The organism is Amycolatopsis acidicola (assembly GCF_007713735.2).
GTDB classification, from domain to species: Bacteria; Actinomycetota; Actinomycetes; order Mycobacteriales; family Pseudonocardiaceae; genus Amycolatopsis_E; species Amycolatopsis_E acidicola.
Genome location: NZ_VMNW02000019.1, coordinates 1 through 56,525, shown reverse-complemented (window position 1 = coordinate 56,525; position 56,525 = coordinate 1). Strand labels below are relative to the sequence as shown.

The 56,525-nt window shown below is 68.4% G+C and carries 53 protein-coding genes (1 of these 53 running past the window's edge); 20 read left to right on the top strand and 33 right to left on the bottom strand.

All coding sequences use genetic code 11. The features are described 5' to 3' along the window. Together FPZ12_RS15780 and FPZ12_RS15775 are read left to right on the top strand one after the other, a co-directional pair. Positions 1–747: the 3' portion of a DUF5919 domain-containing protein gene (locus FPZ12_RS15780; RefSeq protein ID WP_144750341.1), read on the top strand. It extends 21 nt beyond the left edge of the window; 747 of the gene's 768 nt are visible here — the last part of the coding sequence; the start codon falls outside the window, past its left edge; it ends in the stop codon at positions 745–747. Next, positions 734–1,204, top strand: coding sequence for an NUDIX hydrolase (locus FPZ12_RS15775; RefSeq protein ID WP_144750300.1), 471 nt, complete (start codon positions 734–736; stop codon positions 1,202–1,204). Before FPZ12_RS15780 ends, FPZ12_RS15775 begins: the two co-directional genes overlap by 14 nt. Here FPZ12_RS15775 and FPZ12_RS15770 read toward each other — a convergent pair. Both FPZ12_RS15770 and FPZ12_RS15765 read right to left on the bottom strand, forming a co-directional pair. Further along, entirely contained in the window at positions 1,198–1,737 is a 540-nt protein-coding gene (locus FPZ12_RS15770) for an HD domain-containing protein (RefSeq protein WP_144750302.1), read from the bottom strand. The two genes, FPZ12_RS15775 and FPZ12_RS15770, sit on opposite strands and share 7 nt — an antisense overlap. Before the next feature lie 156 nt (positions 1,738–1,893). Continuing rightward, positions 1,894–2,199: a winged helix-turn-helix domain-containing protein gene (locus tag FPZ12_RS15765; protein ID WP_208025860.1), complete on the bottom strand. Its 306-nt coding sequence runs from the start codon at positions 2,197–2,199 to the stop codon at positions 1,894–1,896. Positions 2,200–2,443: 244 nt separating this feature from the next. On the opposite strand from FPZ12_RS15765, the gene FPZ12_RS15760 reads away from it, so the two are divergent. Beyond that, positions 2,444–2,692, top strand: a complete 249-nt coding sequence (locus FPZ12_RS15760; RefSeq protein ID WP_144750304.1) for a helix-turn-helix domain-containing protein — start codon at positions 2,444–2,446, stop codon at positions 2,690–2,692. 3 nt (positions 2,693–2,695) lie between these two features. Here the strand turns inward: FPZ12_RS15760 and FPZ12_RS15755 are convergent, their stop codons facing one another. The 4 genes from FPZ12_RS15755 to FPZ12_RS15745 all read right to left on the bottom strand — a co-directional run bounded on the left by FPZ12_RS15755 (position 2,696) and on the right by FPZ12_RS15745 (position 6,298). Beyond that, entirely contained in the window at positions 2,696–4,219 is a 1,524-nt protein-coding gene (locus FPZ12_RS15755) for a hypothetical protein (protein WP_144750306.1), read from the bottom strand. Positions 4,220–4,851: 632 nt separating this feature from the next. Next, positions 4,852–5,091, bottom strand: a complete 240-nt coding sequence (locus FPZ12_RS15750; RefSeq protein ID WP_144750308.1) for a DUF2188 domain-containing protein — start codon at positions 5,089–5,091, stop codon at positions 4,852–4,854. A 432-nt stretch (positions 5,092–5,523) separates the two neighbouring features. Beyond that, entirely contained in the window at positions 5,524–5,676 is a 153-nt protein-coding gene (locus FPZ12_RS45590; RefSeq protein ID WP_166462758.1) for a hypothetical protein, read from the bottom strand. 238 nt (positions 5,677–5,914) lie between these two features. Next, the gene (locus tag FPZ12_RS15745; RefSeq protein ID WP_144750310.1) at positions 5,915–6,298 is read right to left on the bottom strand and encodes a winged helix-turn-helix transcriptional regulator; all 384 of its coding nucleotides are present in this window, start codon (positions 6,296–6,298) and stop codon (positions 5,915–5,917) included. 70 nt (positions 6,299–6,368) lie between these two features. On the opposite strand from FPZ12_RS15745, the gene FPZ12_RS15740 reads away from it, so the two are divergent. After that, positions 6,369–7,007 (top strand): FMN-dependent NADH-azoreductase, encoded by a 639-nt coding sequence (locus FPZ12_RS15740; RefSeq protein ID WP_144750312.1) that lies wholly within the window; start codon positions 6,369–6,371, stop codon positions 7,005–7,007. A gap of 46 nt (positions 7,008–7,053) precedes the next feature. Here the strand turns inward: FPZ12_RS15740 and FPZ12_RS15735 are convergent, their stop codons facing one another. Further along, positions 7,054–7,500: a nuclear transport factor 2 family protein gene (locus FPZ12_RS15735; protein ID WP_144750314.1), complete on the bottom strand. Its 447-nt coding sequence runs from the start codon at positions 7,498–7,500 to the stop codon at positions 7,054–7,056. Between the two features lie 10 nt (positions 7,501–7,510). Next, on the bottom strand, positions 7,511–8,377 hold the full coding sequence (locus tag FPZ12_RS15730) for a TIGR03619 family F420-dependent LLM class oxidoreductase (RefSeq protein WP_144750316.1): 867 nt from the start codon (positions 8,375–8,377) through the stop codon (positions 7,511–7,513). Between the two features lie 134 nt (positions 8,378–8,511). On the opposite strand from FPZ12_RS15730, the gene FPZ12_RS15725 reads away from it, so the two are divergent. After that, the gene (locus tag FPZ12_RS15725) at positions 8,512–9,315 is read left to right on the top strand and encodes a hypothetical protein (RefSeq protein ID WP_144750318.1); all 804 of its coding nucleotides are present in this window, start codon (positions 8,512–8,514) and stop codon (positions 9,313–9,315) included. Between the two features lie 6 nt (positions 9,316–9,321). Here the strand turns inward: FPZ12_RS15725 and FPZ12_RS15720 are convergent, their stop codons facing one another. Both FPZ12_RS15720 and FPZ12_RS15715 read right to left on the bottom strand, forming a co-directional pair. Then, a complete protein-coding gene (locus tag FPZ12_RS15720; protein ID WP_144750320.1) occupies positions 9,322–10,128 on the bottom strand; it encodes an Fpg/Nei family DNA glycosylase in 807 nt (268 codons plus the stop codon). Next, a complete protein-coding gene (locus tag FPZ12_RS15715; protein WP_144750322.1) occupies positions 10,128–10,598 on the bottom strand; it encodes a ribose-5-phosphate isomerase in 471 nt (156 codons plus the stop codon). The genes FPZ12_RS15720 and FPZ12_RS15715 overlap by 1 nt, the downstream gene beginning before the upstream one ends. A gap of 27 nt (positions 10,599–10,625) precedes the next feature. Between FPZ12_RS15715 and FPZ12_RS15710 the strand changes: the two genes are divergently transcribed. Beyond that, entirely contained in the window at positions 10,626–11,306 is a 681-nt protein-coding gene (locus FPZ12_RS15710; protein WP_144750324.1) for an MBL fold metallo-hydrolase, read from the top strand. On the opposite strand, the gene FPZ12_RS15705 is transcribed toward FPZ12_RS15710, so the two are convergent. Next, entirely contained in the window at positions 11,299–11,910 is a 612-nt protein-coding gene (locus FPZ12_RS15705) for a mycothiol-dependent nitroreductase Rv2466c family protein (protein ID WP_144750326.1), read from the bottom strand. The two genes, FPZ12_RS15710 and FPZ12_RS15705, sit on opposite strands and share 8 nt — an antisense overlap. Positions 11,911–12,049: 139 nt before the next feature. Between FPZ12_RS15705 and pepN the strand changes: the two genes are divergently transcribed. Beyond that, positions 12,050–14,611 carry an aminopeptidase N gene (gene pepN, locus FPZ12_RS15700; protein WP_144750329.1) on the top strand — a complete coding sequence of 854 codons (2,562 nt, stop codon included), beginning with the start codon at positions 12,050–12,052 and terminating at the stop codon, positions 14,609–14,611. A gap of 61 nt (positions 14,612–14,672) precedes the next feature. Here pepN and FPZ12_RS15695 read toward each other — a convergent pair whose 3' ends face one another. From FPZ12_RS15695 to FPZ12_RS15680, 3 genes are all read right to left on the bottom strand, one after another. Continuing rightward, positions 14,673–15,152 carry a DUF5130 family protein gene (locus tag FPZ12_RS15695; protein ID WP_144751256.1) on the bottom strand — a complete coding sequence of 160 codons (480 nt, stop codon included), beginning with the start codon at positions 15,150–15,152 and terminating at the stop codon, positions 14,673–14,675. Continuing rightward, positions 15,139–15,378, bottom strand: a complete 240-nt coding sequence (ctaJ, locus tag FPZ12_RS15690) for an aa3-type cytochrome oxidase subunit CtaJ (protein WP_144751258.1) — start codon at positions 15,376–15,378, stop codon at positions 15,139–15,141. Before ctaJ ends, FPZ12_RS15695 begins: the two co-directional genes overlap by 14 nt. 642 nt (positions 15,379–16,020) lie before the next feature. Beyond that, a complete protein-coding gene (locus FPZ12_RS15680; protein WP_144751263.1) occupies positions 16,021–16,518 on the bottom strand; it encodes an HNH endonuclease in 498 nt (165 codons plus the stop codon). 364 nt (positions 16,519–16,882) lie between these two features. Between FPZ12_RS15680 and FPZ12_RS15675 the strand changes: the two genes are divergently transcribed. After that, positions 16,883–17,881 carry a mechanosensitive ion channel family protein gene (locus FPZ12_RS15675; protein ID WP_144751266.1) on the top strand — a complete coding sequence of 333 codons (999 nt, stop codon included), beginning with the start codon at positions 16,883–16,885 and terminating at the stop codon, positions 17,879–17,881. A gap of 13 nt (positions 17,882–17,894) precedes the next feature. Continuing rightward, a complete protein-coding gene (locus FPZ12_RS15670) occupies positions 17,895–18,278 on the top strand; it encodes a globin (protein WP_144751345.1) in 384 nt (127 codons plus the stop codon). A gap of 12 nt (positions 18,279–18,290) precedes the next feature. Here FPZ12_RS15670 and FPZ12_RS15665 read toward each other — a convergent pair whose 3' ends face one another. The 8 genes from FPZ12_RS15665 to FPZ12_RS15630 all read right to left on the bottom strand — a co-directional run bounded on the left by FPZ12_RS15665 (position 18,291) and on the right by FPZ12_RS15630 (position 33,614). Continuing rightward, positions 18,291–18,947, bottom strand: coding sequence for a DUF8010 domain-containing protein (locus FPZ12_RS15665; protein WP_144751268.1), 657 nt, complete (start codon positions 18,945–18,947; stop codon positions 18,291–18,293). Further along, positions 18,940–19,323, bottom strand: coding sequence for an acyl-CoA thioesterase (locus tag FPZ12_RS15660; RefSeq protein WP_166462757.1), 384 nt, complete (start codon positions 19,321–19,323; stop codon positions 18,940–18,942). Before FPZ12_RS15660 ends, FPZ12_RS15665 begins: the two co-directional genes overlap by 8 nt. Positions 19,324–19,364: 41 nt before the next feature. Further along, positions 19,365–24,341 (bottom strand): NAD-glutamate dehydrogenase, encoded by a 4,977-nt coding sequence (locus tag FPZ12_RS15655; protein ID WP_144751273.1) that lies wholly within the window; start codon positions 24,339–24,341, stop codon positions 19,365–19,367. 690 nt (positions 24,342–25,031) lie between these two features. Then, positions 25,032–27,845 carry a hypothetical protein gene (locus tag FPZ12_RS46015; RefSeq protein WP_243769873.1) on the bottom strand — a complete coding sequence of 938 codons (2,814 nt, stop codon included), beginning with the start codon at positions 27,843–27,845 and terminating at the stop codon, positions 25,032–25,034. Between the two features lie 193 nt (positions 27,846–28,038). Next, positions 28,039–29,715 (bottom strand): energy-dependent translational throttle protein EttA, encoded by a 1,677-nt coding sequence (ettA, locus tag FPZ12_RS15645; protein ID WP_144751276.1) that lies wholly within the window; start codon positions 29,713–29,715, stop codon positions 28,039–28,041. A gap of 119 nt (positions 29,716–29,834) precedes the next feature. After that, a complete protein-coding gene (locus tag FPZ12_RS15640; protein ID WP_144751279.1) occupies positions 29,835–30,287 on the bottom strand; it encodes a single-stranded DNA-binding protein in 453 nt (150 codons plus the stop codon). A 120-nt stretch (positions 30,288–30,407) separates the two neighbouring features. Then, complete coding sequence (locus tag FPZ12_RS15635) at positions 30,408–32,411, bottom strand: bifunctional copper resistance protein CopD/cytochrome c oxidase assembly protein (RefSeq protein WP_144751282.1); 2,004 nt, start codon at positions 32,409–32,411, stop codon at positions 30,408–30,410. 21 nt (positions 32,412–32,432) lie between these two features. Then, a complete protein-coding gene (locus FPZ12_RS15630; protein ID WP_144751285.1) occupies positions 32,433–33,614 on the bottom strand; it encodes an MFS transporter in 1,182 nt (393 codons plus the stop codon). Positions 33,615–33,690: 76 nt separating this feature from the next. Between FPZ12_RS15630 and FPZ12_RS15625 the strand changes: the two genes are divergently transcribed. Next, positions 33,691–34,764, top strand: coding sequence for a LacI family DNA-binding transcriptional regulator (locus FPZ12_RS15625; RefSeq protein ID WP_208025857.1), 1,074 nt, complete (start codon positions 33,691–33,693; stop codon positions 34,762–34,764). 181 nt (positions 34,765–34,945) lie between these two features. Beyond that, positions 34,946–35,326, top strand: a complete 381-nt coding sequence (locus FPZ12_RS15620; protein WP_144751292.1) for a peptidase inhibitor family I36 protein — start codon at positions 34,946–34,948, stop codon at positions 35,324–35,326. 165 nt (positions 35,327–35,491) lie between these two features. On the opposite strand, the gene FPZ12_RS15615 is transcribed toward FPZ12_RS15620, so the two are convergent. After that, entirely contained in the window at positions 35,492–37,474 is a 1,983-nt protein-coding gene (locus FPZ12_RS15615) for a glycoside hydrolase family 2 protein (protein ID WP_144751295.1), read from the bottom strand. Positions 37,475–37,835: 361 nt separating this feature from the next. Here FPZ12_RS15615 and FPZ12_RS15610 point away from each other — a divergent pair, with 361 nt between their 5' ends. Further along, the gene (locus tag FPZ12_RS15610; protein WP_144751297.1) at positions 37,836–38,072 is read left to right on the top strand and encodes a S1 RNA-binding domain-containing protein; all 237 of its coding nucleotides are present in this window, start codon (positions 37,836–37,838) and stop codon (positions 38,070–38,072) included. A gap of 52 nt (positions 38,073–38,124) precedes the next feature. On the opposite strand, the gene FPZ12_RS47000 is transcribed toward FPZ12_RS15610, so the two are convergent. Then, entirely contained in the window at positions 38,125–39,279 is a 1,155-nt protein-coding gene (locus FPZ12_RS47000) for a protein phosphatase 2C domain-containing protein (RefSeq protein ID WP_208025856.1), read from the bottom strand. 1,161 nt (positions 39,280–40,440) lie between these two features. Between FPZ12_RS47000 and FPZ12_RS15600 the strand changes: the two genes are divergently transcribed. Together FPZ12_RS15600 and yaaA are read left to right on the top strand one after the other, a co-directional pair. After that, a complete protein-coding gene (locus FPZ12_RS15600; RefSeq protein ID WP_144751300.1) occupies positions 40,441–40,953 on the top strand; it encodes a GNAT family N-acetyltransferase in 513 nt (170 codons plus the stop codon). A gap of 68 nt (positions 40,954–41,021) precedes the next feature. After that, on the top strand, positions 41,022–41,753 hold the full coding sequence (yaaA, locus tag FPZ12_RS15595) for a peroxide stress protein YaaA (RefSeq protein ID WP_144751303.1): 732 nt from the start codon (positions 41,022–41,024) through the stop codon (positions 41,751–41,753). A 10-nt stretch (positions 41,754–41,763) separates the two neighbouring features. Here yaaA and FPZ12_RS15590 read toward each other — a convergent pair whose 3' ends face one another. Beyond that, positions 41,764–42,846 carry an NAD(P)/FAD-dependent oxidoreductase gene (locus FPZ12_RS15590; RefSeq protein WP_144751306.1) on the bottom strand — a complete coding sequence of 361 codons (1,083 nt, stop codon included), beginning with the start codon at positions 42,844–42,846 and terminating at the stop codon, positions 41,764–41,766. Positions 42,847–43,026: 180 nt separating this feature from the next. Here FPZ12_RS15590 and FPZ12_RS15585 point away from each other — a divergent pair, with 180 nt between their 5' ends. The 3 genes from FPZ12_RS15585 (at position 43,027) to FPZ12_RS15575 (ending at position 46,756) form a co-directional block, all read left to right on the top strand. Beyond that, positions 43,027–43,908, top strand: coding sequence for a serine protein kinase RIO (locus tag FPZ12_RS15585; RefSeq protein WP_144751309.1), 882 nt, complete (start codon positions 43,027–43,029; stop codon positions 43,906–43,908). A 222-nt stretch (positions 43,909–44,130) separates the two neighbouring features. Continuing rightward, positions 44,131–45,495: a DEAD/DEAH box helicase gene (locus tag FPZ12_RS15580; RefSeq protein WP_144751312.1), complete on the top strand. Its 1,365-nt coding sequence runs from the start codon at positions 44,131–44,133 to the stop codon at positions 45,493–45,495. An 85-nt stretch (positions 45,496–45,580) separates the two neighbouring features. Beyond that, positions 45,581–46,756 carry an 8-amino-7-oxononanoate synthase gene (locus FPZ12_RS15575; RefSeq protein ID WP_144751314.1) on the top strand — a complete coding sequence of 392 codons (1,176 nt, stop codon included), beginning with the start codon at positions 45,581–45,583 and terminating at the stop codon, positions 46,754–46,756. Here FPZ12_RS15575 and FPZ12_RS15570 read toward each other — a convergent pair. After that, positions 46,722–47,153, bottom strand: coding sequence for a GNAT family N-acetyltransferase (locus FPZ12_RS15570; RefSeq protein ID WP_144751317.1), 432 nt, complete (start codon positions 47,151–47,153; stop codon positions 46,722–46,724). The genes FPZ12_RS15575 and FPZ12_RS15570 overlap by 35 nt on opposite strands. Positions 47,154–47,162: 9 nt before the next feature. Next, the gene (locus FPZ12_RS15565) at positions 47,163–47,993 is read right to left on the bottom strand and encodes a S1 family peptidase (protein WP_144751320.1); all 831 of its coding nucleotides are present in this window, start codon (positions 47,991–47,993) and stop codon (positions 47,163–47,165) included. 163 nt (positions 47,994–48,156) lie between these two features. On the opposite strand from FPZ12_RS15565, the gene FPZ12_RS15560 reads away from it, so the two are divergent. Further along, positions 48,157–49,002, top strand: a complete 846-nt coding sequence (locus FPZ12_RS15560; protein ID WP_144751348.1) for a M15 family metallopeptidase — start codon at positions 48,157–48,159, stop codon at positions 49,000–49,002. A 64-nt stretch (positions 49,003–49,066) separates the two neighbouring features. Beyond that, positions 49,067–50,497 carry a mycothione reductase gene (locus FPZ12_RS15555; RefSeq protein WP_144751351.1) on the top strand — a complete coding sequence of 477 codons (1,431 nt, stop codon included), beginning with the start codon at positions 49,067–49,069 and terminating at the stop codon, positions 50,495–50,497. Here the strand turns inward: FPZ12_RS15555 and FPZ12_RS15550 are convergent. Beyond that, positions 50,488–51,705 (bottom strand): CynX/NimT family MFS transporter, encoded by a 1,218-nt coding sequence (locus FPZ12_RS15550; protein WP_144751324.1) that lies wholly within the window; start codon positions 51,703–51,705, stop codon positions 50,488–50,490. The genes FPZ12_RS15555 and FPZ12_RS15550 overlap by 10 nt on opposite strands. Before the next feature lie 28 nt (positions 51,706–51,733). Here FPZ12_RS15550 and FPZ12_RS15545 point away from each other — a divergent pair, with 28 nt between their 5' ends. Continuing rightward, entirely contained in the window at positions 51,734–52,423 is a 690-nt protein-coding gene (locus FPZ12_RS15545; RefSeq protein ID WP_144751327.1) for a FadR/GntR family transcriptional regulator, read from the top strand. On the opposite strand, the gene map is transcribed toward FPZ12_RS15545, so the two are convergent. The 5 genes from map to ispG form a co-directional block, all read right to left on the bottom strand. After that, the gene (gene map, locus FPZ12_RS15540; protein ID WP_144751331.1) at positions 52,392–53,249 is read right to left on the bottom strand and encodes a type I methionyl aminopeptidase; all 858 of its coding nucleotides are present in this window, start codon (positions 53,247–53,249) and stop codon (positions 52,392–52,394) included. The genes FPZ12_RS15545 and map overlap by 32 nt on opposite strands. 28 nt (positions 53,250–53,277) lie before the next feature. Next, complete coding sequence (locus tag FPZ12_RS15535) at positions 53,278–54,132, bottom strand: GNAT family N-acetyltransferase (protein ID WP_144751334.1); 855 nt, start codon at positions 54,130–54,132, stop codon at positions 53,278–53,280. Between the two features lie 47 nt (positions 54,133–54,179). Continuing rightward, entirely contained in the window at positions 54,180–54,572 is a 393-nt protein-coding gene (locus FPZ12_RS15530; protein ID WP_144751337.1) for a VOC family protein, read from the bottom strand. Then, complete coding sequence (locus FPZ12_RS15525; protein ID WP_144751340.1) at positions 54,569–55,387, bottom strand: helix-turn-helix domain-containing protein; 819 nt, start codon at positions 55,385–55,387, stop codon at positions 54,569–54,571. Before FPZ12_RS15525 ends, FPZ12_RS15530 begins: the two co-directional genes overlap by 4 nt. A gap of 15 nt (positions 55,388–55,402) precedes the next feature. Then, positions 55,403–56,525, bottom strand: a 1,123-nt coding sequence (gene ispG, locus FPZ12_RS15520; protein WP_144751343.1) for a flavodoxin-dependent (E)-4-hydroxy-3-methylbut-2-enyl-diphosphate synthase, incomplete at its 5' end; no start/stop codon positions are given.

The window sequence follows — 56,525 nt, the reverse complement described above, 5'->3', positions numbered from 1 at the left end:
GACGCTTTGTCGGCGGCGGGCGTTCCAGCCGACACGTTGGCGGCCGAGCTGGAGGTGGACCCGAAGACGGTCGAGCGGTGGATCACGAGGGGCCGGGTTCCCTACCGCAAGTACCGAGGACGCATCGCCGCGCGCCTGCACACGACAGAAACCTATCTGTGGCCCGACGCGCTCAGCGCCGAGGACGCCACGACAGTGAGCCAGTCGGAGCTGGTGACGTTCTTCCCGCACCGCAACGCGATTCCCACCCAACTGTGGGACCGAGTCCTCGGCGACGCCAAGGAACGGATGGACATCCTCGTACACGCTGGACTTTTTCTGGTGGAGCGCCCGGACTTCGTGCGATCACTGGTGGAGCGATCCCAGAACGGATGCAACATCCGCCTGATCTTCGGCGACCCCGCAAGCCCTGAGGTGGCCTTGCGCAGCGAGGAAGAACGACTCGGCCGACATACGCTCGCCGCCCGCATCCGCAACGCCCTGGCGTTCTACCGTCCACTGTTCCAAGTGGACGGTCCCGAAATCCGGTTCCACCGGACAACCTTGTACAACTCGATTTTCCGGCTCGATAACGAGATGATCATCAACACGCACGTGTATGGCGTCCAGGGCGCACACGCCCCGGCCATGCACCTCCGCCGGTTGTCCTCGGGCAGCCTGTTCGACACCTACGCCCGCAGCTTCGAAGAGGTCTGGAAGACCGCGAAGCCCGCCACGCTCGAAGAGGCCGACCTTGACGCGAACTGACTACTTCAACGACCCCAACGCCCCCAAGGCCAACAGCATCGGCGTAGCCGTCAGCGCCTTCACGGTGAACGAGCGCAGCGAGCTACTGATGATCCGCCGTACCGACAACGATCTCTACGCGCTCCCCGGCGGCAACCTCGAACTCGGCGAGACGCTCAGCGAAGCGCTCGTGCGGGAGGTGTGGGAGGAAACGGGGATCACGGTCGAGGTCACCGAGCTGATCGGCGCCTACTCGAACCCGCGCCACGTCATCGCCTACGACGACGGCGAAGTACGCCAGGAGTTCTCGATCTGCTTCCGCGCCCGACCGACGGGCGGGGAGCTGCGCACCAGCTCGGAGAGCAAGGAAGTCCACTGGGTGCCACGCGAGCGCATCGGGGAGCTGAACATCCACCCCTCGATCCGGCTGCGCATCCAGCACGGCTTCGAACGCCGGGAGACCGCGTTCTTTCAGTGATCCCGCCGGGCCTCGGTCCGCTCGACGGCCGCCAGCCGGTCATCCCAAGAGCGGTCGATAGCCCGGCTGACCGGGTGCTCGGCGCCGTAGCGCTCCTTCACCTCGGCCATGCGCTCCTGGAACGTGAACGTCTGCCCATCCGGCCCGGTCGTCATGTCGGCCCACCACAGCGCATCGCGTTCCGGCGATAACTCGTCCTCGTAGGCGTCGAGCAGATGTTCCAGGCCGAGCACTTCGGCGTCCTGCCGAGCCGCCGAGTGGTACGCCACCATGTGCACCACCCGGCCCGGCGCGTCGATCGACTGCAGGTAGCGCGCTCCGTCGACCGGATGGAAGCTCACGACGGCAAGATCGGGCGCGTAGCCCACGTCATGCAGCAGCGCGGCCACCTCGACCAACTCAGCATCGACGCCCGGCGTGTCCTTGAGCTCACGCGCCCGCTTGGCCACCCCTTGGACATGCGACCAGCGGCGCGGGAGCGACTCCGCCAGCTTCTCGGCCGCGACATCATGCGCCCAGCTCACCCACGACACAGGCCGACCGTACCGAAGATCCGCGCGCCTCACGGCGGCCGAACGAGCGGAACCTCCGCCGGCCTCGATCCATCGAGATACGAAGACCCCGGCACGCCTCAGGTTCAAGCGGCCGGGGTCTTGACGTATCGGGGTCTCAGGCTCGGAAGCGCCAGCTCACGGCAATTGCCGCTCACACGTGCAGCCGGTCTCGGGCGTGACCTGCTCGCCATCACCTGACCCGGGCAACGGCATCACGTAGACACCCTTGCTGCGGATGACCTTCACCAGGCCGCGGAAGCTCAGCAGACGCACCGCGTGCCGCGACGTCCCCAGCGACACCCCGTACTCGTGCGACAGCCCCTTCTCTGACGGCAACGGCCGGTTGGGCGGCAGCTCGCCAGACCTGATCCGCTGCTCCAGGTGAGCGGCCACCTGCTCGTACACGTAGCCGACCGGCCCGGGCTCGAACGGGATCGACATTTCACATACCTCCGGTGTGGTTGCAGTGGACTTCCAACTGCCGCCAACCGCCACACCCAGCTCACCCCAACGCCGGTATCCACCGACCAGGCCAAACGCCGAGCGCGAACCACGGAGCGGCCCCGCCTCCCACGGGAGTTCCCAGCGCCGTGCTCCCCGCAGGATCAAGACCTGCCGCACCAGGACGCGACACACAGCGTATCCCATCTTGGGATATTGGCAAGTACTGCGGTCGGCTCATCCCGTGGAGAAGTCGATCTACTCGGCCGAGTACCAGCGCGTGTGCGAGCTGCTGCGCGAACTCAGGCACGAGGCAGGGTTGACTCAAGTGCAGGTCGCCGAGCGACTTGGGGTGCCCCAGTCGTTCGTGAGCAAGTACGAGTCCGGGCAACGACGGCTGGATATTATCGAACTAGAGCATATCACCGAAGTTCTCGGCTTTAATATCGCAAGATTTCTAGACCTCATGAGAAAAAATCGAACAAAAGAGTGACAATTAATCCGCATCATCGCTTTTTCTAAAGTTTTTCCGATCACCGCCATGCAGTTCGCGAGCAGCATCGCGGTCGCGCAAATTCGAAGCCGACTCCTTCTTTCTGGCATCCACAAGAATCGGGTGGATTTTGACACCGTGACGCCTGGAGGAAATTTCGGCGGCTCGATCAAGTTTCCCCTTAATGGCTAGCTCTTCATCTGTATAAGCAATCGCCAGAAAAACTCCATACTCGACGCCTTCTGCAAGTTGATATCTCGGTTGCTGCGCCAATATGCCGTCCCAAAATTTGGAACTGCGCACAAGTTTGACCTCGATGAGCGCGCGAGATCCCCATCCCGCAGAAAACTTGAAATCGACAGGCCCTTGCCCAGCATTTGCTTCACCCGTGAGGTCAACGTTTGCAGCCCTGCAATAGTTTACCGCTACGTTTCGAAACAAAACTTGCGCCGCCCTCTCGTTTCGACCTCGTGCCTTATCCCACAGTAGATACCATGAATCCTGATGCTCAATTCCATGCTGATACCAATATGCGATAGAGTTCACAAATTTCTCGAACTGATCCCGACTTTCCGGAATGAACGGTTTGCTGATTAAATCCATCATTTGGATGCCATAGTCTTTTTGATTGACTAGCATCTTAGGGTCCTCAGAAACCGGGTAGGGCTCCTTGGGCGAGTCCTCAAGCTCCCTTAGATAAAGTACCACCGAGTCAGGATGCAGCCGAGCCATACGCGCTTTATCTTTCCGCGCGACCCGTCGTGCGATGTCGAAATTGAAATCACGTCGCAACTCTGACGCCATGTTTACCCAAGACCAATTCCAATGATCATTTGCGCTCACAAAAGGGATATCGCGAACAAACCGGTCCGGCGTAAGTAAGATCGGTATCTCTTTCTCTCGAAACCGACCTTGGCGCATATAGGTAACTTTATTGACAGGAAGGTCGTGATACTGATTTACCCACTGGGCATACTCACTCGACCACGTTGCATTCCTGACCAACTGGCGTCGAGTTGGAATACTGTGGCGCACGCAAACTTGCTTGGTGTATTCGATGAAGTAGGTCTTCAAGACGTTGCAGACCGTGTCGCCAATTCGGTCCATCCCGATGCCGCCTTGAAATAGAGCGATTGCCTCCATGTGTGCAATCTGGCTCAGACCTACGTCAGAGGCAGCCTTAATTCCCTGCAACATGTCCTGCTGCAAACCCTTATTCGACCCAGATCCAAGAGGGGAGGCTTCAGCAACACCGAGGCAAAATTCGGCCGGCTCGGGGAATATCAATAAGTCTGCCGCCTTCTTCCAGTTTGGATGATCTTCATCGCCGCCAGCTGACTTGACCAACTGGAACACCATATCAAAGAAATTAATCAAATGATCATGCGCACTTCCCCAGAAGGAGTCGTCGCCACTTTCCCAGATAAGAAACGGGTCGATCGCGAGATTTGTGTCGGATGACAATCTGATATCCAGCCAGTCGTCAGCCTGCTGGCGACGAATATCGTACTTCTCCGAAAACTGCACGTCCGCATCCCTCCAAACCCAAGACCTAACAATGGCGCACATCCAGCGAGAATATCAACAAGTCTCAAACGGATTTCACCGATTAAGCCGATGCGTGCTGCGCTCAGACACGCTCAGCTGATGCAACGCAGATTAGGTCAGTGGTGCATTAGGGCGACCATTCCGACCACGACCACACAAAGCGACTGTGATACGACGATCCAGTGAGAACTTTCTTTACGTCTTCAAGCCGCCCTGGCGGGCGGGCGCGCGGGCCGAACTGGCGCGCGGTCGAGCTGTCCCGCTCCGCTTGGCTCGACCGCGCAGGACGCCGTCGGCCGCCGCGCGCGGCGCAGGGACGGCACAAGAAAGGCAGGAAGCACCAAAAGCCAGCCGCCTCCGGAGGGCACACCATTCCCGCGATCGCCGGATGGTCAAAGCCGGGCCAGACGCCGTCAACCCCGCTTCGCGCCGATCACGCCGCGGGTGGTTACGTTGCGTCCGCCCGGTCACGGAACGTACGTCGCCAGTTCGGCATGATCGGTTACAGGGTTGACGGCGCCCGTCCCGGCTATGGGCGGCTGTGGATCGCGGGAACGGTGCGGTGTGACTGGTGCGCCTGCATGCCCACGCTCTTCACGCCGTTAGCGTTGCTATCGCTTGTCTTTCGGCGGGTTGGGGTCGTGTCCCTGCGGAGAGGTGTCTTTGTCCCGGATTCGGCCGTCCTTTCGATGGATGACCGTCTCGCCGCCGGTGTTGCTGGTAATCTCACGCGCTCGCTTGGTCGCATCCCGTTGGGTCTCATAGTGGCCGCTTGAGCGATCAGCGTCGGGCTTCTTGACATCCCAACCGCCGTCGGGATTCGGCACCACATGCCGGTCCTTCTCAGTCACGCGTAAACCTCCCTTGAGTGATCTCCTTCGAGGGTCGCTCGCCGCCAACGGCGCATTACCAACCGCGCTGTAACGAGTTGATCAACTAATGCAGAGCCCGATCGGCTGCGCCCCGAGGCTTCGCGCCTCAACGAGCCTGCCCCTTGCGCGACGAGGATCGCGCGTGCCCGCAACGTGCCCTTAGAGGCGGTCAACCAAGGTCAACACGGGCCACTCCAGACCCCGCCAGCCGCAGGTCAACGCCGTGATCCTCGGCCATCTCGAAATCTTCCAAACTGGCTACGCGGGTTCGATTCCCGTCGCCCGCTCCAGCTTGTCGCCGCAGGCCGGCGGCGCAACCGGGCGGTAGTCCTCGATCACGGGGGCTGCCGCTCGTGTCATTCGGGTCCCTGACGGGCTTGTGACCCACTCAGCGACCGAGGCAACCAACCCTCAGGCGCTGAAGATCGAGGTCCCGTTCATCAGCTGCGCGAGATCGCGGGGAACCACGCGCCGGACCACGATCGAGAGAACCCAGCGCAGACCATCGTCAGCGCGGCCGATGTTCGGCGAACCATCCGGGACTGAAACCGTGCAGAGGGACATCAGCAGCGCCAGTCTGCGGATTCCGCCGAAAGATCAGGCCACCGTCGGCTGACGCCAAGCCATCGACTCCACAAACCCGAGTCCGCCATCAGGGGGCAACACCAGATCTGCCGAGACGGATCCGAAGAACTGCCGCCGAAGAAGATAAGAGCGATGCGGGCGGTCATCAAGGCATCAAGCCGTTCTTCGAAACCTCGGCATCCACGGACGCAAACCTAACGGCGGCACAACCGAACCCTCAACTCGAGCAGGGATGTGCCGAGCACTCCTTCTCCGGCAGGTTTTCCGCCGCCCACGCGGCCAGCTGGTGAAAGACCGGGATGAGGTTCACGCCGGCCGGGGTGAGTTCGTAGCTCACGGTGGGCGGGCGGGTGTCCGAGACGGTCCGCACGACCAGACCGGTCAGCGCCAGTTCGGTGAGCCGGTCCGACAGCACGGAGTCGGTGATCTTGCCGACCTGCCGCTTCAGGTCGGCGAAACCCACGGGGCCGCGCAGCGCGAGGCTGGCCAGGATGACGCCATTCCACCGCTTGCCCAGGAAACCGAAGGCACGGTTCAGCGCGGAGTCGAGCGCCTGGGTGTCGCACAGCGTGCCGTGCTCGGTGGCCGTCACGAAGGCCATAGTACCGACCCCAAGACCTGTGCTAGTTTTTTCCTAGTAGCTTCTCCATACCTAGCCCTGGAGGCACGACATGTCCCTGTTCCGCCTGGACGCGAGCATCCGGCTCGACGGATCGCACAGCCGCGAGGTCGCCGACATCGTCGAGCGCGAGTGGCGGGCGGCCCACCCCGGCGAGCAGGTCGTGACGAGGAACATCGGTCTCGAACCCCTGCCCTCCGACGCCTGGGCCAACGCCGTCGGCGCCGGTGCGACCCCGGAGTCGGAGCGCACGCCCGCGCAGCGCGAAGCGGTCGCGCTCGCCGCGGAGATCACCAGCGAGCTGCTCGACGCGGACGCGCTGCTGTTCGCCGTACCGCTCTACAACTTCGGCGTGTCACAGCATTTCAAGGCCTGGGTCGACCTCGTGTTCACCGACCCGCGGATGGCGCCCGGCACCGAGCCCGCGCTCGCGGGCAAGCCGGGCGTGCTCGTGACGGTCCGCGGCGGCAACTACTCCCCCGGCACCCCGCGGGAAGGCTGGGATCACGCGATCGGCTGGATCGAACGCATCCTCGTCGACAACTGGCGCGTCGACCTGAGCGTGGTCACCAAGGAGTTCACGCTCGTCGGCGTGAACCCGGCGCTCGACCAGTTCAAGGACGCGGCCGCGGAACTGCACGCCGAAGCCGAGAATGTGGCGCGGCAGCACGGAAAAGTACTCGCCGGCTGACAAAAGGCGTGCCGGTGCGCCGTTTCCGGGCGCACCGGCACGACGATCACTCCTCGACCTTGCGCGCGGTCGCCATCGCCCGCTCGGTCTCCCAGAAAGCCCGCATCGACACGACGAGACCGCCCTCGTTCACCTTGTACACAAAGACTCCGTCGGTATCCACGCGGTAACCGCCCGGCAGATACGTCGTGATCGTGCCGACGTTCGCGCATTCGTCACCGGCCGCGTGCGAATCGCGGATGGTGAACTGAAACTTCTCGACGTTCGCGATCGTGAGATCCCAGAACTTCGAGATCCCCTCGGTCCCGTGGTGCCCCTTCCCCGCCTCGTCGAACATCGAGGGCCCCACCGGGTCCTCGATCACGCCGTCCGCGGCGAACAGCTTCAGCCACTCCTCCTTCGCGCCGCGCACGACCGCGTCCATCGAACGCAGCGACGCCAGCCGCGCCGGCGGCTGCGAAACGGCGGTGTCCCAGCAAACTTCCACGCCCATCGGGGAACTCCTAGAACTTCGAGATGATCTCGTCGGCGAACTTCTTGAGCGAATCCTTCTTCGGGCCGATCGGGTCGCCGAAGCCGATCCCGTCGAACACCCACGGCTGCGTGATCACGTCGGTCACGCCCACCTCGGCCTGCTCGCGGTAGCCGTCCAGCCCGAACCTGTCGATGCACACGGCCTGGAATTCGAACGGCCCGGTCTTGCCGTACTCGGCGCGCAGCTCGTTCAGGCGGTTGATCGTGGTCTTGATGTCCTCGAGCTTCATCATCGCGCTGGACCAGCCGTCGCCGACCCACGCCGCACGCTTCAGCGCGACCTCCGTGTGCCCGCCGATGTAGAACGGCACGCGCTTGGTCGGCGCGGGGCTCATCTGCAGTTTGTCGAAGTCGAAGTACTTCCCGTGGTACTCGACCATCCCGCCGTCGAGGATCAGCCGCAACGCCTCGATCGCCTCGTCGACCCGCTTGCCGCGGTTGGCGTACGGCGCGCCGCACCACTCGAACTCCTCGGGCGACCAGCCGACGCCGAGCCCGAGCCCGAACCGGTTGCCGGTGAACGCCGCGACCGAGTTCACCTGCCGCGCCAGCAGCACCGGGTTGCGCGAGCCCAGCTTCATCACCGAGGTGTAGAACTCGATTTCGCTGGTGACCGCCCCCATCGACGCGACCGCGACCAGCGGGTCGGCCCACGGAGTTTCGGCGTTCCAGAAGCGGTTGCCGTCAGGGGTGTACGGATAGTCCGCCGAGACCGACTCCGAATAGAACAGGGAGTCCGGCAGCACGACCGAGGAGAACCCGCACTCCTCCGCCGTCTGCGCGAGCTCGCCGAACTGTTCGAGGGGGTTCATCGCGACCGAGATGCTGAACTTCATGCCCGCGAGACTATAACGTGTTCTAGTTTTCGTCGAGAGCACGCGTTACTGAGCGGGGGCTGGGCGCTTCCTGGGAACACCGGAGCTACTGTCCACGTTGTCCGGTTCAAGACCTCGAAACTTGGGAGACAGCGATGGGCACCGCGATCACCTTGATCGTGCTCCTTCTGATCATCATCGGGGCGGTCGCGTACTTCGCGAAGTCCCAGGCGCAGAACCGGCAGCGCCAGCTGGACGACGCCAAGGCGGACGCGCGCCGCCTGGTCGAGCGCCTCGGCGGCCAGGTGCTGAACCTGACCGGTACCGACACCGCCTCCCAGCAGGCGATGGCCGACGCCTCCGAGCGCTACAACGCCGCGGGCTCGCAGCTCGAGCAGGCCCAGACGGTCGAGCAGGCCAAGCTGGTCAAGGAAACCGCGCTCGAAGGCCTCTACTACGTCCGCGCGGCGCGCACGGCGATGGGCATCGACCCGGGCCCGAAGCTGCCCGAGGAGCTGGAGCGCGAGCGCGCCGGCAAGGTCACCGAGCACCGCAAGGTCGACGTCGAGGGCCAGAGCTACGAGGCTTCGCCGGATCCTGGCGCGAACACGCCGTACTACTACCCCGGCGGCCGCGTGGCCGGGCGCCCGGTTCCGCAGGGCTGGTACAGCACGCCCTGGTGGAAGACGGCGCTCGTCGCGGGTGCCTGGGGCATCGGCTCGATGCTGCTGTTCGACGCGATGTTCTCCGGCATGGGCGGCATAGCCAGCGCCTCGGCGTGGGAGTCGGGTTACGACGCGGGTCAGGAGGACGCGATGGGCGACGCCGGTGGAGACATAGGCGGTGACCAGGGCGGAGACTTCGGCGGCGACCAGGGCGACTTCGGCGGCGGTGACTTCGGGGGCGGCGACATGGGTGGCTTCGGCGACTTCGGCGGTGGCGGGGACTTCGACTTCTGAGCCACCTCAGGAAGGCTGGCAGGCCGGGCACCAGTAGAGGTTCCGACCTGCCAGTTCCTGATGTGCCACCGGAGTTCCGCAGACCAGGCAGGGCTGCCCGGCGCGCCGGTAGACGTAGACCTCACCACCGTGCCGGTCCTGCCGCGGCGCCCGCCCGGTCACCTCGGGCAGATGCTCGTCAGACACCGTGTCGATCCGTCCCGTGCGCACGCCGACACGCATGAGCGCCACGAGATCGGTCCAGATTTCCTTCCACTGCACCGGATCCAGCGACCTGCCGGGCAGCATCGGCGCGATCCCGTGCCGGAACAGCACTTCCGCGCGGTAGACGTTCCCCACCCCGCAGAGCACGGACTGGTCCATCAGCAGCGCCGCGATCGAAGTCCGCGAGCGCGAAATCTTCTCCCACGCCAGATCCGGTTTCGCGTCCCGGCGCAGGGGATCCGGGCCCAGCCGCGCCTTGATGGCGTCGACCTGGTCCGGGGTCAGCAGCTCACACCGGTTCGGGCCGCGCAGGTCCGTCCACTGTGTACGGCCGGCGAGCCGCATCCGCACCTGGCCGACGGGTTCCGGCGCGGGCATCCTGCCCTCGGTGAAGGTGCCGTAGAGCCCGAGGTGGATGTGCACCGTGCCGGACGGGTAGTGATGGAACAGGTGCTTGCCGTACGCCTCGGCCTTCTCGAACACCTGTCCGTCCACAAGGGACGCTCCGGCCGCGAACTTTCCTTGCGGGCTGGAGACTTCCACCGGCTCGCCCGCGTAACGCCGCTGGTGAAGGCGGGCGAGCCGGTGCAGGGTGTGGCCTTCGGGCATCAGGCCGGCAACGGCGGCGGGGTGCCGGTGCGCTCGTAGTCGAGCAGCTGCTGGACGCGGCGGGCGTGCCGCTCGTCCGGGGAGACGGGGGTGGCCAGGAAGGTCGCGACGATCGCCTCGGCCTCTTCGACCGTGTGCATCCGGGCACCGATGCCGATCAGCTGGGCGTGGTTGTGCTCCCGCGCCAGCGCCGCGATCTCCGGCTTCCAGGCCAGCGCCGCACGCGCGCCCCGCACCTTGTTCGCGGCGATCTGCTCGCCGTTGCCGGAGCCGCCGATGACGATGCCGAGGCTGCCCTCGTCGGCCACCACCCGGCGCGCCGTTTCGACGCAGAAGGCGGGGTAGTCGTCGGCGGCGTCGTAGACGGCCGGGCCGATGTCGGTGACCTCGTGGCCCTGCTCGCGCAGGTGGCTCACCAGGTGGTTCTTCAGTTCGAAACCGGCATGGTCGGATCCCAAGTAGACACGCACGCTGCGCAGTCTGCCATCCTCGACGGCATGCGGTGGACGGAGGTCGCCGACGGTGTGCTGGCCCGCCGGCACGAGTACCTCGACCTGACGCTGGGCCTGGTGGTGGGGGCCGAGCGCTGTCTCGTGGTGGACACGGGCGGTGACGAGACGCAGGGCGCGGAGTTCGCCGCGGCCATCCGTTCGGTCACCGCGCTGCCCTGGCTCGTGGTGCTCACGCACGCGCATTTCGACCACTACTTCGGCACGAAAGCCTTCCTGCCGTGCGCGGTCTGGGCGCACGAACGGTGCGCCGAGGCGATGCGCGCGGACGCGGAGACCGACCGCCGCAAGTGGGCCGCGCGCTTCCGCGAAGAGCACAAGCCGGAGCTGGCCGCGAGGCTCACCGAAGCGGAACTCGTTGCGCCGACAGCGACTTTGACCGAGGAAGTGCGGCTGGATCTGGGCGGCCGCACGGTGACGCTGCTGCATCCCGGCCGCGGCCACACCGACCACGACGTGGCCGTGCACGTGCCGGACGCCGGCGTGGTTTTCGCCGGGGATCTCGTGGAACAGGGCGCCCCGCCGTCGGTCGGGCCGGACGCCCATCCCGCCGAATGGCCCCGAGCTCTCGACGCGTTGCTGGCGCTGCGCCCCGGCACGATCGTGCCGGGGCACGGCGAGCCCGTGGATCCCGCTTTCGTCCGCGCCCAGCGCGACCGGATCAGGTGAAGTTCAACTCACCCGTGCGGGTCCTCTTCAGCTCGAAGAAGTCCGGGTAGCTCGCCAGCGCGCGGGCGCCGTCGAACACCTTCACCGCGTCTTCGCCGCGCGGGATCGAGGTGAGCACCGGGCCGAAGAACGCGACCCCGTCGATGTGGATGGTCGGCGTGCCGACGTCCATCCCGACCGGGTCCATACCCTCGTGGTGGCTCTCCTTCAACGCGTCGTCGTAGTCGGCCGACTCCGCGGCGTCCGCCAGTTCGGGCGGGGCGCCCACGGCTTCCAGCGCTTCCTTGATCACCGCGGGGATGTCCTTGTTGCCCCCGTTGTGATAGCGCGTGCCGAACTCGGTGTAGTACTGCCGCAGCACGTCTTCCCCCTTCAGCTGCGACAGCGCGACCGCGACACGCACGGGCCCCCACGCCTTGTCGAGCAGCTTCCGGTACTCCTCCGGCAGGTCCCGCCCTTCGTTGAGCACGGCGAGGCTCATCACGCGGAAGTGCAGGTCGAGCTCGCGGTGCTGCTCGACCTCCAGGATCCAGCGCGAGGTGATCCACGCGAACGGGCAAACGGGGTCGAAGTAGAAATCGACGCGAGTGGGCTCGGCGGCCATCTGTCTCTCCCTGTGTTTCGAGGCGGGCGGACCCTTTCAACGGGGGCCAACAGCAACCGGACGACGCTTGTTCCCCTCCTCATCCATGATTGGATGGTCGGAAAGCCGAAACGACAACCGCTAGCGCTACGAGGTGCCTGTGCCCGCCCCTAACCTGACCCGCGACCAAGCCAAGCAGCGCGCCGCACTGCTGGAAGTCGAGTCGTACGACATCGTGCTGGACCTGACCGATGGCCAAGGCGGTCCGGGCGAGAAGACCTTCGACTCCACCACCACAGTCCGGTTCACCAGCGAACGCCCCGGGGAGAGCTCCTGGGTCGACATCGTCGCCGCCTCGGTGCGCTCGGCGACGCTGAACGGAACCGCGCTCGACGTGTCCGGCTACGTCGAGGACGACGGGGTCGCACTGCCGGAACTGGCCGCGTCCAACGAGTTGACCGTCGAAGCGGACTGCCGCTACATGAACACCGGCGAGGGCCTGCACCGCTTCGTCGACCCGGTCGACAACGCCGTGTACCTCTACACCCAGTTCGAGACGGCGGACGCGAAGCGGATGTTCGCCTGCTTCGACCAGCCCGACCTCAAGGCCGTCTACCGGCTGACGGTGTTCGCGCCCAGCGACTGGAAGATCGTGTCCAACGCGCCGGTCGAGTCCACGGAGAAGACTCCGGAGGGCGCCACGAAGACGGTGTTCGCCGCCTCGGACCGGATTTCGACCTACCTGGTCGCGCTGATCGCGGGCCCGTACGCCGAATGGCACGACCAGTACACCGACGAGCACGGCACGATCCCGCTGGGCATCTACTGCCGCGCTTCGCTGGCCGAGCACATGGACGCCGACCGCCTCTTCACCGAGACGAAACAGGGATTCGGCTTCTACCACAAGGCTTTCGCCACGCCGTACCCGTTCGCCAAGTACGACCAGCTGTTCGTGCCGGAGTTCAACGCGGGCGCGATGGAGAACGCCGGCGCGGTCACGTTCCTGGAGGACTACGTCTTCCGCAGCCGGGTCACCCGCTACTCCTACGAGCGCCGCGCCGAGACGCTGCTGCACGAGATGGCGCACATGTGGTTCGGCGACCTGGTCACCATGCGCTGGTGGGACGACCTGTGGCTGAACGAGTCCTTCGCGACCTTCGCTTCGGTGCTCGCGCAGGCCGAGGCCACCGAGTACGAGCACGCGTGGACCAGCTTCGCGAACATCGAGAAGTCCTGGGCCTACCGGCAGGACCAGCTGCCCTCGACGCACCCGATCGCGGCCGACATCGTCGACCTGCAGGCGGTCGAGGTGAACTTCGACGGGATCACCTACGCCAAGGGCGCGAGCGTACTCAAGCAGCTGGTGTCCTACGTCGGGCTGGACAACTTCCTCGCCGGGCTGCGGGTGTACTTCGGCAAGCACGCCTGGGGCAACGCGACGCTGGCGGATCTGCTGGCAGCGCTGGAAGAAGCGTCCGGGCGCGACCTGTCCGGCTGGAGCGCGCAGTGGCTGGAGACCACGGGCCTCAACTCGCTGCGCCCGCGGTACGAGACCGACGCCGACGGCAGGTTCACGAAGTTCGAGGTCGTCCAGACCGGTGCCAAGCCGGGCGCGGGCGAGCTGCGCACGCACCGCACGGCAGTCGGCGTGTACGACGACGTCGACGGGAAACTGGTGCGCGCCAAGCGGATCGAGCTGGACGTCGAGGGCGAGGTCACCGCGGTGCCCGAGCTCGTCGGCACCCCGTCCGGAAAACTGGTGCTGGTCAACGACGACGACCTGACCTACTGCACGATGCGGCTGGACACCGGCTCGCTGACCACCCTGGTCGACCGGATCGCGGACATCACCGAACCGCTCCCCCGCACGCTGTGCTGGTCGGCCGCCTGGGAGATGACGCGGGAGGCCGAGCTGAAGGCGCGGGACTTCGTCGCCATCGTCTCGCACGGCATCCACGCGGAGACCGAGGTCGGCGTCGTGCAGCGGCTGCTGCTGCAGGCACAGACGGCGTTGAACTCCTACGCCGAGCGTTCCTGGGCCGCCGAGCGCGGCTGGCCGGAGTTCACCTCGCGGCTGCTGGAGCTCGCGCGTTCCGCGGAGCCGGGTTCGGACCACCAGCTCGCGTTCGCCAACTCGCTCGCCGGCTCGGTGCTGGACGAGGAGAAGCTCGCGGTGCTGGCCGGCTGGCTCGACGGTTCGGCCCCGCTGGACGGGCTGACCGTGGACGCGGACCTGCGCTGGCGGTTGCTGAACGCCCTTGTGGCGCATGGCAAAGCGGCCGACGCGGAGATCGACGCGGAGCTGGCGCGCGACGACACGGCGGCAGGCCGCCGCCACGCCGAGCACGCGCGGGCGCTGCGCCCGGACGCGGAGAAGAAGGCGGAGGCGTGGCAGCGCGCGGTCTACGACGACGAGCTGCCGAACGCGATGAGCAACGCGATCATCGGCGGGTTCTCCCACCCCGGCCAGAAGGAGCTGCTCGCCGGGTACGTGAGCACCTACTTCGACGTGATCGACGAGGTGTGGCAGCGCCGCTCCAGTGAGCGGGCCCAGCCGACGGTGGTCGGCCTGTTCCCGTCCTGGGCGATCGAACGGTCCACTGTGGACGCCGCCGACGAGTGGCTGGCCGGGGACCGTCCGGCGGCGCTGCGCCGGCTCGTCACCGAGGGCCGCGCCGGCATCGTGCGGGCGCTCGCGGCCCGGGACTTCGACGAGAGCTGACACCCGGGAACGGAAAAGGCCGGCCTCCTCGCGGAGGCCGGCCTTTCTCCGTTGAATGCGCTTACTTGGGCGCGGAGCCCGCCTGGTCGGACAGCATCCGCAGCCCCGACACGAGGCCGCCGATGAGGTCGCCCTCCTTGAAGGACGCGACCATGCTCATCACGGCCAGCTTCGCGGCACGGTCGGGCAGGCGCGTGTACGCGTCGCTGCCGGTGACCACCTCGACGACGCGCTCGCCGGGCGAAACCGCGATGAGCACCGCGTTGCCGGCGCCCTCGCCGATGGAGGCGTGCAGCTTCTCGGCCGCCTCACGCGTGTCCGAACCGAGCTCGCCGAGGTACACGCTGAAGTCGACGCCCGTCTCGCGGCTCGACAGCGTCAGCGCCTCGTCCAGCCTGGCGAGCTGGGCAGTGCTGAATGGGCTGGACGGAGCAGCGGGTTCGTACATCCTGGCGACCGAACGGCGTCCGGTCGGGTAGATGCCGACACCGAACTCGGCCTCATCGGATTGGGCCTGCTGAACGAGTTCACCAGCTGCCACGGGCACCTCCTGCTGCCGTTCCCGCCGTCTGGCCGGAAGTCACCTGCCGGTGCGCGCCGATGCCATCGGGGTTGCCGCTCCACCACATGGGCGCGTACTCCCAGGGCTGCCCCGGGCGGTACCGCGGGGTTCCGGCGAACTTCGAGCGCAGCGTCACCAGCGCGACCACGCCGTAGATGGCGCCCGGAATCAGCGCGTAGACCAGGATCGTCTCGACGATGTTCACACCGGCCAGACTATCCGCCCGCCACGGGGAAGGGCACGTCGGGACCGCTCGTCGCGCTAAGACCGCCGTCCGCCGTGTGCCACGGTTCCGTTGGCGCGATGGGCCGAAGACGCCTGCCGCGAAAGATGGCAACTCACCGTACGGCCGGCCGCACCCTGTGCCATCGGCTTGTCCCCGCGATCAAATGCTCGTAGTTTTTCACCTGTACGGGCCTTGCGCCCCGCTCCCCAATCCCAATCGGTAACGCACTGGGTCCCCGGAGGACACATCATGAACCTCTCCCTTACCCCCGCTCAGACCAACGACGGCCACGCTCTGTCACTGATCGACACGGTCGAGGGTCGTGGCACCCGAGTGACCCGGGGCACGCGGGTGACCGCCGGAACGAGGGTGACGCGGGGCACACGCGTTACTCGGGGTACGCGTGTCACGGCCGGCACTCGAGTGACGAGGGGCACACGTGTCACGGCCGGCACCCGGGTCACGAGGGGCACGCGCGTGACGAGGGGGACGCGGGTCACCTGCGGCACGAGGGTCACTCGCGGCACGCGCGTCACCGCCAGCTGAGCACACCGCACCACAGACGACGACGTCGGCTCGCCCCGGCCGCCAACGGCAGTCGGGGCGCCGGTACGTCCTGACCTAGGCGGCCACGCCGAGATACGGCCGCCACAACGGGTCGGCGTCCCCGGAGTGCACCAGCAGGCGCCAATGCGGCCCGTGCGGCGCCGTCGGCACCACGCGCAGATGCCAGCCCAGCTCCGAAAGGAGCTTGTCGGCCTTGCGGTGATTGCACTTCGCGCAACAGGCCACGCAGTTGGTCCAGCTGTGCGGGCCCTTGCGGCTGCGCGGGATGACGTGGTCGATGGTCTCGGCCCGGCCGCCGCAGTAGGCGCAGCGGTAGCGGTCCCGGTGCATCAGCCCGGCGCGGGTGAGCGGCACCTGCGCGCGGTAGGGCACGCGGACGTAGGTGGACAGCCGGATCACCGAGGGCACCGGCAGCGACACCGTGGCCGCGTGCAGGGTGAGCCCGGCCGGATCGCCGTGCACCACCTCGGCCTTCCCGCACATCACCAGCACCACGGCCCGGCGCAGCGGCAATGCCGTGAGCGGTTCGTAGGTGGCGTTGAGCAGGAGCACCCGCCTGCGTCCCCAGCCGGGGCCGCTGCCAGCCGACGGATCCCGACCTCTACGCTGTCCCGGCGGGCGGGCGCCTCGGCCCCCGCCTCGCGAAGGTGGCCCACTCGGGTGGTGCGCCGACGGCGCTGCCCCACCCGGATAGGCGCACAGGACTACCTCCGACGCCGACCCGACCGCGGGATGGTCGGGGGCGCCGAGGGGGATCGGTTGTCGGTCTGGCACTCGACCACCTCCACCGGTGCAGCCATAGTCGACCACAGATCACACCGTAAATGCACCTGTGTTAGAAGACGTGTCCTGTGACATCTGTCCGACGCTTCGGTGAAGTCGGGCGCTGACGGCGAGAAAGGGGCACAGCTCCCTCGTGAACCTCATCCTCTCCGAACCACCGGCGTGCATCAGCGAGCAAGGCAGCTGGTGCTATCAGGTGTTTCAGATCACACACAACGAGTGGCTGGCGGCCTCCGCGGGCTGGCTCGTCGCCAAGCCGATCAAGATCGTGCTGATCCTCGCGGTGGCCTTCCTCATCCGCTGGGTGGTCCGGAAGCTGATCGACCGCGCCACCACGCCGCGGAACAACGGGAACGGCAACGGCAGGCGGCTGCCCGCGATCCTGCGCCCGCTGCGGGAGCGCGCGCCGGACATCCTCGGCCCGATGATCATCGAACGCCGCCGCCAGCGGGCCAAGACCATCGGCTCGGTGCTGAAGTCGGTCACCTCGTTCATCGTCTTCGGGCTCGCGTTCATGCAGATACTCGCCGAGCTGGGGATCAACCTCGGCCCGATCATCGCGTCGGCGGGCATCGTCGGCGTCGCGCTCGGGTTCGGCGCGCAGAACCTGGTCAAGGACTTCCTGTCCGGGATGTTCATGATGCTGGAGGACCAGTACGGCGTCGGCGACGTGATCGACATCGGTGAGGCGAGCGGCACCGTGGAGTCCGTCGGCCTCCGCATCACCACGCTGCGCGACATGAAGGGCACGGTCTGGTACGTCCGCAACGGCGAAGTGCTGCGCGTGGGCAACTCCAGCCAGGGCTACGCGAACGCGGTGATCGACGTGCCGCTGAGCTACACCGCGGACGTGGACCGCGCGATCGAGGTGCTCACGGCGGCGGCGAACACGGCGGTCGCCGAGGAGCCGATGTCGGAGAGCGTGCTCGGGCCGCCCGAGGTGCTGGGCGTGGAGAAGGTGACCCCGGAGGGCATCGAGATCCGGATGACGGTCAAGACCCGGCCGGGGAAACAGTGGTCGGTGCAGCGCGCGCTGCGGGCCACGGTCATCGCCGCGGTCGAGGAAGCCGGGTTCGAACCGCCGCTGGGCCGGTTCCTCGGACAGGGCAGCGGAACCGGCACGGCACAATAGAGGGGTGTCCGAACTGAGCGAACCCACGACTTTCTACGAAGCCGTCGGCGGCGAGCCGACGTTCCACAAGATCGTCGCCCGGTTCTACGCCGAGGTGGCCGAGGACGAAGTGCTCCGGCCGCTGTACCCGGAAGAGGACCTCGGCCCTGCCGAGGAGCGGCTGCGGCTGTTCCTGATGCAGTACTGGGGCGGGCCGCACACCTACTCCGACCGCCGCGGCCACCCGCGGCTGCGGATGCGGCACGCGCCGTTCAAGGTCGGCCCGATCGAACGCGACGCGTGGCTGCGCGCGATGCGCGTGGCGGTGGACGAGGCCGACCTGCCGAAGGAGCTGGACCAGCAGCTGTGGCAGTACCTGGAGATGGCCGCGCACAGCATGATGAACAGCTGGGTCTGACTTGCTCTGGTCCTAGAACAGCAACGGCAGCAAAGCCTGCCGGCGTCGCAGCACGGCCCCGTAGCGCGCGTCGAGCCTCAGCCACGAGCTGGTGGCACTCACCCGCACCACGTCCTGTTCGATCGACGAATCCGCGAAACCCATGCCGGACAAGGCGAACAGGCACCGCATCGGGATCTTGACCTCGAGCTCCGCCCCGCTGACCGTCAGCACAGTCTGGTCCATCAGCGAAGCGGGCGGCGTCCCGTGCGGGCCCGCGTTCTCCTTCGCCAGCGCGACCCCGCGGTCGGTCAGCTCCCCGATCACGCTCACGGGCAGCTCGTCCACCGGCCGCCAGTTCACGGCCGGCGGGAGTTCCGCGTGCCACAACAGGTCCCGCGGCGGGCCCGGATCCATCCTGTCCCCGCCCGCGACCGTCAGCGCCGCCAGCAACTCGTTCCCGCTGACCGTGACGTCGCCCGGCTCGACCTGGCCGTGCACCGCCCGCGTGGCCAGCACCTCGAACGGCGTGGTCACCCAGGCTTCGACCACCTCGCTGCCGCGGTTGCGCAACCGCACCGCGCACTGGCCGTCCAGCCGGACGGCGCGGGCCACGAACGCACCCAGCGTTTCGCGGTCCGCGCCGTCGGCCGTGCGCAGTTCCGTCGACGTCCTCGTGCTCTCAGTCATCGCCACCCGCCAGCTTCTCGCCAAGGAACGCGCGTTCCGCGTCGGTGAACCGGCGGGGCCGCTCGGTGGCGACCTCGTACGGCGCCAGCACCGTGTCCGCGACCACGGCGATCTTGTCCTCCGGCGACGGTCCGGTGTGGACCCGGTAGTCGAGGGTCAGCGACGCGGCCTTGAGCTCCCGCAAGGAGATCTCCACCCGGACCCGCTGACCGCGCACGACGATCGGCGACCGGTAGTGCACCGCGAGTTTCACCACGACCATCCCCTTGGCGAGCTCGAGCCCGGCCTGGCCCGCCTCCTCGAACAACAGGGGAACGCGGGCCTCTTCGAGCAACGTCACCAGGTTCGCGTGGTTGACGTGCCCGAAGACGTCCATGTCCGACCACCGCGGCCGGACCATCGCCACATACAACGGTTCTACCTCACTGAGCTCCGGAGCTGCCGCGCCGCCACGGACAGCGTCGCCAGGTCCAGCCTGCCCGATCGCTTGATCTCGTCGAGCGCGACCCTCGCCCGCGACAGCCGCGAGGCGTTCGCCTTCTCCCACTGGGCGATCTTCTCCTCCGGCGTGTCCTCGGAGTCGGTGTGCCGCAACGCGTCGAGCGTGATCGCGCGCAACGACGAGTACACGTCGTCCCGCAACGACAGCCGGGCCAGCGCGTGCCACCTGTTGCCGCGTTCGAGCGCGCTGATCGAAGTCAGCAGCTCGTCCACGTCCAGGTGCGCCGACAACGCGTAGTACAGCTCGGCGGTCTCCTGCGGGCTGCGCTCCGTCGCGACGCGCGCCTCCCGCTCCGCCAGCTCCGTCACCTCGATGATGTCGAGCAGGCCGTAGCTGTCGAGCAGGCCCGCGACCCGGTTCGCCAGCTTCTCCGGCACGCCCTGCTCGATCAACACCCCCGCCCGCTCGTCGACCGCTTCGATCTCGCGGCCCCACAACAGCGTGTTCAGCTGCGGAGCGAGCGCGCCGACGCTCTTGCCGAAGCGCGCGATCTCCGCGCCGACCGCCAGCGGCTGCGGCCGATTCGCGAGGAACCAGCGCGCGGCCCGATCGAGCAGCCGCCTCGACTCCAGCATCATCGCGTCGGCCGTGTCGGTGGACACGACGTTGTCGAGCGCGTCGATCTCGGCCCACAGCGAGTTGAGGTCGTAGACGCGGGTGACGATCGTGTACGCGCGGATGGCGTCGGTCGCCGTCGCGTTCATCTCCTCGGCGAGCCGGTACGCGTACGACACGCCCGCCCCGTCGACCACCTCGTTCACGAGCAGCGTGCTGATGATCTGGCGGCGAAGCGGGTGCGCGCCGATCGCTTCGGTGAACCGCTCCCGCAACGGCTTCGGGAAGTACTCCGGCAGCCGCCGGGCGAACACCTCGGCGTCGGGCAGCTCGCTGGCCAGCAGCTGGTCCTTGAGGTCCAGCTTCACATGCGCCAGCAACGTGGCCAGCTCGGGCGAGGTGAGGCCCTGGTTCGCCTTGTCCAGCTCACGGAACGCGTGCTTGCTCGGCAGCGACTCGAGCTCGCGGTCGAGCGCGCCCGAGGACTCCAGCTCGTTGACCAGCCGCTCGTGCACCGACAACATCGCCGCGGCGTGCGCGCGGCTGACACCGAGCACCGCGTTCTGCCGGTAGTTGTCGGCCAGCACGAGCTCGCCGACCTCGTCGGTCATCTCGTGCAGCAGGCTGTTGCGCTGCTCGCGCTCCAGGTTGCCGGTGGCGACGAGGTGATCCAGCAGGATCTTGATGTTGACCTCGTGGTCGGAGCAGTCCACCCCGGCGGAGTTGTCCAGCGCGTCCGTGTTGATCTTGCCGCCCGCCCTGGCGAACTCGATCCGGCCGAGCTGGGTCAGGCCGAGGTTGCCGCCCTCGCCGACCACCTTGGCGCGCAAGTCCTTGCCGTTGACGCGCACCGCGTCGTTGGCCTTGTCCCCGGCATCGGAGTGGGTCTCGGTCTCCGCCTTGACATACGTGCCGATCCCGCCGTTCCACAGCAGGTCGACCGGCGCCAGCAGGATCGCCCGGATCAGCTCGGCAGGCGAGAGGTTCGTGACGTTGTCGGCGAGCCCCAGCGCGCGGCGCACCTGCGGGCTGACCGGGATGGTTTTGGCGCTGCGCGGGAAGATCCCGCCGCCCTCGCTGATCACCGACCGGTCGTAGTCGTCCCACGAAGAACGGGGCAGCTCGAACAAGCGCTTGCGCTCGCGGAAGGAAGAAGCCGCGTCCGGCTCCGGGTCCAGGAACACGTGCATGTGGTTGAACGCGGCCACCAGCCGGATGTGCTCGGACAGCAGCATCCCGTTGCCGAACACGTCGCCGGCCATGTCACCGACGCCGACCACCGTGAAGTCCTGGCTCTGCGTGTCCACGCCCAGCTCGCGGAAGTGCCGCTTCACGCTCTCCCACGCGCCCTTGGCCGTGATGCCCATGGCCTTGTGGTCGTAGCCGACGGAACCGCCCGAAGCGAAGGCGTCGCCGAGCCAGAAGCCGTAGCTCGCGGAGACTTCGTTGGCGATGTCGGAGAACGACGCGGTGCCCTTGTCCGCGGCCACCACCAAGTAGGTGTCGTCCCCGTCGTAGCGGACGACGTCCTTCGCCGGGGCCGTCTTGCCCTCGATGAGGTTGTCGGTCAGGTCCAGCAGCCCGGAGATGAACATGCGGTAGCAGGCGATGCCCTCGGCGAGGTTCGCTTCGCGGTCCACGCCCGGGTCGCCCGTGGGGACCGGCGGGCGCTTCACGACGAAGCCGCCCTTCGCGCCCACCGGCACGATCACGGCGTTCTTCACCGCCTGCGCCTTCACCAGGCCCAGGATCTCGGTGCGGAAATCCTCGCGGCGATCGGACCATCGCAGGCCACCGCGCGCCACCGCGCCGAAGCGCAGGTGCACGCCCTCGACACGCGGCGAGTACACGAACACCTCGAACCGCGGCCGCGGCTCGGGCAGGTCCGGCACTCCCTGCGGGTCCAGCTTGAACGCGAGGTACGGGCGCAGCCCGCCCTCCTCGTCGGTGACCCGGTAGTTGGTGCGCAGGGTCGCGTTGATGACAGCCAGCAAGCGGCGCAGGATCCGGTCCTCGTCGAGGCTGGTGACCTCGTCGATCATTTCGGTGATCTCGGTGACCAGCGCGTCGCACTGGGCATCGGATTCCGGATCCGTGGTCAGCTCGAAGCGGTGCTCGAACAGGTTCACGAGCGCCTTCGCGATGTCCGTATGCGCCAGCACCGAGCTTTCGATGTACTCCTGCGAGTACGGCGCCCTGGCCTGGCGCAGGTACCGCGAGTACGCCCGCAAGACAGCGGCCTGGCGCCACGTGAGACCGGCGCGCAGGACGAGCGCGTTGAAGCCGTCGACCTCGCAATGCCCTCGCCACGCCGCGGCGAAGGCCTCCTGGAAGCGGACGCGCAGGTCCTGTTCCGCCTGCGCGGTCAGCTCGTCGAGCTCGCGCTGCCTGATCCGGAGGCCGAAGTCATAGATCCAGGAGCGGGTGCCGTCCTCGCGGTGCAGGTCGTACGGGCGCTCGTCGACGACCTCGACGCCCATGCGCTGCAACACCGGGAGCACCGCGGACAGGGTCACGCCCTCGCCCAGCAGATACAGCTTGAACCGCCGCTCCCCCGGCTCGGCATCGGCCGGAACGTAGAACGACATCGTCAGGTTCTGCTCGGGGGTCAGCGACTCCAGCTTGCGGAGGTCCGCCAGCGCTTCGATCGCGCTGAAGTCCTCCTTGTAGGCCTCGTCGAACACCGCGGCGTAGCGCTGACCCAGCTCGGTGGCCGACTCCTCGCCGAGCGGCCCGATCCCGGTCCCGCCTTCGCTCAGGCGCTCGCGCCGCTCGGCCAGCACGGCGTCGACCATGTGGTCGTCCCAGCTGCGCACAGCCGCGTTGAGCCGCTCCTGGATGTGCAGGGTGTCCGGCTCGATCTGACGCGCCGGGTCCGTGTGCACGGTGAAGTGGACCTGCGCGAGGGCTGTCTCGCCGACGCGCGTGCCGTACTCCAGGTGCGTGCCTTCGAGCTCCGCGAGCAGGACTTCCTGCATCGCCAGCCGCGAGCGCGTGGTGTAGCGGTCACGCGGCAGGAAGACGAGACAGGAGTAGAACCGGCCGTACGTGTCGCGGCGCAGGAAGAGGCGAAGGCGACGGCGGTCCGACAGCGTGATCGCGCCGATCGCCGTGGAGTAGAGCGATTCCCGGTCGGCCGAGAACACGTCGGCGCGCGGCCAGTTCTGCAGCACTTCGAGCATGCGCTGGCCGGAGTAGGACTCCATCGGGTAGCCGGCGTGGTGGATCACGTCCCGCACCTTGCGCGCCACGACCGGGATGTCCAGCACGTCCTCGTGCAGCGCGCTGGTGGTGAACATGCCGAGGAACCGGTGTTCGCCGGTGACGTTGCCTTGTTCGTCGAACGTCTTCACGCCGACGTAGTACGGGTAGACCGGCCTGTGCACGGTGGAGGGTGCGCTGGCCTGCGTGAGGACGAGCAGCTCGGGGACGAGCGCGTTCGCCGCCGCGTCCGGCCCCGCAGTGAGGCTGCGCGCGGCGAGGCTGTCCTGCCGCAACACGCCGAGCCCCGAAGCCAGCGAAGCACGCATCGCCGCCTCGTCATCGCCGGGCGGGCCCTCGACGAGCTCGTAGCGGCGGTAGCCGAGGAAGGTGAAGTGGCCGTCGGCGAGCCAGCGCAGCAGGTCACGGCTCTCGGTGACCTGCTCGGCCGGCATCGGCGGCGGGGCGGTGTCGAGTTCGTCGGCCAACTCGAGGGCGGCCTGCAGCATCTTGTCCGTGTCCTCGACGACCTCGCGGACGTCGGCCAGCACGGAGGTGAGGTAGGTGTCCAGCTCGCGGGCGCGGTTCGGGTCGGTGATGAGGTCGATCTCGACGTACATCCACGACTCGGTGGCCGAGCCCTCGGGGGGTTCGGCCGCGTCGGCGGTGGGGTGCAGTTGCAGCAGTTTGCCGGTGATGTCGCGTTCGAGGACGACGATCGGGTGCACCAGGCGCTGGACCTGGATGCCGTCCCTGGCGAGCTTGGCGGTGACCGAGTCGACCAGGTAGGGCATGTCGTCGGTGACGATCTGGACGACCGTGGCGTCGCGGGTCCAGCCGTCCTCGGCGGTGGTCGGGTTGAGCAGGCGGACGGCGGGCCTGCCGGGCACGCGCTGCTCGGCGAACTGGAGGTGGGACCGGACCGCACCGACGAGGTCGACCGGGTCGTCGCCGAGGATCTCTTCGGCCGGGATGTGGCGGTAGTAGAGGCGCAGCAGATCGGCTATGTCCGGCGCATGGTCGGCGGCGGCCTCGATCAGTTCGTCCCGGATCTGCTCCGGGCTGGCCGACCGCCGTTGCGGGGTTTCCCGCCCGGGGACCGCGTCGAGACGGGGTGAAACTCCTGTCGAGCTCATTTCAGGCAACTCTCCATCGAGCGTTGATCACGCTTGACCACGCCGAATCCTCCCACCTTAGTGTGGGGCGCGGCGTGTCTTCGGGTACATACGTTCGCACCGGCCGGGCTTCCGGTGCTGTGCAAAGCAAACATCACTGGGACAAGGGATCACCGTCCGTGCTGGACCGACGATCGGCCGTGACGCGGGACGCGCCACGGGAGGAGCGGATGGGGCCGCCGCAGGGACTGAGTCGCCGTCGGAGGCCGTCCCGCGCCCACGGCGGATTTCGGTGGCGGTACGGCATGGGCGACGGCAGAGCGTTCATGCACCTGGCCCCGGCGAACGAACGACCACCGCACCCGACCGCACCGATGTCGATGCCGGTGCCGATGGCAGCGAAGGCCGCGAAACAGCTTCTGGCACAACAGATCGACATGTCGTCAGTCGCAGCGCCGCCGGAACGGATCCCACTGCAGCAGGATGGCACGTCCCCGCCGAGTCGGCTCGCGCGGACCGGGAAAACGTGCGCCTGCCCGAAAAACCGCTCACCTCAAGGGGTTTCCGCGCGCCGGGGCACCGGACTGGACCATCTGAACCGATACCGCTGGCCGGCACAGGGAAAGTGGCGAAGGCTGACCGTCCATGCGGGAGCAAAAGCCACCTGTCCATCAAGCCGCGGGCGCGGTTCCGTCCGTACCGACGGGAGAATTATCCATCCGTGCGGTGACGGCCGTTGCCCGGGACCTCCCCGTTGCGGCCGTGCCCGTTGACCGGGCGCGGGTCACCGGCGCCCTGGTTCTCGAGCCGTTTGACCAAGGCGGCGGCGCTCGATGTCCCGGCCTGGTGTTCGGCCAGCGCGCGGGCAAGGAGGTCCGCGAGGCCAGCGTCGGGCGGAAGATCGTCGTCCATTGTAGACGGATGAGACCGCTCCACGCGGAAGGGTTCGCCGAGCCCGTCGTCCTCGATCACCGGGGTGCTCGTGAAGTGCGTTTCCGAGGTCGAGGAGGGCAGCTCTTCGCCGAAGTCCTCGAACGGCTCCAACGACGGAGGCAACCTCAGCCGCGGAAGCCAGTTCTCGTTGAGCGAGCTCCCCGGCAGCTCCTCGGTGTTCGAGGCGCCGCTGGCCGAGTTTTCAGCCCTCTCCGCGCGTGAGGCTTCGGCGTTCTCCGCGCCCGAGCTTTCCGCACTCCCCGCGCCCGAGTCTTCCGCACTCCCCGCGCCTGGCGCTTCTGCGTTCTCCGCGCCCGTGTCTTGCGCACTCCCCGCGCCTGAGGCTTCGGCGTTCGTCCCGTCCGCAGAGTCCGCGTTGGAGTCCGGTGTGGAAGCAGTCGCCTCCGTGTCCGCAACCGCCGCGTCGGCGGCGGCTGTATCGCTGCCGGTTGCGCCGATGGCGGTTGTGCCGGTAGCGGCTGTATCGCTCGTGGCAGCGGCTGTCTCTGCCCCTGCGGCAACGTCCGCGGCCGCCCCACCCGAGGCGGCCGCACTCGTGTCGGCCGCACTTGTGTCGGCCGCGCTCGTGTCGGCCGCGCTCGTGTTGACCGTGCCTGCGTTGGCCGTGCCTGCGTTGGCTTGGTCCGCGGTCGCTCGGTCTGCGGTCGACACATCCGCGGCTGCCGCAGCCTCCGGATCTGTCGTCGCCCGGCGACGACCGCCACCGGCACCGGCCGAAACCCCGAGTCGATCCAGCACGGATCGCGCCGCGACAGACCCATGCGCGGAGTCATGGCGCGTCTTCCGCCGCGAACGCTCCGACCGAGCATCCCGCTCCGTGCCAGCGGTCCTGCCGGGTGCGTCGAAGCTCTCGACGGCAGCACGCCCAGCAGCAGAATCCGTTGCAGCACCGGCCATGTCGACGCCATCCGCCGCCACGCGATCACCCGAGCCCGGATGCCCGGCCTGATCCGCGCCCGAACGCTCGACTCGGTCCGCGCCCGAACGCTCGGCCTGATCCGCGCTGAGATGCGCGGCTGTACCTGTCTGGCTAGCTGAGCCTGCAACGCCATTCGCGCCGTGGGGCGCGAAGACCGTGTCACGCCCGAGCCGCAACACCCGCTCTCCGTTCGCCGAACCGTTCCGTCCGAAACCGTTGACGTGCGAAGAGGCAGGCACAGCATCGGAAACGACCGAGATCCGCGGCGACGGCTCGTCCGCCGGAGCCGGCGCCAAAGGAAGGTCCGGTGGCACCGGCGGCGCCACCGTCACCGGTGCAAGCTTGATTTCCCGCGCGTCCGAACCGTTCCTCCGAGCGACCGATGGCGTGTCGCGCTCCTCGGCATGGCTCGACGCCTCCGAAACACCTTCGCCAGCACTAGCCGCGGCAGCGCTGCCAGCGTGCTGGGTCTTGTGCGCGGCCGCCGTGTGTTCAGCCGCCGTTTCCCGCGTCCCAGAGGACGGCTCTTCCCTTACAACGAAACGGTTTTCGGCCGACGCCTCGGCCCTTACCGGGGCGAGCTTGACCTCCGCCGCCGGTGCGGCGGCAGCGGCCGGCCCCGCCAGCGGCGCACCACTCTGCGGCGTCGCACCGAGAATGTCGTCGAGGTCCACCGCCGCGTGGCCGCCGTTGCCGAATTCGCCGGACAGCAATCCGACGGCCTGCCGGCGAGCACGCGTGTACACGTGCTCGGCCGCACGACTTTCCCGCAACGCGTTGATCGCCTCGGTGGGCCGTCCCAGCCGCTCCTCGACGTGGGCCAACTCGCCCCAAAGCCGCGTTGCCAGCCCAGGCAAGCCATGTCGTTCCGTGCTGTGCACACCGTCGCGCAACATCACCGCGGCGGCTTCGACCGAACCCGCAGGCAAGAGGATCCGTGTCGCCACAGCCATCCGCAGCCACCCCACCGGCGCGACCGAAGCGGGTCGCACCGGCTCGTCCAGTACCGGCTGGGCGATCTCTAGCGCGTTCTTCGAGTCGCCGCGGTCGAGCAGTGAACAAACCAGCTGGAGGATCAGCCGGATCCGGACCACTCCACCGTCGCAGCTCGGATCGTCGAGTTGCTCGAGCAGGCCCAGCCCGGTCCGCGCCGCATCAGCGGCACCCAGGACATCGGAGTGCCGACGCCGGTGCGCCGAAACCCCGACACGGACCAGCGCCCGCGTGAGCAGCCGCCCGTCACCCTCGAGCGTGTCGTCGCCGTTGCACAGTTGGTCCGCTTCGTTCAGCGCCCGGTCCACCTCGGGCTTACGCCCGAACTGGGACAAGCAGCCAACCAACTGGCACAACGCCGCTGCCTTGCCCGCGCCGGAGAATTCCGCCACGTCAAGTACCGGGCGCAACGCAGCCAACCCGGTCAGCGGCACACCCACACTTCGCGCACACAGCGCCAAGTCAGTCCGCAACCCGGCCGCCAGCACCGCATCCCCGAGATCCTCCGCCGCACGCAACACCGCGACGGCACGACCGACCGTTTCCGCCCGCAGCCCCAGCCGGACTCGCGCGGCCACCACGAGACTCTCGGCCCGCACCCACAGCTCGTCCGACCCGGCCGCCTCAGCCAGCGCGGCCGCGCGCTCGCCGAGGATCATGGTCAGTTCCGGCGCGCGCAGACTCAGATCGGCGGCCTGCCGCAGCAGGCTGTCGATCACAGGGTGCTGGCCGGTACCAGCCGCGCCCCATGCGCCGGAGTGCGCGGAGCGCGGGCTGGATCGGATGTGCTTGGTTGCTACCACTCGGGACTCCGCTTCAGTGTTGGCTCAAGCGTGCTCGCGGGCGCGCGGGTCAGTCGCGCGTCAACTTGCGGTGAGTCACCCGGTGCGGCCGCGCCGCCTCGGCTCCCATCCGATCGACCTTGTTCTTCTCGTAGCCTTCGAAGTTGCCCTCGAACCAGAACCACTTCGCCGGGTTGTCGTCGTCACCCTCCCAGGCCAGGATGTGCGTCGCCACCCTGTCCAGGAACCACCGGTCGTGGGAGATGACCACGGCGCAGCCCGGGAACTGTTCGAGCGCGTTTTCCAGCGACCCCAGGGTTTCCACGTCCAGGTCGTTGGTCGGCTCGTCCAGCAGGATCAGGTTTCCACCCTGCTTGAGGGTCATCGCCAGGTTCAGCCGGTTGCGCTCGCCACCGGAGAGCACCCCCGCCGGCTTCTGCTGGTCCGGCCCCTTGAAGCCGAACGCCGAGACGTAAGCCCGCGACGGCATTTCGGTCTGTCCGACGTGGATGTAGTCGAGCCCGTCCGACACGACCTCCCAAACCGTCTTCTTCGGATCGATGCCGGCCCGGTTCTGGTCCACATAGGACAGTTTCACCGTCTCGCCGATCTTGACCTCGCCCGAATCCGGCTTCTCCAGCCCGACGATGGTCTTGAACAGCGTGGTCTTGCCGACGCCGTTCGGGCCGATGACACCGACGATGCCGTTGCGCGGCAGGTCGAACGACAGGTCGTCGATGAGCAGCCGGTCCTCGAAACCCTTGCGCAGGTGCTCGACCTCGACCACCACGTTGCCCAGCCGGGGGCCCGGCGGGATCTGGATCTCCTCGAAGTCGAGCTTGCGGTTCCGCTCGGCTTCGGTGGCCATCTCCTCGTAGCGGTCCAGACGGGCGCGGGACTTCGTCTGGCGTGCCTTGGCGTTGGAGCGAACCCAGTCGAGTTCGGTCTTGAGCCGCTTCGCGAGCTTCGCGTCCTTCTTGCCCTGCACCTCCAATCGTTCCCGCTTCTTTTCTAGATAGGTCGAGTAGTTGCCCTCGTAGCCCACGACCCGGCCGCGGTCGAGCTCCATGATCCATTCGGCGACGTTGTCCAGGAAGTACCGGTCGTGGGTGACCGCGAGGACGGCGCCGGCGTAGCTGGCCAGGAACTGTTCCAGCCACAGCACGCTTTCCGCGTCCAGGTGGTTGGTGGGTTCGTCGAGCAGCAGCAGATCAGGCTTCGACAGCAGGAGCTTGCACAGCGCGACCCGGCGCCGCTCACCACCGGAGAGGTGGGTGACCGGCTCGTCCGGCGGTGGGCAGCGAAGCGCGTCCATCGCCTGTTCCAGCTGGGAGTCCAGCTCCCAGGCGTCAGCGTGATCGAGGTCCTCCTGGAGGCGGCCCATCTCCTCCATCAGCTCGTCGCTGTAGTCGGTGGCCATCTGCTCGGCGATCTCGTTGAAGCGGTCGAGCTTCACCTTGATGTCGCCGAGACCTTCCTCGACGTTGCCGCGCACCGTCTTGTCTTCGTTCAGCGGCGGCTCCTGCTGGAGGATGCCGACCGTCGCGCCCGGCTGCAGGAACGCGTCCCCGTTGCTCGGCTGATCGAGTCCGGCCATGATCTTCAGCACGGTGGACTTGCCGGCACCGTTCGGGCCCACGACACCGATCTTGGCGCCGGGGTAGAACGCGGTGCTGACGTCGTCGAGGATGACCTTGTCCCCGACGGTCTTGCGCACCTTTTTCATGGTGTAGATGAACTCGGCCATAAGGTCGATCGTAGAGCGGAGCGTTACGCGTCCGTACGCCGGTCACCATCCAACGACACAGAGTCAACCCCTGATCACCGGGAAGACACGTCGTGGGCCGGACCCACGACCACTGTTTTTCAGCCTGAAGCAAGCGGTTCGGACACCCCAACGAGCTGCTTCTCCCGCACGGATTCCGGACGCGCGAGCAGCTCCAGATCCAACTGCGCCGACGGGCGCGCCGACGCGGGGTGCACCGCCAGATTCAGCCCGACCGCCAATGCCTCAACCTCAGGTACAACGCGAGACTGCTCCCGCTCACCGCGGTCGTTGCTGTACAACCGGCCCGACAGGATCACCGGATCGCCTTTGCGGATCGCGAAGCTCACCGCCTCCGCGAGTCTTCGCCAGCATTTCACCCGGATCGAGAGATGCCTGCCCTCGACCCATTCCCCTTTTCCCTTGTCGTACCGGCGCTCGTCACTGCGCAGCCAGAACATGGCCAACTCGTGCCGCTGCGCGCCGACCCGGAGGCTCTCCACCTCGCTGACCACCGTGCCGACCAAAGTCACCGGAGTCTCGCCAATCGCCATCGCGGAAACCCTTCCCGTGTTCTCGTTGCTGACCGTGCTTCCAGCCTGCACGGACAGCACGAGTGCGGGAAAGACCCAATTGCCGTGGCTGTGGACAACCGGGGGTGTGTGGACAACTCGTCAGGGCCGAGGCTTGCCCTGCTCCGCCAGCTGTTTGAGCATTGCGTTGTACGCGGCCAAATCCGCGTCGCCCGTGACCTCTTCACGGCGGTCGTTCCGCTTCGCCTCACGCTCATCCGCTCGCGCCCACTGCACCAGCAAGGCGATCAGCACGAGCAGCACCGGCACTTCACCGGACGCCCAGGCGATGCCCCCGCCCAGCCGCTGATCCGCGAGCAGATCGGTGACCCACGGCAGGTTGAGCTGCTGGTAGAAGGTCTCGCCGATGATCGTCTGCTTGGACATCAGGATCACGCCGAAGAACGCGTGGAACGGCATGGCCGCGAACATCATGCCGAGCCGGCCCAGGTGCGGCAGCCGTCGCGGCGCGGGGTCGATCCCGATCACCGGCCAGTAGAAGACGTAGCCCGACAGCAGGAAATGCGCATTCATCACAAGGTGTGCCCAGTGATAGTTCAGCGCGGTGTCGAACAGACCAGAGAAGTACAGAACGTAGAAGGAGCCGACGAAGAGGAGGAGCGCCACCACCGGATGAGTGAGTACCTTCGCCAGGGGCGAGCGGACGAACGCCAGTATCCATTCTCGTGGCCCCGGCGGGGATTCCTTGCCTGCGGCGGGAAGCGCACGCAGCGCCAGTGTCACCGGCCCGCCGAGCACGAAAAGCACCGGAGCGACCATGGACAGCAGCATGTGGCCACCCATGTGCACGCTGAACATCGCGGGCGAGTACTTGCCCAGCCCCGAAGAAGTGGCCATCAGCAGGACGAAACAGCCGAGCAGCCACGCAACCGTGCGTCCCACCGGCCAGCTGTCACCGCGCCGGCGCAGCCGCAGCACACCGGCGATGTACAACCCGGCGAGTACGAGCGCGGCCGTGCCGTAGACCAGATCGAAGCGCCAGCTGAAAAGCAGCCGCAGCACCGTCGGCGGACCGGGCAGGTTGTAGCCGATCAGCAACTCGGTGGTGGACGGCTGGGTGATGGCGTCCTCGGGTGGTGGCGTGCGCGCGAGCGCAGTCGCGATCCCGATGGTCACGAACATGATCAGCAACTCGACGGCGGCCAGTCTCAGCAGCTGCCCGCCGCCCTTGCCGTCGACCAGATCACGTACGCCACGAGTGCGCTGCTGCTGCCCGAACACACCGAGTACGAGCAGCGCCACCACCTTCGCGACCACAAGCAGTCCGTAGTCGGTGGTGAAGAGGTCCCCGAGCTTGATCCGGACCAGGGCGTTGATCACGCCGGAGACGGCCATCACGACCCAGCAGACCAGAGCGACCTTGGAGAACCGCGTCGCGGCCAGCTTCAGGTGATCACCGCGCCGCCAGCCGTGCGCGAGCAGCGCGAACAGGCCGCCGACCCAGATCGAGGCGGCAACCAAGTGGTAGAGCAGGCTGTTGGTCGCCATGTCGTGCGAGCCGCCGCTTGCGGAGTGCCCGGTGACCGCCACCGGCACCAGGCCGAACACGGAGACGAAGAACAGGACCGCCGTCCAGCCCCACGACAAGGCCAGCCTGCAGCCCAACGCCAGCAGGAGCGCGACCGCCGCGGTGATCAGCCAGGCCTTGGGCTGCTCGATCGCATCGATCAGGTCGAGGAAGGTGTCCGGGACGAAAACCTCGGTAACCGGTTTGCCCGCCCCGTCCGCGGCCGTGAAGAACACGGAAAGCATCGCCGCGAAGAACCAAACCCAGGCGGCTGTTCCGGCGGTACGAAGCGCGGCGTACCCGTCTCGCGCGACCGTTCCGGAGGACTGCGGCGGCACAAGGAAAGCAGCGAGCAGCAAGGAACCGACGCACACCACCGAGGCCGCGTCGGCCAGGACACGCACCACCCCGAGGCCGTAGTGCGTCAGCACCCCGGGATCGGGCAGGCCCGCGATCACATAGCTCGCCCCGCCGGACATGGCGACGAGAGCTACCGCGATGACAGCCGCGAGGACCACGCTCACCGCCAGCAGCGGCAGCACGCTGACCTTTCGCCGGGAGGAAACTTCGGACTCCACGGCTACGAGGGTATGCCTGGCTCAGCACACGGTCGTGTCCGCGGTGAGTTCACGGTGACGTGCGCGACCTGCGCCGACGGCCGCCGGAGCGATCACGGCCGCCAGCAATCCGACCACGACGAACGAAGCGGACAGTGAAGTCAGCTGCGCTATTCCGCCGACCACAGGCGGCCCGGCGAGGAACCCGCAGTAGGCGATGCTCGTGACGAACGCGATCTCGCGCTCACCACCGCCGCCATCACCCCGCTGCCCGGCGGCGCCCGCGAGACTCAGCGCGATCGGGAAGGACGCCGCCAAGCCGACACCTGCCAACGCGAAGCCTGCGTAGGCAAGTCCGGCGACGGGAGCGAGGGCGGCCGTGACGAGCCCGACACCGGCGAGCGCCGCACCGGCCGCGAGCGTCCTGGTGGGCCCGAACCGGTTCTGCACCCACGCCCCACCGAGCCTGGTCGTGGCCATCGCGAGCGAGAACACGGAGAAAGCCAGCGCGGCCGCGCCCTGACTCAGCCCTTGCGACGTCACCAGCAGCAGTGCCGACCAGTCGGAACACGCTCCCTCCGCGATCGCCGAGCACAACGCGATCGACGCGAGCAGCCAGAGCACGGGCCTCTTCACCAAAGCGACCCGTGGCCGGGGTTCGGCCTCCGCAGCACGGGGCTGCGCCCGTGGCAGCCCTCTCGCGACCAGCAGCAGCACCACTACCGCGATCCCCGCGGCGACCAGGAAGTGCCGGAACGGCGACCAGGCGTGGGCGGCCGCGAGACCTGCGGCGGCCGAGGCGAGCAGCCCGCCGAAGCTGAACCCCGCGTGGAAGACCGGCATGATCGCGCGGCCGACGCGACGTTCGACGACCACCGCACCGATGTTCATCGAGACATCCAGGGCGCCGACGGAGGCACCGAGACCGAAGAGCACCACTCCCAGAGCTGCCACTGAGCCGGCGACACCGACGACCGGAAGGATCACGCAGGACGCCAGGGTCGAAACGATCATCACCGCGCGAGATCCGAAGCGTTCGGTCAGCCTGCCCGTCAGCGAGCCGGCGATCACCATGCCGACGCTGGCCCCGAGCAACGCCAGCCCGAGCGAGCCCGGCGGTGCCTGCAGCCGCTCGGCCAGCGCGGGCACGCGAGGCGCCCAAGAGCCGTACACCGCGCCGTTGAGCGCGAAGACGACGAACACCGCGACCCGGTCCCCCACCATGTGACACCTCCTTATCTCACAATGACTTAAGCGCTTCAGAATGTCCACCGTGTTCCGGCTGTCTTAGGCTGTGCGGATGACGCCCCGTCGACGCCCCACCCTCGACGACGTGGCCGACGCCGTGGGCGTCTCACGCGCCACGGTGTCCAACGCGTACAACCGACCGGACCAGTTGTCCGCGGAACTACGCTCAGAGGTGTTGCGCACCGCCCAGCGCCTCGGCTACACCGGGCCGAATCCGATCGCGCGAAGCCTCGCCACCGCACGCACCGGCGCCATCGCCTTCATGCTCGACACCGGCCTGTCCGCCGCCTTCTCTGACCCTGCGTTGTCCATCACACTCGACGCGCTGGCAGCGACAGTCGACCCGGGCGGACACGCCCTGCTCCTTCTACCTGGCGGGGAAGACGGCGGCCCGCGCGCGGACCGAGTACTGACCGCGCAGGCCGATCTCGCGGTGGCTTACTCGCTCGCGGAGCGGGCGCCCGCCCTGCGAGCAGTGCACCAGCGAGGTCTGCCGCTGGTCGTCATCGACCAGCCGGTGGTGCCCGGCTCAGCCCGTGTCAGCATCGACGACCGAGGCGGCGCCATCGCCGCCGCCCGGCATCTACTCGAACTCGGGCACCGCAGGTTCGGAATCCTTTCCGCACAATGCCTTTCCACACCACGCAGCGGCCCGCTCACCTACCGGGAGGCAGCGGACAGCCGCTTTCTGCACTACCGCGAGCGACTCATCGGTTATCTGGAAACCCTTGCGGCAGCAGGGTTTTCACCCGAGAGCGTGCCCATCTGGGAAACCTCGGGGTTTTCCAGGGAGGACGCGATACTCGGTGCGGGCGGTTTGCTCGACCGCGGAGAACGCCCGACCGCATTGCTCTGCATGTCGGACGAGCTCGCGCTCGCCGCGATCACCGCGGCACGACAGCGCGGGATCGAAGTACCTGGAGATCTGTCCATTGTGGGGTTTGACGACACCCCCGCGGCCCGATGGGGCGAGCCGCCACTGACGACAGTACACCAGGATCTCGTCGGGAAGGGACGGCTGGCGGGGGAATTCGCGCTCCGGCTGCTGGCCGGAGAGCGGCCGTCCGCTCCGACCACTTTGGACGTCGAACTGATCGTACGAGCCTCGACCGCACCCGCGCGATAGCAGAGCCGGTTTGACCCGGCAAGCGCTTTCTGGAAAGTGTGGATAACTTTTCCCCGATCGAGCGAGCGAAAACTACTTATCCACAGAAGTAAAAATTCCTAATGACAACCTCGCTCCGACGCGCCATTCTTGTCGGCAGCGGCACGAACGAGCCGCATCACCGTTTCCAGGGGAGTGAAACATGAATCTGCGTGCGTATTTGCCGAGGATGCTCGTCCTCGCGGCGCTGGGCATCCTGAGCACGTCGGGGATCGCGCAGGCCGACGAAGGCGGGCCCGAAACCGCCTGCCAGCAAGGAGAATTCTGCGTCTGGAGCGGGGAGGGATACACCGCCACGCCGCAAAAACTGGACCTGCGGACGGCGAACCCCGAAGAATGCATACCGTTGGCCGACGAAATGGCAGGCAAGTCGTTCGTGAACCTGCTGGACCGTGACGTGACGGTCTACCAGAGCACCGAATGCACGACCGAAGGCGACTTCACCACGTATCCCGGACACGGCACCTACGTACCCCACGCCCCCTTCGTCGTGCGCGCCGTGAAGATCTGGGACATGACCTGATCCGGTCTGCTTGAGCCAGGCGGCCGCCGTCGCTCCTGGGGACCTCGAGTCCGGTGGCGAGCCGTCCTGAAGGGCCGTTCCTCCCTGTGAACGGCCCGGCCCGCGGGTGCGCTCCCGCCCCGACATTCCGCGCACCCGCGGGCTTCCCTTCAGAGAAAGGAGAAATCATCCATCGGTCTCGGCCGGAGTCAGGTCGCGGTGAGCGCCGACTTCCTCGGGAGGCAGCGCCCTGGCCGGCCTGGTCAGGATCCTGCGGATGTCCGCGGGATCGGCCTTGGGCCTGCGGTCCGCTGTGAGCAGGCCGTTCCGTTCCTGCTCGGTATCGGTGAGCTGGGTGTAGCAGAAACCGGCCACGACCGGGGATTCGAGCACGGCGGAGACCAGATCGTCGAGTTTACGAAGAAGATCGGCCGAGTCGGTCACTGTCGAGTACCCGAACCAGTTCTCGCCCGCGGCAGGGGCGTAGGACAGGCCGCCGAATTCGGTCAGCATCACCGGACGCCCGGGCGTCATCTCGCCGAGGAGGAGGCGCCTGCCACCGGGGCGTCCTCCGGCGAGGGTCAGCCGCACGGCCTCGGCATCGCCATAACGTGAACGAAGGGAGGAACCGATGGGCGCGTAATCGTGCACGCCGTAGACGTCCGTGTCAGCGATTTCCCAGCCATCATTGGATATCACCGGCCTGGTCGGGTCGACGGCCTTGGTCAGGTGATAGAGCGAAGAGGCGAAGTTTCGTTGAGCGGGTACGGTCGCGATGTCCGGCACGCCCCAGCTCTCGTTGAGTGGCACCCAGGTGACGATGCTGGGGTGACTCCGATCCCGACGGACGATCTCCAGCCACTCGTGGGTAAACCGTTCCACGGCGGTCGCGCCGAATTCGTAGGCGTTGGCGGTCTCACCCCAGACGATCAGGCCGAGCCGGTCGCACCAGTAGAGGAACCGCGGATCCTCGGCCTTCTGGTGTATCCGGACGCCGTTGAAGCCGAGCTCCTTGATGAGCTCGGCCTCACGGCGCAGGGCTTCCGGACCGGGTGAAGCCAGCTGGGACTGTGGCCAGTAGCCCTGTTGCAGGGCCATGCGCGGAAAGTACGGCACGTGATTGAGCAGGAAGCGGCCGTCGGCCACCCCGACGTCACGAAGTCCTAGGTAACTCGTGACGTGGTCGGCGGGTCCATGGCCGGGCAGCAGTTCGACAGTGGCGTCCAAGAGGGTGGGTTGTTCCGGTGACCACAGCAAGCGAAATCGGTCCTGCCCGTGTCGCAGGGCCGGGATCGCGATCTCGGACCGGAATCGCCCGGCGTCCACACGGACTGTCTGCTCGGCCAGGACCTCGTCGCCGAGCCGGAGGATGACACGAAGGCGGGCTGGTTGACGGGGAAAAACGGAAAGCTCGCCCTCGCACGCGACGGTTCCTCGCGCGACATCGGGGACCCACTGGAGTTCGCGCAGATGCAGTGCGGGCACCACCTCTGCCCATACGGGTTGCCAGATTCCGGTGGTGCGGTGGTACCAGATGTCGTGCGGTTCGGCGCGCCAATCCTGCTTCCCGCGGGGTTGCGCCGAATCGTCCGGCCGGTCCTCCGCTCTGACCACAATGGACTGAGGTTCACCATCGAATCGAAGGAAGTCGGTGATGTCGAAGGAAAATGGCGTCTGCCCACCCAGGTGTTCACTCGCCGGCACTCCGTTTACCCACACGGAAGCCGCATAGTCGACGGCGCCGAAGTGCAGTATCAGCCGATGTCCGGGTGACACTGTCGGCGCCTCGAACTCGCGGCGGTACCACACGACGGTGTGCGGCTCGGTGGCGCGCACTCCGGAAAGCTCGGACTCCGGTGGGTACGGGACGGTGATCGTGCGCTCGAACACCGAGTGGTCGACCTGGTCGGCATACCAGCGCTCCGCGCGACCACGGTCCTCGTCGTCGAACGTGAACTCCCATTGCCCGCACAGGTCGTGCCAGCCGGGCCGGACGAGCTGAGGGCGCGGGCAAACGTTCTCGGGTGCGAAGGTCGTGGCGTCTGGTGTCCGCGGGGGCGTTTCACCTGTGTCGACGGTGTTGCCAGAGCCGGTGGCTTCCGGAGTGCCGGGCGCGTTCGGCGATTCGATTCTGGGCTCCTTTGCTGGGCACGGGTTGTTCCCGGGCATCGGATTCGTTCACACCGGGCGATACCGTTCCGGATCCGGCAGCTCGGGCCGGGTTCGGTCGCCGCGCGGGCTCCGAAAAGAGATCGCCACCGGGCCGAACGATACGCAAACTCGCACGGCTCGGCGAACCGTTGCGTCGCGCCGTGCTGGTGGCCCACCGCCGGCGGATCGGCGGCGTGAGCCGCGACCATTGAGCAGCGCGCCGCCCGTTGGTACGGTATTCGCTGTGACTGCCGGGTCGGCGAAAAGCCGTGAGCGGACAAGGTTCCCGGCCACGCCGTGACTCTCCGGCGGGCCAGGAGCCCGCCGACTCCTCCTTCGCGAAGTTCCTTCAGCTGGGATCGCGAAAGGAGGTGATCACATGTCCCAGCACGTGAGTTGGCGAGCGTTCCTCGTCGAGCATGCCGAGGGTGGCGTCGTGCATGCCACCGTCACCGGGGTCGCGCCGTTCGGCGCCATTCTGGAGGCAGGGCCCGATGTGCACGGCCTGTTCCCGCGTTCCGATTGGACGGGCGAGCCGCAGGTCGGCTCGACCATCGCGGTACGGATCGCGGCGGTCGACCTCGAACGGCGGCGGGTGCAGTTCACTGCCGCATGACGTCCGGTTACCCGGCAGTGCTCGTGGGCGGGGTCGTGCCCCGCCCACCGTCCTAGGAGGCGTCGCCGGCGGTTGCCTGAGTGGCGCGCTTGGTGGCGTCCTCGGCTGGCGCTTCGGAGGCCGGTCGCTTGTCGCCAGCCTCGGTGGTCGGCGCATCGGTGGCTTCCACCTCCGATGCGTTGGTGGCTTCCGCGGTCGGCACGTTCGCGACCGCGGGCGCAGCGGCGGTTTCCGGCGCCTTCGCGGTCACCTCGGCCGCGCTATCGGCGACGGCCTCCGCCTCGGCGGATTCGTCGGCGGTGTCGGCCTCCCCGGCGGCATCGTCGGCGTTGTCGTGCGCGGCGGCATTGTCGTGCGCGGCGGTGTCATCGGTGGCGGCGGTGGCTGCGGTCTCCTCAGTCGCGCCGGTTCCCGCGACCCCGGCGACGTCTTCGGGCGTTGACTCCGCGTTCTCCCCTTCGGGAGTGCCGATGTCGGCGACCACACAGGTGATGTTGTCGGGGCCACCGCCGGCGTTCGCCAGTTCGACGAGCTTCTGGACGACCGACGGCGGCTCGGGCACCTCCGCCAGGATCTCTTCGATGATCTCGAACGGCACCACGTCGGACAGCCCGTCCGAGCAAATCAAGTACCGGTCGCCGGGCAGGGCCTCGACGAAGAACAGGTCCGGGTCCGCCTCGCCGCCGCTCTGCAGCGCACGGGTCAGCACCGAGCGGCTCGGATGCGTGGCCGCTGCCTCCGGGGTGATCCGGCCCTGGTCCACCAGCTCCTGCACCACAGTGTGGTCGCGGGTGATCTGCTCCAGCTCGCCCGCGCGCAGCCGGTACGCCCTCGAGTCGCCGACCTGGGCGGCACTGAAGTGGGTGCCGTCCCACAGCAGCGTCGTGAGCGTCGTCCCCATCCCGTGCAGGCGCGGGTCCTTCAAAGCCAGCTCGGTCAGCCTGTCGACGGCGTCCTGGACCGCGGCGGCGAGGAGCTCCAGCGTGTTCGTCAGCTCGATCTCGTCCGCGGCGAGGCGCTGGTCGAGCTCGGTGATGGCAGCAATGGCGGCCGAGCTGGCCACCTCCCCGGCGACGTGCCCGCCCATCCCGTCGGCAACGGCGAGCATCCGCGGACTGGTGTAGACCGAGTCCTCGTTCCCCTCGCGTCGTTGGCCGACATCGGTGGCGACGGCGTACCGGAGAGTCAGCGAGCCACTGGGTTCCATAAGTGAAGTAAAGCAGTGGCCGCCCAGCGGCGGCACCGGCCTCACCCCCGGTGACCGGCGGAGCATCCCGGACCAGGGCTCGACGCCTCCTCCCGCTCGCGCGTCGAGCTGGGCACCACGTCCACTTCGGAACCGATCTTCGCTGCACACGGGCACGCGGGACGATCTCGCAGGGTTATTGCGCTGGCACGCCACTTCGCCGCCGCAACGGCAAGCTCGCATCGGCCACACAGGAAACGCACACCGGACGAACACCCCCGCCGGGGTGGTTCCTCCCGGAAGCCCGAACTGTGCGCGATCGCCCCGAAAGCCACGTTGACGCCCGCCCGCGCCTACACGAGAACCCGCCCGGTTCACCATGCCCGCACACCAGCCGCCACGCGCCACCGCAACGCACGAACGCAGGCCACCGCCCACTTCCGCGACGCACCAACATCACCCCTGCCCACCTGGAACGCACCAACATCGCCCTCGCCCACCTGGACAGCACCGGACACGCGCCTCAACGACCGAACGCGAGCCGCCGCCCACGCCCGCAACGCACGAACGCAGGCCACCGCTCGCCCTCCGCCGCGCACGAACACTGGATCGCACCTCGACAGGGCCCGAACGCGGCTCGCCACGCGTCTCGACAGCGGCCGAACACGGGCCACCTCCCCTCTCAGCAGCGGCCAAAACGCGAGCCACCGCCCACGCCCGCAGCGCGCCAACGCCGCTGCCACCGCCCACGCCCGAAGTGCGCCTACGCCGCTGGCACTGCCCGCCCGGCCAACGCGTGGAACGCGGGCCACCGCCCATCTCCGCAGCGCATGTGCGCTGCCACTGTCTCCCTCGACAGACAGCGAACAACGGCCCACCACGCCTCGCGGCAGCGCAGGCCACCTCTCACGTCAGCAGCGCCGGAACGAGGCCCACCAAGCCAAAGGCGGCGCACCGACCGCCTAAGGCATCCACCAGAGAAGGCAACGCTGGAACCATCCGCGAGAAGGCGGCCGCCGGGGGCCTGCACAGAAAGCCGGGTGCGCTCGCGGCCTCATGGCGAGGAGACTGGGCAGCAACACAGCAACGCAGCAGCACAGCAGCACAGCAAAGCCGCAGAACGGAGAACGCAGAACCGGCATCGCGCGCGCCGCGACAGCCGGGGCGAGTTCGGGGGGTCGGATGCGTATTCGCCGGGTGACGGTGGCCGATCTGCCGACCCTGCGGGACATCGAGCGGTCGGCGGGCGCGCCCTTCCGCGAGATCGGCATGGCGGCCATCGCCGACGATGAGCCGCCGTCGATCGCCGAGCTTGGGCGGTACCAGAGGGCCGGCCGGGCCTGGGTGTCGGTGGACGACGCCGATCGGCCCGTCGCCTACCTGGTCGCCGAGCCCGTCGACGGCAACCTGCACATCGAACAGCTCTCCGTCCACGCCGACAACGCGCGCCGGGGCATCGGCCGCACCCTCCTCGACCGCGCCGCCGACTACGCCCGCACCAACGCCCTTCCGGCACTGACCCTGACCACCTTCGCCGACGTGCCGTGGAACGCGCCCTACTACGAAAGATGCGGCTTCCACCGCCTGGCCGACGACGCGCTCACCCCGGGCCTCCGCGAAATCCGCGAGCACGAGACCCGAGTCGGGCTCGACCGCTGGCCGCGGCTCTGCATGCGCAAAGACCTCGACCGATGACACGGCGCGCGCCGCCGTCACCGGGCACAGTCAACGACCGGTACTTCACCAACGGTTAACCTGCAGACGTGCTCGTGTTGCTTCCTCCCTCCGAAACCAAGGCGCCCGGCGGGGACGGGCCCGCGCTCGACATCGACGGGCTCTCCTTCCCGGAGCTGAACCCCGTCCGCCGCAAGCTCGCGGACGCGCTCGTCGACCTCGCCGGCGACGTACCCGCCAGCCTTCGCGCGCTGGACTTGTCGCCGCGTCAGGAGGACGAAGTGGCACGCAACGCCGCACTGCACTCCTCCCCCACGCTGCCCGCGCTCGAGCGCTACACGGGCGTGCTCTACGACGCGCTGGACATCGGCGGCTTCACGAAGAGCCAGCTAGCCAAGGCCGAACAGCGCCTCGCCGTCGCCTCCGCGCTCTTCGGCATAGCCCGCGCCGCCGACCGGATCCCGGCCTACCGGCTTTCCGGCGGGTCGTCGCTGCCGTCGCTCGGCACGCTGCGCGGCCTCTGGCGCCCCGCGCTCGAGCCGGTTTTCGCCGGTATGGACGAGCTGATCGTCGACCTCCGCTCCGGCGCCTACGCCGCCCTGGCGCGCATCCCCGGCTCCGTCACCGTGCGGGTCGTCACCCCGGCAGGCAAGGTCGTCAGCCACCACAACAAGGCATACAAGGGCAAGCTCGCCGCCGCGCTGGCCAAAGCCGGGCGCGAACCGTCCACTGTGGAGGGTCTGCTCGGCGTGGCGTCCAGGGCCGGGTTCGCGATCGAGCGCACCGGCGACAACGAACTGGAGCTCGTGACCGAGCACTGACCCCCGCGCATCATCCCGCGGCGAACCGCCCTGGCCGGTACGGGGTCAGATCCAGTTCCGGCCGCTCCCCCAGCGCGAGTGCCGCGACGAGACTGCCCGCGTACGGCGCCAATGTCAGCCCGCCCGCCCCGAAACCGGTGGCCAGCAACACATCCGGCCGGTCATCGAGCGGCCCGAGCACCGGGAGCCCGTCCTCGGTCGCCGGCCGGAAGCCGACCCGGGTCTCTACCAGCGTCGCATCGGCGAGGCCCGGGGCGACGCGCAGCGCATGGTCGAGCACTTCGCGTTGCCCGGCCGCGGTGATCCGGTAGTCGAAGCCCGAACCCGTCTCCCTCGTCGCGCCGGCCACCACGCGCGAGCCGGGGAAAGCCAACAGGTAGTGACTCGACACGGGCAGCACCACCGGCCACGGCGAAGTGTCCGCGCCCGGCAGCTCAAAATGGCTGATCTGCCCTCGCTGCGGCGCCACAGCGATCGACGGCACCAGTTCCGCGCTCCACGCCCCGGCCGCAACAACGACCTTGTCCGCGGCCAGCTTCTCCCCGTTGACGACGACACCGCCGTCGACGAGACCGGCCTCTCCGACAATGGTCTGTACCCCTCGCGCGGCCGCCGCCGACAGCAGTGTGCGTCGCAGCTGACGGCCATCCACCCGGCCGCCGCCCGCGACGTGCACCGCGCCCAGTTCCGGCGCCAGAGCCGGGAACAGCGAACGCGCCTCGCCCGGATCGAGGCGCCGCACTTCACCCGCCGCGGGAGCTGCCGCAGCACGCGAGGAAATCCGTTGGTACGCCTCGCGCAATTCTGTCTCGTCGGCGGACACGACCATCCCGCCGACCACTTCGAACGACGTGTCCCGCCAGCCGTCCTCGGCCAGCTCGCCAATCAGCTCCGGGTAGTACGCCGCGGCTCGGGAGGCGGCCTGGTAGGTCTCCGCCGAACGCGCCGTCCACGGGCAGACGATGCCGGCTCCGGCCGCCGTCGCAAGCCCTTCTCGCTCCGCCTCTACGATCACGGCCTCGGCACCTCGCCGGGCAAGCTGATAAGCGACGCTGGCACCGGCGATCCCGGATCCGATGACGATCACACGCATGCTCGCCAGTCTGCCGTAAATCGGTTGCGCCGCGTCCGCGTCACACCTCATGCTCGATGCCTCCCGGACGGAAAGGAGGACGCCTGATGACTGTCTTCGTGCTGCCCCGCGCCCTTCACCTCCCTCCGCCCGCCGGCTGACGTGCCCGGTGGGTGCACCTTCCGGCAGGAGAAACCCACCATGCGCGAACGCGCCCGTTTCGACGACGAAGAAGACCCGTACACCCGCCGCGGCCGCCTCACCGAACGCGAACGCGCCCGGCGCGCCGAGCTCCGCGAAAACGCCCACGCGGAACCGGAAACCCGCTACTCGACCTGGGACACCGGGGAACGCGGGCCCCGTCCATACCCGGACTGGCTGGTCACCGAGCTGGCCGCCGTGGACACCGAGCTCGGCATCCTCAAGACCGGCAAGGAAGCCGACGTGCACCTGCTGCGCCGCGGCATACCGGGTGACGATCGGAGCAGTCTCCTGGCGGCGAAACGCTACCGCGCCGCCGAGCATCGCCAGTTCCATCGTGACGCCGGCTACCTCGAAGGACGGCGAATGCGCCGGTCCCGCGAGAACCGGGCGATGGCGGGGCGGACGTCCTTCGGCCGCAACCTGATCGCCGAGCAGTGGGCCGCCGCCGAGTTCGCCGCGTTGAGTCGCTTGTGGACAGTCGGCGTCCCGGTGCCGTACCCGGTGCAGCGCAACGGAACCGAACTGCTGCTGGAGTTCCTCGGGGACGAGGACGGCACCGCCGCGCCGCGGCTGGCGCAGCTCAGGCCCGAGCCCGAAGAACTCGATCACCTGTGGTTCCAGGCACTGCGGGCGATGGAGCTGCTCGCCGGGGAAGGGCTCGCGCACGGCGACCTCTCGCCCTACAACATCCTCGTGCACCGCGGCACCCTGATGCTGATCGATCTGCCGCAGGTCGTGGACGTGATCGCCAACCCGGCCGGAGCGGAGTACCTTGAACGGGACGCGAGCACCGTGGCCCGCTGGTTCACCACACGTGGTCAGCACGTGGAACTACCGGCAGTACTGGAGCGGCTACGAAATCGGGCCGGTCTCCGGTGAACGCGGTCACTCCGCTAGACTGATCACAGACCGCAACCGGCGGCGTGGAGTGTTGTTTCTTCGCGGCCAAAGCCAGGCAATGAGTGGCTCGCGGTAATCCACCCACCAACGGCGCACCGAGCGCCGGGTCCGTCCCTGTGAACGCCCAGGACAACACTGCGCCCTGCGCCATGCCGGGCAGTTGGGCCTCCCTTGTGACGTGCCACGTCCGAGAGGCAGTTAGTGAGCATCACCTTCGAGTCCACTTCGGTGACCTCGTTCGCCGACCTGAACCTCCCGCAGCCGCTGCTGAAGGCGCTGCGCGAGGCCGGGATCGACGCCCCCTTCCCGATCCAGTCCGCCACCCTGCCCGACGCGCTCGCCGGGCGTGACGTGCTGGGCCGGGCGCAGACCGGTTCGGGCAAGACGCTGGCCTTCGGCCTGGCCCTGCTGGGCAGGCTCGGCGGCGGCAAGGCGCGGCCGAAGCGGCCGCGCGCCCTCGTCCTCGTCCCCACCCGCGAACTGGCGATGCAAGTCGCCGACTCGCTCGCCCCGCTGGCCAAGGCGATGGGCCTGTGGTGCCGCACCGCCGTCGGCGGGATGGCCTTCACCCGCCAGGCCGACGTGCTCAACCGCGGCGTCGACCTGCTGATCGCCACCCCGGGCCGGCTGTCGGACCACGTGCGCCAGGGCACCTGCATCCTGTCGGACACGAACTTCATCGCGCTCGACGAGGCCGACCAGATGGCCGACATGGGCTTCCTGCCGCAGGTGCGGGAGATCCTCGACCTCACCCCGCAGGGCGGGCAGCGGCTGCTGTTCTCGGCCACTCTCGACGGTGACGTCAAGAAGCTGGTCGACCGGTACCTGACCGACCCGGTCGAGCACTCGGTCGCCCCGGTCACGGCGAGCGTGGACACCATGGACCACTACGTGTTCCAGGTGACCCACCAGGACAAGCAGGCCGTGATCACGAAGATCGGCGCCCGCGACGGCCGCACGATCATGTTCGTGCGCACCAAGCACCACGTGGACAGGCTGGCCGAGCGGCTGCGCGCCAAGGGCGTCGCCGCGGGCGCGCTGCACGGCGGCAAGACCCAGGGCCAGCGCAACCGCGTGCTCGCCGACTTCAAGGAAGGCCACACCCCGGTGCTGGTCGCCACCGACGTCGCCGCCCGCGGTATCCACGTCGACGACGTCAGCCTGGTGCTGCACGTCGACCCGGCGGCCGACCACAAGGACTACCTGCACCGCGCGGGCCGCACCGCGCGCGCCGGGGCGTCCGGTGTCGTGGTCACGCTGGTCACGCCTGACCAGCGCCGCACGGTCCGGCGGATGACCGAGCGCGCCGGCGTGCGCGCGGAGTCCTCCGTCGTCCGGCCGGGCGACCAGGAACTGTCCCGCGTCACCGGCGCTCGCGAGCCGAGCGGCGTGCCGGTGCCGGAGCGGCGCCACGAGCCGCAGCGGCGTGGCCCGCGTGGTGACCACCGCCAGGGTGGTCGTTCGCGCGGCTTCGGCGGCGGGCACCGCCAGGGCGGTTTCCGCGACGGCGGGCCCCGTCCGCCGCGGCGTGACGGGCGTGGCCCCTCGCGCCGGACACGCGACTGATCGGTAATCGCAGGTGAAGGCCATCGGCACGCTGGTGCCGGTGGCCTTCATCCGTTTCGGTGGGCGAGACTGAGAAGATGCCCGGGTGGATGCAGCCCAGAGTTCAACGCCCGAGCAGGTCTTCGACTGGCTGGATGCCGAGGCGGACAAGCGATCCGGTGCCGGACTGGCGCACAGGCTGATCCCCCGCCCCGCCGCCGCGAAGGAACTGGATCTCGCGGGCGAGGACTATCTCGGGCTGGCGCACGACAAGCGGGTGGCCGGGGCCGCGGCGGCCGCCGCGTTGCGCTGGGGCGCGGGCTCGACGGGTTCCCGCCTGGTGACGGGTTCGACGGAGCTGCACGCGGAGTTGGAGCATGAGCTGGCGCGGTTCTGCGGGGCCCAGGCGGCTCTGGTGTTCTCTTCGGAGTTCACCGCGAACCTGGGTGCGGTGACAACGCTTTCCGGCGCCGAAGCGGCGATCATCGCCGACAAGCACATTCACCCCTCGCTGATCGACGGCTGCAGGCTTTCCCGCGCCGAAGTGGCGGCGATGAACCACAACGACGTGCCCGCGATCAAGAACGCGCTCGCGACGCGGCGGAAGCCGAGGGCGCTCGTGGTGACCGATTCGGTGTTCTCCGTGGACGGTGACAGCGCGCCGCTGGAGGAGCTGTCGCAGGTGTGCCGCGAGCACAGCACGGCGCTCCTGGTGGACGACGCGCACGGGTTCGGCGTGCTCGGCGACGGAGGCCGGGGCGCCGTGCACGCCGCCGGGCTGGCCGGTCAGCCGGACGTCGTCACGCTCATCCCGCTGTCGAAGGCGCTGGGCGCGCAGGGCGGCGCCGTGGTGGGGCCGCGCCGGGTGATCAAGCACGTGGTGGACAACGCGCGCAGCTTCATGTTCGACACCGGGCTCGCACCTGCCAGCGCCGCCACCGCGCTCGCCGCGCTCGGGGTGCTGAAATCCGAGCCGGAGCTGCCGGAGAAGGTGGTGCTCAACGCCAGCCGGATCGCGGAACAGTTGCGGGACAACAAGTTCCAGGTCAGCGAGCCGCAGGCAGGCGTGCTCTCGGTGCGGGCTCCGTCGGCCGAGGAGGCCGTCGCGTGGGCCGCTTGCTGCGCCGAGCAGGGTGTGCGCGTGGGCTGCTTCCGGCCGCCGGCGGTGCCGGACGGCGTCTCCCGGCTGCGGCTGACGGCGCGCGCGAGCCTCACCGAGTCCGATGTGGACAGTGCGGTGAAGGTGATCAGCGGTTCGGCGCCACGCGGCGCCACATCGTGATGTGCGGGATGCCGTCCTCTTCGAACACTTCGCCCTCGGGCACGTACCCGAACTTCGCGTAGAAGCCCTGCGCGTACGTCTGCGCGTCGAGGACGCTCGGCTCGTCACCGATCAGCTCGACCGCCGCCGTCATGAGCCGCGCGGCGAGGCCCTGCCCGCGAGCGTGCTTGGCAGTGACCACACGGCCGACACGGTAGCCACCCGGCTCGGTCAGCACCCGCAGGTACGCGTCGACCCCGTGCTCACCCTCGATCCAGAAATGCCGCGTGTCCGCGCGGATGTCACGCCCGTCCAGCTCGGGGTACGGGCAGTTCTGCTCGACGACGAACACATCGACGCGCAGCCGGAGGATGTCGTACAGCCGGCTCGCACTCAGTTCCGTTCCCGGGACGTTCACACGTCCTGACTACCAGAGCAGGGAACGCTTCTGCGACTGCGCCTTGATGTCGTTGGCGTACGTCGACACCCGGGCGTACACGCCGGGCTTGCCCGCCTGCGCGCATCCGTCGCCCCAGGACACGATGCCGATCAGCGTGTCCCCCACCAGCAGCGGGCCGCCGGAGTCACCTTGGCAGGCGTCCGTGCCACCCTGCGGGTATCCCGCGCAGACCATGCTCTTGGCGTCGTAGTTGCTGTAGCTCTGCGAGCAGCTCGCGTCACTGACCACCGGCACGGTCGCCTTGCGCAGCACCTCGGAGCGAGCACCGCCGTCGGCCGTGCGACCCCAGCCCACCACCGTCGCGTTCGTGCCCTCGCGGTACAGCGACTGGTCGGAGCTGTCCGGCAGGGACACCGGCCGGTACGACACCTGCCTGTCGAGGCTGAGCACCGCCACGTCGTCCCCCTTGCCGGGGTCGGAGTACCCGGGCTCGGTCCACACGTCGGTGACCTTCGTGACCACGCCGCCGCTGCCGTTCTCGTCCTGCCTGCCCGCGACCACGCGCAGATTGGACTCGCTCATCGCCGTCGCGCAGTGCGCGGCCGTGACCACCGCCGACGAGGAGACCAGCGTGCCCCCGCAGAACTGGTTGCCCTTGCTGTCGGTCAGGTACACCGCGTACGGATAGTCCTGAATGGACGCTTCCTGTCCGCCGACGATGTACGGCCTGGCCTGCGTGGCGGAGTCCGAAGACCCCGACGTCGCGGCCACCGCCGCGATGGGCAGCGAAGCGGCCACGGCCGCGGCCGCCGCCAGAGTCAGCCGGAACCTGCGGTCACGACGGGCGTGCTTGGCCATGGGAATCCCCCTCCACCGAGTACTCAAAGCCTGGTCGCGCTCGGCTGTCGGAAGACTCCGGCGCGTGAGAATGCAGCCGGAAGTACCCTAGTCGAGACACCTGCCCACGTGCTGTCACTGAATCGGGTGGTCTGCCAAGCTGGGACTCGTGCGTCTTTCCCCAGTGGCGGTTCTCGTGGCCGTGTTCGGCCTCGCGGCCTGCGGCACCACGGGACAGCCCGCGCCTGCTCCCACCAGCAGCGCGCCCGCTGTCACCACGACAGCCGAAGCGCCGAAAACGACCACGACGGCACCGGCGACCACGGCGGCGCCCGCCGCATGGCAGGTCGGCGCGCATCCGCTGCCGTTGCGCAAGGACGGGTTCGGCGAGATCGAGCCGACCCCTCAGGTGCTTCGAAACCGGAGCCTGCCGACGACGGATTTCCTGCCGCCACCGGCGAACGGCCAGTACGCGGCCACCGTCAACGCCGTGCCCCAGAGCGTGCTCGCGCGCAGCACCTGGCAGGCCGCGTGCCCCGTGAAGTCGACGGACCTGCGCTACCTGACGATGTCGTTCTGGGGGTTCGACGGCAAGGCGCACACCGGTGAGATGCTCGTCAACGCGACCGTCGCGGAGGCCGTGACCAAAGTGTTTGGCCAGTTGTTCGCGGCACATTTCCCGCTGGAGGAGATGCGCGTCACCCGCGCCGACGAACTCGACGCTCCGCCGACCGGAGACGGCAACAACACGAGCGCCTTCGTCTGCCGGCCGGTGCGCGGGCAGACGAACTGGTCGGCGCACGCCTACGGGCTCGCGATCGACCTGAACCCGTTCTGCAATCCCTACACCAAGGGCGATCTGGTGCTGCCGGAGCTGGCCTCGGCCTACCTCGACCGCTCGTGGCGGCGGCCCGGCATGGTGCTGGCAGGCGACTCGACCGTGCGCGATTTCGCGGCGATCGGCTGGAGCTGGGGCGGCGCCTGGCAGAACCCCACGGACCGGATGCACTTCAGCGCGACCGGCGAGTGAGGGAACAACGCCGGACGTGCCAGGGTTGGCAGTGATGGCAGTGCGAACCACGCGGAGGATGAACGTGCCCCACTACGACCTGGTCATCGTCGGCACCGGATCCGGGAACTCGATCCTCGGCCCCGGGTTCGCCGACTGGAAGACGGCGATCGTCGAGAAGGGCGTGTTCGGCGGCACCTGCCTCAACGTGGGCTGCATCCCGACCAAGATGTTCGTGCACACCGCCGACGTCGCCGCCACGCCTTCGGTCAGCAGCAGGCTCGGCGTGGACGAAGAGCTGCTGAACGTGCGCTGGCGCGACGTGCGGGACAGGATCTTCGGCCGGATCGACCCGATCGCCGCCGGTGGCCGCGAGTACCGCATCGGGCACGAGGACAACGCGAACGTGACCGTGTACGAGGGCCAAGGCCGCTTCACCGGGCACAAGGAGCTGACGGTCACGCTCCCGGATCGCACGGAGACGGTGACGGCGGACAGGTTCGTGCTCGCCGCGGGCGGCCGTCCGGTGATCCCGGACATCGAAGGGCTCGAGGAGACCGGCTACCACACCTCCGACACGATCATGCGACTCGACGAGCTGCCCTCGAAGCTCGTGATCGTCGGCGGCGGGTACATCGCCGCCGAGTTCGCGCACGTCTTCGCGTCCTTCGGGGTGAACGTCACGCTGGTCGTACGGTCCGGTGCGCTGCTGCGCGCCGAGGACGAGGACGTCAGCGCCCGCTTCACCGAGCTGGCAGCCAAGAGGTTCGACGTCCGGCTGAACCGCAAAACCTTGCGCGCCAAGCGAACCTCTTCGGGTATCGCGCTGGAGCTGGCGGGCGGCGAGGTCGTCGAGGGCGACCAGCTGCTGATCGCCACGGGCCGCACGCCGAACTCCGACCTGCTCGACGTCGCAGCCACCGGAGTGTCCACGATGGACAGTGGGCACGTGGTCGTCGACGAGTTCCAGCAGACCGCGGTCGAGGGGATCTACGCGCTCGGCGACATCTCCTCGCCGTACGAGCTCAAGCACGTGGCCAACCACGAAGCCAGGGTGGTACAGCACAACCTGCTGCACCCGGACGCCAGGATCGAGGCCGACCACCGGTTCGTGCCGCACGCCGTGTTCAGCTCCCCGCAGGTCGCCGGGGTCGGGCTGACCGAGCAGGAAGCCAAGCGGCGCGGCGTGAACTACGTGACATCCACTCAGGACTACGCCGGGATCGCGTACGGCTGGGCGATGGAGGACACCACGGGCTTCGCGAAACTCCTCGCCGACCCGGAAACCGGGCAGCTCCTGGGCGCGCACATCATCGGCCCGCAGGCGTCCACCGTGATCCAGCCACTGATCCAGGCGATGAGCTTCGGCCTGGACGCGCACACGATGGCGCGCGGCCAGTACTGGATCCACCCCGCGATGCCCGAGCTGATCGAGAACGCCCTGCTGAATCTAGGGCCAGCCGCTTCCCCACCACCACCCTCAACGGAGTCGCTCCGCGACACTCCTCACACATAGCTGGGCCGCCCAGCTAGGAACCCGAACGCCATCTGACCGGCGACGGCCACCAGCAGCAGCACGAACGGCACGGTCCAGCCGCCGGTCAGGTCGTGCAGCAGTCCGAACAGGAACGGCCCCACGGCGGCGAGCAGATAGCCGATGCCCTGCGCCATCCCGGATAGCCGCGCCGTGTCCCCGCCAGTGCGCGAGCGCAGCGCGATGGTGGTCAGCGCGAGCGAGAAGACGCTCATGCCCAGGCCGAGGAGCAACGCCCACAACACCGGCGCCGCGCCCGGAGCGAGCATCACGCCCAGCGTGCCGATGAAACCGAACACCCCGAGCGCAAGGATCCACCAGCTCTGGGTCCCCTGGCGCGCGGCCAGCGGCGGCACGATCAGGCTCACCGGCAGCCCGATGATCGACACGAGGCCGAGGAGCAGGCCCGCGTCGCCCCGGCTGACCCCGGCGTCGATCAGCACCTGCGGCAGCCAGCCCATCACGATGTAGGCGAGGCAGGCCTGCAGGCCGAAGAAGAGCGTGACGATCCACGCGAGTTTGTTGCGCAGCAAGGACTTCTTCTCGCTGGTGTCCGGCGAACCCGCGCCGGTGCGCGCGCCGGGACGGCTGCGGGCGGCCACCAACCACATCACGAGCGCGATCGCGGACAGCACGGCCCAGACGGCCAACGCGGGGCGCCAGCCGCCGAGAGACGTGCCGAGTGGCGGCGTCACTGCCGAACCGAGCGCGCCCCCGGCTTGCAGCGCACCGGTGTACAGCCCGGTCATCAGCCCGACCCGCGCGGTGAACGACTCCTTGACGACGACGGGGATCAGCACGTTCGCCAGCGCGATCCCGGCAGTGGCGATCAGCGTCCCGCCGAGCACCACGAACTGCCCGTCGAGCACCCGCAGCAGCAGACCGGCCGTCAGCAACGCCATCGCGGCGCCCACCGCTCCGCCGATCCCGACCCGCTTCGCCACCCAGGGTGCGGCCGAACCGGCGGCGGCGAAACACAGGCCCGGCGCGGTGGTCAGCGCGCCGGCCCAGGTGGAGGACGCGCCGAGCGAGTCCCGCATCTCGTCCAGCACCGAACCGACCGAGGTCACGGCAGGCCTGAGGTTGACCGCGGCGAGGACCACGGCGGCACCGAGCAGACCGCTGCCGACGAGCACTCGCGGCGTGTGTTTCACGGAAGTATCGACCACAGCAGCTACTATGACAGACATAGGATGATTGGGTGAAGGGATTAATAGGGTGCCGTTAGCCACGACACGTCGGGCCGGCCTGGTGGACCAGGTGATCGGCCAGCTCCGTGACGCCATCGGCCAGGGCGACTGGGCCGTCGGCGAACGAATCCCGACCGAAGCCGCGCTCGCGGAGACGCTCGGCGTCGGCCGGAACACGGTGCGGGAAGCCGTACGCGCGCTCGCGCACAGCGGCCTGCTGGAGGTCCGGCAAGGCGACGGCACCTACGTACGCGCGACGAGTGAGGTCTCCGGCGCGATCCGCCGGCTGTGCGGCTCAGAACTGCGCGAGGTGCTCCAGGTGCGGCGCAGCCTCGAAGTGGAGGGCGCGCGGCTGGCCGCCACCGAGCGCACGGAGGAGGAGCTGGCGCGGCTCACCGAGCTGCTCGCCGAGCGCGACCGCGCCCAGCAGGAGAAGAACCACGAGGAATTCGTCCGCACGGACACCGAGTTCCACACCTACGTTGTCCACTGTGGACACAACGGGTTGCTCAGCGAGCTCTACCGCGGGCTGAGCGAAGCCATCAGCGCGAGTGTCGCGGCGACGTCACACGACACGCTCGAAGAGAAGGTCGAGATCGGCCACGGGGGGCTGCTCGCCGCGATCGCCGATCGCGACCCCGCCCGCGCCGTGGCCGAAGCCTCCGGCTTCCTGGAACTGCTGTTGCTCAGGGAAGAGTCAGAATCTCCGCGCCGGTAGCCGTCACCACGAGCGTGTGCTCGAACTGGGCGGTCCACTTCTTGTCCTTCGTGGTCACCGTCCAGTCGTCGTCCCACACGTCGTAGTCGATGGTGCCCAGGGTGATCATCGGCTCGATGGTGAAGGTCATGCCCTGCTCGATCACCGTGTCGACCGAGGGCTCCTCGTAGTGCAGCACCGTCGGCGCGGTGTGGAACGCGGGGCCGACGCCGTGCCCGGTGAAATCGCGCACCACGCCGTAGCCGAACCGCTTGGCGTAGGACTCGATGACCCGGCCGATCACGTTCAGCTGGCGCCCGGGCCGCACCGCCTTGATCGCGCGCATCGTGGCCTCGTGCGTGCGCTCGACGAGCAGCTTCGCCTCCTCGGAGACGTCACCGGCGAGGAACGTCGCGTTCGTGTCGCCGTGCACGCCGCCGATGTACGCGGTGACGTCGATATTGCAGATGTCACCGTCTTCGATCGGCGTCGAATCCGGGATCCCGTGGCAGATCACCTCGTTCAGCGAGGTGCAGCAGGACTTCGGGAAGTGCCGGTAGCCCAGCGTGGACGGGTACGCGTGGTGGTCGAGCAGGAACTCGTGCACCACCTTGTCCACGTCGTCGGTGGTGGCGCCCGGTTTCACGGCCTTGCCGCCTTCTTCCAGCGCCTGCGCCGCGATCTTGCTCGCCACCCGCATCGCCTCGATGACCTCGGGCGTGCGCACCCCGTTGCCGTTGTCCCGCTTGGGCGCCGGCTTGTCCACGTACTCGGGGCGCGGAATGCTGGCAGGGACCGGACGGCGCGGCGTCTGCACGCCAGGCTTCAACGGAGCACGCTGGGACATACCTCCAGCCTACGACTCCCGTCTGAACTCAGAACAACACCGTGGCGTACCGGCCGACCTGGCTGAAGCCGATCCGCCGGTAGGAGGCGAGCGCGGGGCTGTTGAACGAGTTCACGTACAAGCTCGCCGTGCGGCCCATGCTGTTGACCAGGCGGCTCGCCACCGCAGCCGTGCCCGCGGTGCCCAGCCCGCGCCCGCGCTTGTCCGGGTTCACCCACACGCCCTGGATCTGGCCGACATCACGGGAAAGCGCGCCGATCTCCGCTTTGAACACCACTTCGCCGGCCTCGAACCGGGCGAACGCGCGGCCGCCGGCGATCAACTCGGCCACGCGGGCCCGGTAGCTGGCGCCGCCGTCGCCGGCGCGCGGGTCGACGCCGACCTCCTCGATGAACATCGCGATCGCCGCGGGCAGGTACCTGTCCAGCTCGTCCGGCCGGACGGGGCGCACCTGCGGGTCGACCGGCACCGCGGGCTGACCCCGCAGCGCCATCAGCGGCTGGTCCGCGCGCACTTCCCTGGCCGGGCCCCATTCGGTGGCGAGCTCGTCCCAAAGGCCCAGCACCTGCTCGGACGGGCCGACCAGCGAGGAGCAGATCCGCTGCTTGCGCAGGGCGCGATCGGCGAACGACCGCAGCGCGGAGGCGTTGCCGCGCAGGGGGATCAGGTTCGGGCCGGAGAAGCAGAGGCCGGGCAGCCGGGGCGAGCGGGCGCCGCGGTAGTCGGCCGCCCACAGCTCACCGCCGAGCCGCCACGGATCCAGCCCGGCTATCTCGACCCGCGCGCTGACCATGCAACTCGCGACGGGGTCAGCTGCGAGGACAGCACGAACCGCCGGGTAGTCCCGATCACCGAGCAGCCGTGCACCGGCAAGCCGCAACACATCGTCCAGATTGCCAGATACCCCCCGCAAACGAGAAACCGACCGGCTCAGGGAGCCCCGCGGTAGGTGCCGAAGGTCCAGAAATTGCCCTCGCCGTCCCGCGCGGTGAACGTGTGCGAGCCGAATTCGGTGTCGTGGAGCGCCTCCGCGATCTCGGTGCCCGCTGCCCGCATCCGCTCGTGCACGGCGTCCACCTGATCGGTGACCACGTAGACGTTGCCGCTCCCGGCCTTCAATTCCGCGTGCACGCCTTCGCAGAACTTCGTGCTGCCGAGCATCACCCCGCCGCCCTCCGGCCAGCGCAGCTCGGCGTGCACGATGTCCCCGTTTTCGTGCGGAACGACGAGGGCCTCCCGGAACCCGGCGACGTCGACGAGGAAGCGGACAGCGGCCGGCGCGTCGTCGTAGCGCAGCGCGGGCCACACGGTTGATTCAGTCATGCCCCCGAGTCTGCGGTCATCTCCCCGTCCTGGTCTTGGAGGAATGGGAGCTCCTCCGCGATCCACACGCCCGGCGTACAGCCGGCCAGCTCGCGCCACTCGTTGGTCAGATGCGCCTGGTCGTAGTAACCGGAATCGACCGCCAGCTCCGCGAGATCTGCCCGGCCGCGCCGCAGCAGCGCCCCCGCCCGCTCGAAGCGAAGCACCCGGGCGGCCTGCTTCGGCGAAAGCCCTAGCTCACGCCGGAACCGTTCACCGAAATGCCTTCTGCTCCAGCCGACCTCGTCGGCGAGCGTGGCCACGCGGACCCGTCCGGCGGCGCGGATCATGCGCTGCCACGCCCAATCCACCTCCGGGGCGGGCTCGTTCTCCGCGGCCTCGGCGAGGAAGACCTCGTCGAGGATGTCGAACCGGCGCGGCCAGTTTTCCGCCGCCGCAAGCCTTTCCGGCAGCCGGGCCAGCCGCGGCGACCCGAGGTCACCCAGTTCCACGACCTGATCACTCAGCTCACCCGAGGAAACCCCGAGCAGCGCGGGAATCCCGAGTGGATCGAGTTCGACGTGGACCCCGCACTGGTAGCTGTCCTGCCCGATCAACGCCGGACGGACGTGCATCCCGCCGACGGGCGCGGTGAAATCGGCGCGGCCGAGCAGCCGGATCTTGTCCGCCAGGCTGATGATCAGCGTGACGTGCCGGGACGGGAGTCCACGATGGACAGTGAGGGTGACGCCCTGCTGCGTGTACCCGACGTAGCGGGAAATCCGCCGCCGCAACGCTGGATGCGGCGGACGGACTGCCCACTCCGGCTGGGACATCGGCCGCGGGCCCGGCTACCCGACCGTGACGGTGGGCTCGCCGCTGCCCTCGGTCTCCCCTGCCTCTTCGGCGATCCGCATCGCCTCTTCGATCAGGGTCTCCACGATCTGGTGCTCCGGCACGGTCTTGATGACCTCGCCCTTGACGAAGATCTGGCCCTTGCCGTTACCGCTGGCGACACCGAGATCCGCTTCGCGCGCCTCGCCAGGGCCGTTCACGACGCAGCCCATGACGGCGACGCGCAGCGGCACCTCCATGCCTTCCAGGCCCGCCGTGACCTCGTCGGCCAGCTTGTACACGTCCACCTGGGCACGGCCGCAGGACGGGCAGGACACGATCTCCAGCTTGCGCGGCCGCAGGTTCAGCGACTGCAGGATCTGCTGGCCGACCTTGACCTCTTCGACCGGCGGCGCGGACAGCGACACGCGGATCGTGTCCCCGATGCCCTGGCGCAGCAGCGCCCCGAAGGCGACCGCCGACTTGATGGTGCCCTGGAACGCGGGCCCGGCCTCGGTGACGCCGAGGTGCAGCGGATAGTCGCACTGCTCCGCGAGCAGCTCGTACGCGCGCACCATGACCACCGGGTCGTTGTGCTTGACGGAGATCTTGATGTCGTGGAAGTCGTGCTCGGCGAACAGCGACGCCTCCCACATGGCCGACTCGGCCAGCGCCTCCGGCGTGGCCTTGCCGTACTTCTCCAGCAGGCGCTTGTCGAGCGAGCCCGCGTTGACGCCGATCCGGATCGGCGTGCCGTGGTCCTTCGCCGCCTGCGCGATTTCCTTGACCTGGTCGTCGAACTTGCGGATGTTGCCCGGGTTCACCCGGACCGCGGCACAGCCGGCCTCGATCGCCGCGAACACGTACTTCGGCTGGAAGTGGATGTCGGCGATCACCGGGATCTGCGACTTCTTCGCGATCGCGGGCAGCGCCTCGGCGTCGTCGGCGGACGGGCACGCCACCCGCACGATGTCGCAGCCCGCCGCGGTGAGTTCGGCGATCTGCTGCAGCGTGGCGTTGACGTCCGCGGTCAGTGTGGTGGTCATGGACTGGACGGAGATCGGGTGCTCGCTGCCGACGCCTACCGACCCCACCATGAGCTGCCGCGTCGGGCGGCGTTCGGCGAGGACGGGTGGCGGG

What these genes read in the sequence shown, in the direction of transcription:
- FPZ12_RS15765 (WP_208025860.1), bottom strand. Translation starts at nt 2,199, where the DNA reads ATGTCGATCCCGTTCGAGCCCGGGCCGGTCGGCTACGTGTACGAGCAG.
- FPZ12_RS45590 (WP_166462758.1), bottom strand. Translation starts at nt 5,676, where the DNA reads ATGTCCCTCTGCACGGTTTCAGTCCCGGATGGTTCGCCGAACATCGGC.
- FPZ12_RS15745 (WP_144750310.1), bottom strand. Translation starts at nt 6,298, where the DNA reads ATGGCCTTCGTGACGGCCACCGAGCACGGCACGCTGTGCGACACCCAG.
- FPZ12_RS15740 (WP_144750312.1), top strand. Translation starts at nt 6,369, where the DNA reads ATGTCCCTGTTCCGCCTGGACGCGAGCATCCGGCTCGACGGATCGCAC.
- FPZ12_RS15735 (WP_144750314.1), bottom strand. Translation starts at nt 7,500, where the DNA reads ATGGGCGTGGAAGTTTGCTGGGACACCGCCGTTTCGCAGCCGCCGGCG.
- FPZ12_RS15730 (WP_144750316.1), bottom strand. Translation starts at nt 8,377, where the DNA reads ATGAAGTTCAGCATCTCGGTCGCGATGAACCCCCTCGAACAGTTCGGC.
- FPZ12_RS15725 (WP_144750318.1), top strand. Translation starts at nt 8,512, where the DNA reads ATGGGCACCGCGATCACCTTGATCGTGCTCCTTCTGATCATCATCGGG.
- FPZ12_RS15720 (WP_144750320.1), bottom strand. Translation starts at nt 10,128, where the DNA reads ATGCCCGAAGGCCACACCCTGCACCGGCTCGCCCGCCTTCACCAGCGG.
- FPZ12_RS15710 (WP_144750324.1), top strand. Translation starts at nt 10,626, where the DNA reads ATGCGGTGGACGGAGGTCGCCGACGGTGTGCTGGCCCGCCGGCACGAG.
- FPZ12_RS15705 (WP_144750326.1), bottom strand. Translation starts at nt 11,910, where the DNA reads ATGGCCGCCGAGCCCACTCGCGTCGATTTCTACTTCGACCCCGTTTGC.
- FPZ12_RS15665 (WP_144751268.1), bottom strand. Translation starts at nt 18,947, where the DNA reads ATGACTGAGAGCACGAGGACGTCGACGGAACTGCGCACGGCCGACGGC.
- FPZ12_RS15660 (WP_166462757.1), bottom strand. Translation starts at nt 19,323, where the DNA reads ATGGACGTCTTCGGGCACGTCAACCACGCGAACCTGGTGACGTTGCTC.
- FPZ12_RS15655 (WP_144751273.1), bottom strand. Translation starts at nt 24,341, where the DNA reads ATGAGCTCGACAGGAGTTTCACCCCGTCTCGACGCGGTCCCCGGGCGG.
- FPZ12_RS46015 (WP_243769873.1), bottom strand. Translation starts at nt 27,845, where the DNA reads ATGATCCTCGGCGAGCGCGCGGCCGCGCTGGCTGAGGCGGCCGGGTCG.
- ettA (WP_144751276.1), bottom strand. Translation starts at nt 29,715, where the DNA reads ATGGCCGAGTTCATCTACACCATGAAAAAGGTGCGCAAGACCGTCGGG.
- FPZ12_RS15640 (WP_144751279.1), bottom strand. Translation starts at nt 30,287, where the DNA reads ATGGCGATTGGCGAGACTCCGGTGACTTTGGTCGGCACGGTGGTCAGC.
- FPZ12_RS15630 (WP_144751285.1), bottom strand. Translation starts at nt 33,614, where the DNA reads ATGGTGGGGGACCGGGTCGCGGTGTTCGTCGTCTTCGCGCTCAACGGC.
- FPZ12_RS15625 (WP_208025857.1), top strand. Translation starts at nt 33,691, where the DNA reads ATGACGCCCCGTCGACGCCCCACCCTCGACGACGTGGCCGACGCCGTG.
- FPZ12_RS15620 (WP_144751292.1), top strand. Translation starts at nt 34,946, where the DNA reads ATGAATCTGCGTGCGTATTTGCCGAGGATGCTCGTCCTCGCGGCGCTG.
- FPZ12_RS15615 (WP_144751295.1), bottom strand. Translation starts at nt 37,474, where the DNA reads ATGCCCGGGAACAACCCGTGCCCAGCAAAGGAGCCCAGAATCGAATCG.
- FPZ12_RS15610 (WP_144751297.1), top strand. Translation starts at nt 37,836, where the DNA reads ATGTCCCAGCACGTGAGTTGGCGAGCGTTCCTCGTCGAGCATGCCGAG.
- FPZ12_RS47000 (WP_208025856.1), bottom strand. Translation starts at nt 39,279, where the DNA reads ATGGAACCCAGTGGCTCGCTGACTCTCCGGTACGCCGTCGCCACCGAT.
- FPZ12_RS15600 (WP_144751300.1), top strand. Translation starts at nt 40,441, where the DNA reads ATGCGTATTCGCCGGGTGACGGTGGCCGATCTGCCGACCCTGCGGGAC.
- FPZ12_RS15590 (WP_144751306.1), bottom strand. Translation starts at nt 42,846, where the DNA reads ATGCGTGTGATCGTCATCGGATCCGGGATCGCCGGTGCCAGCGTCGCT.
- FPZ12_RS15585 (WP_144751309.1), top strand. Translation starts at nt 43,027, where the DNA reads ATGCGCGAACGCGCCCGTTTCGACGACGAAGAAGACCCGTACACCCGC.
- FPZ12_RS15565 (WP_144751320.1), bottom strand. Translation starts at nt 47,993, where the DNA reads ATGGCCAAGCACGCCCGTCGTGACCGCAGGTTCCGGCTGACTCTGGCG.
- FPZ12_RS15550 (WP_144751324.1), bottom strand. Translation starts at nt 51,705, where the DNA reads ATGTCTGTCATAGTAGCTGCTGTGGTCGATACTTCCGTGAAACACACG.
- map (WP_144751331.1), bottom strand. Translation starts at nt 53,249, where the DNA reads ATGTCCCAGCGTGCTCCGTTGAAGCCTGGCGTGCAGACGCCGCGCCGT.
- FPZ12_RS15530 (WP_144751337.1), bottom strand. Translation starts at nt 54,572, where the DNA reads ATGACTGAATCAACCGTGTGGCCCGCGCTGCGCTACGACGACGCGCCG.
- FPZ12_RS15525 (WP_144751340.1), bottom strand. Translation starts at nt 55,387, where the DNA reads ATGTCCCAGCCGGAGTGGGCAGTCCGTCCGCCGCATCCAGCGTTGCGG.